Here is a 57,671-nt window from a genome sequence, read left to right as displayed (position 1 = left end):
TCCGCTCAATAAATAAGCTCGATGTCATACCGCTGTGCGGTATCCAGACAATAATTAAAAAAGACTGGATTCCGTGGTCAAGCCACAGGGTGACAGAGGGGGAACTGCCCCCCTCAACAACATCTCCCTGCGAAAACAGGAATCCAATATACCTAGAAGATAAATATAATTTTGCAATAATAGATGGTGTGGAAGATTTAATCACAGATAAATCTATTCCCAATATGTATGGTGCTGAGGAGTTAAATGCAATTAGTTTTGATAAAGGTTGTTATGTTGGGCAGGAAGTGATTTCAAGGGCTAAATATCAAGGAGTTATAAGAAGAAAGATATATAAAATTACAGCAGATGAAGATTTATCTTCATTAGTTAAAGATGAAGAAATACTCGCAGATAACAATAAAATCGGCGTAATATGCTCAAGTTATCACAATAAAGCAATTGCCTTAATCAGAGAAGAAAAATATCTTGCCGATAAAGAAGCTGATGTTACCGTTAAAGGGATTAAAATCAACTTATCTCTCGCACCTTGGTATTAAATAATAGTTAATTTTTTAATAATTACTTGATATTTATCAAGTTTTCATGTATTGTTATAATTATAAATAGATACAAAAGACACAAACCATATTTCATGGTATTTTTTATAAAAAATTAATATAAATTGGAGACTTTTATATATACACCTTTTCAATTATTAACTTCAGGAAACATACAATTAATACCGGTTATATTAAACAGAACTAATGTTAACAACAAACTTAATATTTTTGAAGCTCTTTGTAGTTTAATACCTCAACAATAAGATCAGAATGTTAAAAATGTTTTAGAAAATATTGCTGTACAAGATATTAAACAAAATGATCCTCATCCCTGACAATAATTGGGATAAGAAAGATACAAACGGTAATACTATACTTGAATGGGGTATTTGGAGTAATAGCTCCAATGTTATTGATGTATTTCATCATAACCCTGCACTTATGGCAAAATTTGTTTCAACTGAGAAAGCACAAATTCATAATTTTTTCTGTGTTGCTATGGAGTCGCATATTTCTGATGATTTCCGTAAGACACAAATTGAAAAATTTACACAATTAGATTTAGATATTAATGATCTTGGTCAAGATAATCATATTGCTTTATATTCTACAATAAATATCAGCTTATTACTAATAATCCGAGTAATCAAAATATAAGTTTATTTCAAACTCAAATGGATAAATATTATAAAATAATTGAGAATCTAGTTAAATTTGGTGTTAATCCTTCGCTTGAAGCAAATAATATATTAAATTTATTAGCTACCGGTACTTTACAAATACAAAATACAATATCTAAAATGTGTCTGATAACGGTCATAAATATTTAGCTCAAGCAGGTTTTAAAACTTTAATAATGAATGTAAAGGAATTAGTAGAAAAAACATTAGGAAATTGTAACCTTGAAAATTCTACCGGCGGTAATAATATGATTGCTACGCTTGGTAATATAGGTCTATTAAACAAGATATTGCAAAAGCATCCGGTCAAGAAAAAACATTGTTAATCAACAATTTTAAAGAACTGAAATCTTTAGCTGAGCCTATAATAGAAAAAATAGTAAAACAGCAAGGATTTAATCCTAACATTATGGATCAATTGAATTCTAATGCAATAGCATGGTTCGGTAAATTTGGAGCCGAATTCTTAGAAAAATGCATAAAAATACGCATACAAAACCTGATGTAAATTTCTATGATAAGAGTGGTAAAACACCACTTGATTGGTATAGAGATTATAACGCTACTAAAATCGTAGAAACTTTAATAAAAAATGGCGGTAATGTATCTTCAGTGTACTTAAGATGCAGCTACTCCTAGCCATAGATTATTTTTAAACAATTCAAAAGTATAATGCTAGCAACTCAAAACTGCCAACTCTAAAAGCATTATTAAATAAAGAAAACAAGCCACCGTTTGATCCAAGTATCAAGATGGTAGGTAATAAACACTGCAGCAGATGTATGAGAAGAGAAAAAAACAGCTATAGTTGATGACAATGATTGTCATAATGCACTTGATGAGTACACAACTTGGTATAATAACGATTATACTGTAGCATCATTAGGTTAGGGCAGTAGAAGTTTAATCTTTATGAATAAAAATGAGTCTTGTATGTCATTCCTAGCTAAAAGCGGCCTTATTGCATGGCTCGTTTATGTCATGCCCGCAGAAGCAGGAATTTCAGCATAAAGCGAGCTTTAAAAAAATCTTTTAAAAAGTTTTGAAGTACTGGATTCCCGCCTACGCGGGAATGACATCGAGTCTTATGACACCCATGTGTATTCGTAGGAATGACATACTTTTTTAACTCCACAAAAATATTGTTTGTTTCTTTTTTTATCTTTATTATTATTTGCATAGAAAATCCCTATAACTTAACTCTATGCCAAATATAGATCTCCTTATTTTTACTAGCTTTTTAGCGATTAATTTGCTAGTTGGACTTCTAAATATCACAAATATAAAAAATATTTGTGAATATACGATAGGAACAAGGAATTTTTCTACAGGTACAATAGTCGCAACTCTTATTGCTGCTTGGATCGGTACTAGTACTTTTTTAATCGATAATTCAAGAATATATACGGACGGATTATTGTACTTATTACCTAGTATATTCAGTAGAGTTGTTAGTTGGTTATTAATTAGTGACTTTATAGCTCCTCGTTTTGAGAATTTTGTGGGTAGCTTATTGGCAGCAGAAATAATAGGGGAGGCGTATGGTAACAAAGTTCATATTCTTACGTCGATAGTTAGTATATTAATGTCTATAGGTAGGATTGCCATGCAATTCCACGTAGCAAGTTTAATATTACAGCTATTCTTTAACATTTCAAATTTTTACATAGATTTATGTATTGCCACTGTAATAATAAGTTATTCTGCTTTTGGCGGTGTAAAATCGGTTACTTTTACCGAAGCCGTACAGTTTTTTACTTATAGTGCAATTATTCCAGTAATAGGAATTGTCGTATGGAATGTTTTTAGCGATCCGCATATAGTTATAGGCTCAAATGTTACAAACGCGTTTTACTGATTTACAAGGATTGTTTCACTATACTAGTCCTAAATTTTGGATTTCTTTAAATATTTTTATATATTTTGTGATTCCGTCACTTGGTCCTTCAATTTTTCAAAGAATATTGATGGCAGAAGACACAAGGCAAATATCACGAACATTTTTTATTTCGGCAGTTATTTGTCTTTTTTTATCCGTTTTATTCATTTGGATTGCAATATTATTATTGTCTCAAGATCCGGTAGTTAACACCAATGAATTGTTTTTATGGATCATTAAAAGTTATATAGGATTTAAGGGGTTAATAGTCGGCGTTATTATGGCAATGATAATCGCAAGTACACACTCTTATATTAATGTTGCAGTGGTAACTTTTACTAATGACAGAATTAAAAAAGCTTCATTAAATTATAATTATATAACCGCAATTACTATAGGATTAATAGGTTTTATTATATCGCTCTACATTAAAGATTTAATAAATCTATTTTTATTATTGACTAGCATCTATTTACCGCTAATCACTTTGCCGTTAATTTTGTTAATATACGGTTTTAAATCAAGTGCCAAAAGTTTTTTTATCGGTATGATTACTGCAATATTAACTATTATATTGTGGCAAATATTTTCTTCAAGAGCAGTTCTAGGTATTTATCCGATACTACCCGCAACTATTGTAAATTTACTCTTTTTCCTTGGAAGCCATTATATTTTAAAGCAACCCGGAGGGTTTAGTTCTTTAAAAGAGCCGCTAACCGTTAAAATAATCAGGCAAGAGAGAGAAAGAAAAGGTTTGACTTTATTTTGTGATCTTAAGAATTTTAACATCTTTAAATATTGGAAAAGTACCCTACCAAATCAAGAAATTACTTATAGTTATGTCGGTATATTTATTTTAATATCGATGTTCTCATCTTTATATATCACATCAGGTAGCAGAATAATGAACCATTTGGAGATATATAATATTATTTACCATACCACACTTATAACTGCTGCAATATTAATTACTTATCCTTTATGGTCTTTAAAGTTTCAAAAGAATTATATTATATCTTTATCTGGGTTTGTGGCTACTTTCGTTATATTAATATTTTTCGGTAGTTTACTTGTTATATCAAGTAGTTTTGATCAACTGCATAATTGTAACGATATTCAGGTGGCAAGCTACTTTACTACTTATGACCGTTACGTTTGCTAGTATAGTTTATAAATATTTTATGGATGAGAAGTTATTAATTAGCATAGATAGTTTTCAATTCAAAGTAGTATATTCCTAACCTTATTTGGTAGCCTTTTAATAGTATGCTTAAAACCAAGGCAGGAGCAAGAAAAATTAGTTAACCTAAAAAATACTCCTTTAGGTAATAGAGTTAATTATAGAGAACAGGAATTAGAGAAGTTACTTGATTTGAAACATGAGTTCTTACGTAATATAAACCATGAAATCAATACGCCGCTAACCGGTATTATTAACCTTGGTGAAACCTTATGGGCTAATTATGATAAATTTAATGAAGACCAGCGTCGCAATACAGTAGAGATTATAGCTAAAAGCTCTATTAAATTAAATAGCTTGATAAATAATATTCTAGATTTTTCAAAATTATCCAGTCTTAATTATGCACTCAATAAAAAAGATATAAACTTAAGCGAATTGCTACATGAAAGGATTAAAATATGTAAGAAATTATATCTAAACGGCAAAATCTTAAATTTTGTATCTGATATTGAAAAGAATATAATTATTATATTCTTTTCAATTTTAACTGTGATCCTCATTATATTAAACACACATTCGATAATCTAATAATAAATGCTATCAGCTATTGTAGTGAGGGCATAATAAAATATTATGAAAAAAATTATTTTTAATAAACAACGAGATTTTATATCAATTATAGCACCGGCGTCAAGCTGTCTAGATGCACAAGATAAATTAAAGGAAGCTATTAAAATACTAGCGTTGCATGGTTTTAAAACTTTAGTAGATGATAAGATTTTTTCAGGTGATGCATTGCCTTTTTTCGCTGCTTCTAAAGAGGAAAGGTTGAGAATGTTTAAAGAAGCTATGGAAAATGAACAGGTTAAAATAATTTGGGCTTTTCGTGGCGGATATGGATGTAGTGAATTTGTAGAAGATTGTTTTAATATAGAACAAAAAGGGGATAAAGTCCTGATAGGCTATAGCGATATTACCGTTTTGCATTTATTACTAAATAACCATTATAATATCCCAACTATTCACGGTTCAGTGTTAACTTCGTTACTACCGCCTACTAATCAGGATATTATGCCTATAATAAATGTTCTTAAAGGAGAAAAGAGTGAAATACAACTTATACCTATAAAGAAAATTAGTGAGGAAAATATAACAGGTACAATAACAGGCGGGAATTTAACGGTTTTAACTAAATTGATTAGTACTGGTTTGCAAATTCATTCTCATTCCTATGCTTCTTTATGTCATTCCCGCAGAAGTGGGAATCCAGAAAAAATAATACTGGATCCCCGTTTTCATGGGGATGACAATAAAATTCTATTGCTTGAAGACGTTAATGAAAAAGCCTATGCCGTACATCGTAATCTAGTTCAATTAAAAAATACCGGTATATTTGAATGCATAAAGGTAATAATCTTTGGTGATTTTACTAAAGGGGATGAGTTTGTAGAACAAGCTATAAAAAGTTTTTGTTTAAATCATATTCAAAATATTGGAACTTATAAAGCAGCAGGCATAGGGCATGGAGAAGTAAATCATCCAGTTATTATGAATCATGAAGTAATTATAAACAGTAATGTTTTAAGTTTTACTAGCCCTTTTGAAATAATAGAAAACAAATGACAAATTCTATCAGAATAGGTACAAGAAAAAGTCCACTTGCTTTAATACACACTAATTTAGTTATTCAGCAAATCAAACAATTTTTTCCTGATATCAATTGTGAAATAGTGCCGATTATTACTAGCGGGGATTTAATCCAAAATAAACCATTATACGATATAGGCGGTAAAGCTTTATTTTTAAAGGAAATAGAGCAAGCCTTGCTTGATAAAAAAATTGACTTAGCTGTTCATTCTTTAAAAGATGTACCGGGTAGAATACCTGAACCGCTAGTAATAGCTGCTGTTTTAGAGCGTGAAGACCCCAGAGATGTTTTTGTTTGTCTAAAATATAAATCTATAGAAGAGCTGCCGCAAAATGCCGTAATAGGTAGCTCGGCAGTACGAAGAAAAGCATTTATCCAAAAAATAAGACCGGATTTAAAGGTAACGGTTTTTAGAGGGAATGTTGATTCAAGAATAAAAAAGCTAATGACCGGCGAAGTTGACGCAACAATTTTAGCATATACAGGTCTTAAAAGGTTAGAGGTGTTTAATCCGGAGTATTGCCATTTGATAGAGTATTCACAGATGTTACCGTGTATAGGGCAGGGAGTCATTGCAGTTGAGATTAGAAAAGATGATAATGCTATGCTTGAGATATGCAACCAAATTAATCATTTTCCCACTTTTGAACTCATAAAACCCGAAAGAGCATTCTTAGAGTATCTAGATGCTAATTGCCGCACCCCGATTGCTGCTTATTCACAATATCTAGATGCAAATCCTAGACATCTTTCCAAACTCGCTTATAGGGAGGTATTTGAAGGAAACACAGAAGCACTTGCCACCGCAGCGTACAAAAGCAATCGCACAGATGCGAGTACCGGATTGACGTACAAATTACCGCTAGAAGTAGAGTTTGGGAAGGTGTCTAATATACAAACCAATTTTATGCTCGGTAATCTTGACGGCAGTAAAATAACTTTCCATACCGAAACTACCAATATAAAAACTTCAACAGAAGCAGGCATAAAAGCCGCTAAAATGATGTTGGAAGCTATCTGTAAATAAATTTTAATCGATAATTTAATTCTTTTTTGCTGCAAATTATAAGATTTTTTTGAGATATGAATAACACCCTATCAAAAATCTTATCAATTTTTGCTAAAAAAGCTCTTTACTTGCTAATTACAATTTATTTACAGATAACCTCTTAAATCAACTAGATAAATAGCTATTTAGGGAATATACTCCTAAAATATCTAAATTTGCAAGATATTATCATGACAATACAAAGATTTTTAGACTTAGAATTACCAAAAGGACAGTCCTGTTTTTTGTGGGGAGCACGTAAAACTGGTAAGTCAACATATCTGAAACAACGTTTTCCGGATATATATAGATTTATTATAAGCTGATATCTATAAAGTTTACTTTCAAAATCCTGAACGTTTAAGAGAAGAGTTTAAGTCAAAAGACGGCATCTCAACTATTATTATTGATGAGGTGCAAAAAATTCCCTTACTGTTAGATAAGGTTCATTATTTAATAGAATCTAATAAATTTTTACAATTGATCCTTTGCTGCTCCAGTATTAGGCGCTTAAAATCAACAGGTAGCAATTTACTTGGCAGAAGAGCTTGGAGATATATGTTTTTGCTGCTCTATGATATTCTGAGATAAAAGAGTTTGATTGGCATAAAATTTTTAATCATGGACTAATACCTGATCATTATATTGCATCAAAAAAGATTCATAAATATCTTGCGTCCTATTTATATGACTATATTTTACCTGAAGTACACAGTTTGTGAAGCAAATTTAAGAAAACGTGAAGCACTTGTAAGGTTTCTAGAGATTATAGGCATTTCAAACGATGAGATGATAAATTATAGTAATATAGCAAGAGATTGCAGTGTTGATGCAAAAACCGTTAGAATATATCTTGAAATATTAGAAGATATGTATTTAGGATATCATCTTTATCCGTATAGATCACTTAGCAAAAGGCAAATTATTACGGAAATGCCTAAATTTTACCTTGCGATACCGCACTTAGCAAATTACCTAAGGAAATATGAATATCAGGAAATAACAGGGTTTATGCTGGTAAATCGTTTGAGCATTATGTTGTATTCTTAGAATTAATAGCTTATAAATATTTGAACAACAAAAGAGATGAATTATTTTATTGGCGTACTAAAGAAGGATATGAGGTTGATTTTATATTTCAAAATAATGATGCATTTGAAGTTAAAATTGCTTCTTCTATACAAAAAAATCATTTAGAAGGTCTATTAGAATTTAGTAAAGATAGTGATTTTAAATTACATATATGGACATTTAGTATAGAGCTAAGTATTATTAAATAAAATTAATATTGGGTAGCATAACGTAAGCTTTTATGAAGCTCAAAAAGCTTTTCTAGATATCAAAAGGATAATTCTTCAAGATGTAGACCATAGTGTTACAGAAAAAAGATATTTTTGTTTAGGTAAAGTTGATGGTAATATTTAACAGTCCGTTTTATGTTCCAAGGTAATCATATAAGAATTTTTGGAGCAGGATACTGGCGTAAAAGGTAAGAGAATTTATGAGCAAGAGATAAAATACACTGATGGGGAAATAGGGGAAGTAAAAATAGTAAAAGATTTCTTACCACATCCTAGAGAACTGTTATTAAAAGATGATTCAGTAAAAGTAACCATTGCTTTAAGTAAAGAGAGCGTAGAATTTTTTAAATCAGAAGCAGCAATTGCACATGTGCCTTATCAAAAAATGATTAGGATTTTACTAGATAAATATACTAAGCACTATAAAGCAAATAAAAGGGTATAATACTATAAACTAAGTTGGCGGATAGGGTGGGATTCGAACCCACGGTACGGTTGCCCGTACGCCAGTTTTCAAGACTAGTGCCTTAAACCACTCGGCCACCTATCCAAGAAGATTCATACCAAATAATCTTATATATTTCAAGGGAAATCTTGCAATATATGAATCTAAATTACAAATCCGAATTGTTCTTTCACTTCATTAAGTGTTGCAGAAGCTCTAATTCTTGCTTTTTCTGCTCCTTTGTGCAGTATTTTTAATAAATATTCTTTATCATTCATTAATTCTAAATATTTATCACGTATCGGTTGTAGATTTGTAATAATAATTTCTGCCAAATCTTCTTTAAATTTTGCGAAACCTTGGTTTTGATAATTACCGATTATTTTTTCCAAGCTTTCTTCGGATAAACTGCTATAAATATCTAATAAATTACTAATTTCCGGTCTTGTTTCTTGATCATAGCTAACAAAACTTAAATGATCGGTTTTGGCTTTTTTTATTTTTTGATGAATAAGATCGTTATCGTCTTTTAAATTGATACGGGAAAAATCCGAAATATCAGATTTACTCATTTTCTTTAATCCATCCCGTAAGCTCATGATTCTTGTGCCTGTTTCACTAATTAACACCTCAGGAACTTTTAGAATTTCTTTGTTAAATTTTCTATTTATTACCCCTGCAATATCTCTTGTTAGCTCTAAATGCTGTTTCTGATCCTCACCTACAGGCACTATATCGGCTTTATATATTAAGATATCCGCTGCCATAAGTACCGGATAGGAAAATAACCCAAGACAAGCCTTTTCTTGATCGCTACCTGCTTTATCTTTAAATTGCGTCATGCGCTTTAACCATCCAAGCGGTGTAACGCAATTTAGTAGCCAAGCAAGTTCAGTATGCTCTTTCACCATACTTTGGGCAAAAATCGTTACTTTGTCGGGGTTAAGCCCTGCTGCTAAATAAACAGCAAGCACCTCCATAATTGAATTGTTAAGTTCTGATGGCTTAATATCAACCGTGATAGCATGCAAATCTGCTAAGAAGAAAAAACAATTATATTCTTCCTGCATTTTAACCCAGTTTTTAATTGCACCAAGATAGTTACCGAGATGTAAAGAACCGGTTGCTTGCACACCGGAAAGAACAGTTTTTTTCATTTAATACCTTTTTATTTTACTCATTGTAAAATTATGTTATAAGTACCATTTTAATTAATATAATTATCTTAATAATTATGCTGTGGCGTTTAAGAATTTTATCATTTTACGGATTATTATCGTTATTTACATTTATTTTTTTTCTTATATGTTACATACCAGTAACATTTTTCAATGTCAACTATCACATAAGATATAGAATTGCCATTATCTTTTCTTATGCTTTTGTGTGGCTTGCAAAAATTTGTTGCGGTTTAAAATATGAAGTAAAGGGGCTTGAGAAATTACCGAAGACTATTGCAATCGTCGTGTCTAATCACCAATCCTTTTGGGATCAAATGTTTATGCAACTGATTATTCCTAAACATTCTTGGGTATTAAAGCGTGAATTATTTAATATACCCCTGCTTGGTTGGGGACTTCGGATGGTTAAACCTATTGCGGTTGACCGTGGTACTAATAGCTCGGTTGCTCAGATTTTAAGAGAAGGTCAGGAAAAAATAAAAGAAGGATTATGGTTAATAATATTTCCGGAATCAACTAAAGTTCCGCCTGATAGAACGGTAAAATTTAAACCAAGTGCCGTAAAGCTTGCTTCAATTACTAAAGTTCCAATTGTGATGATAGCTCATAATGCCGGTTTATTTTGGCCTAGAGGTTTTTGGTTTAAGCAACCTGGAACTATAAAGATAAAGATTATAGGTGTAATAGAAAAAGAAGAAATAGAGCAAACAGACGTACGTATACTTAATGACAAGGTTGAGCAAATTATTAACAGTGAAAAGCAAAAATTATTAAATTAATAGTAGGTTTTAAAAATAATTAGTATTATCATAAAATTACAACTTAGTTTTTATGGAGGTATTTATGGTAAGGACAACAGTGTTAAAATTAATTGCGGTTATCGATAGTAAGCAAATGATGCTTTACGACGCTCAAGGAGTTAAAATTACTACTAATACACCTTTAAAATTATCTTTGGATTTAGAGGAGCATCACCACCATAGAGAAAAAAGACAAAGCCTTTACCAAAATAAATCTACACCGGCTTCGTTGTTTGAGCCGCATACTTCGCTAAAAGATATAGCACATAAAGAAGCAGCAAGGAGCGTGATTAAACATTTAGAGAAAGTAACTACTGCTGATCAAGCTAAATATAAGGAATTGATTATTGTGGCAGAACCGCAAATGCTTGGATGTGTTAGACAAGAACTTAAAAACGGTCTAAAAAAGATGATTACTAAAGAAATTGCTAAGGATTTAGTGCAACATAGCGTAGATGCAGTGGAGCGAGCAGTATTTTCTTAGATAATCTTTATATGTCATTCCCGCGAAACCGGGAATCCAGTAAAACCTATACAAAACTTGTGTTTTTAGGTTTATTTTGTCAATAATCTGTAATTTTTATACTAGTATTAAGGTGATCCTTTCTAGACTCCCACTTTTGCGGGAATGACATAGAAGTCGTACAACAAGGTTTTTAGTCGTTTGTAATGATGATACAAATTAGGTGCCTAAAATTAGGTGCCTAACTTATTAAATATTTCTTTTGTATTATTTGCGATAGTTAAACCAATTTGCTTATCTGTATTCTCAAAAGTTTTTATAGTCTTTTCATTAGGAATCTTAATATGTGGTTTGAAAGGCAAACCGCCGCTATTTATACATTGAGTTAGAAGAATATCCTCATGGCTTCTGACATAGTCATCCCCATTTGCTTAAATATTTCTGCTGCTTCAAGTTTTATATCTGCTGAAACGCATAATCTAATATCTACTGTATTCATAATATAGCTCCATTCAGTTATCATTATCCGCTATAGTCAAATGATTTAAATTCACTTACATCGTCTCGCGTCGCTCTCCGATTATCTATAGGCTGCGCTTCTTGCTCTTTGTAATTACATCCAACTGATTTGACTACATTTTAGTATATATGGCGGCATGCGTCAATACACTCATATTTTAATTCAGAATAGTTGCACTAATAAGAAAAAGTGGTAAAATATCATATCGAACAAATTAAATATTATGAATAATTATGCCACAAATTTATTTTAACGGTCCGGAAGGACGAATTGAAGGAAGATATGCAAAAGCTACCGCGCCTAACGCCCCTATTGCATTAGTTCTTCATCCTCATCCTTTATATGAGGGTAATATGAATAATAAAGTAGTTTATAATGCCTATAAGATTTTAGCAGATAACGGTTATACCGTCTTACGTATTAATTTTAGAGGAGTAGGGGGATCACAAGGTAAATTTGATAACGGAGTCGGTGAAGTGGTTGATGCGGGGGCAGCTCTCGACTGGTTACAGCAGAATAACCCAAATGCTCAGTCTAATCTGATATTAGGATTTTCTTTCGGAGCATGGATAGCTATGCAACTTGTAATGCGACGTCCGGAAATAAATCATTTTATTGCTATTTCACCGCCGGTTAATACAATTCATAAATATGACTTCTCATTCCTCTCACCTTGTCCTATTCCAGGGTTTATATTACAGGGAGATAATGATAGTATAGTATCGGCAGATGATGTACAAGACCTAGCAAATAGATTATCTAAGCAACAATCCCATATTAAAGTTGATTATAAAATTATCAATGGAGCTGACCATTTCTTTCGTTATAAAACTGAAGAATTTTCTAAAGCAATAAATGCTTATTTAATAACAATTCAATCTAATTATCATCACCATAATAATAATAATGTAAATGAAGAAATTAGTAAGTACCCAAAGAAATTATTTTTATATTAGTTTTTGTTGTGTGGTTCGGCTTATCCGTCATTGTGAGCAGGCGTTGTTGCAGGTACCCAAGTCGTCATGGCAAGGAAATTGCGTAGCAATGGACGAAGCAATCCAGTAAAAATTCTGATTTACAGAATTTTTTTATCACCACGCAGCCTACGGCTGCTTGCAATGACGACTCGGTATCCACGCAACAATACCTCGTGGGAAATAACATAAAAGAATCCATATCACAACGTCTACAATTCTAAATAAGTTTCTATTGCTAAAATTAATATTTCATCTTTTTTAGCATCTAACTCTTGAGTTAATTCTTCATAAATTTGCCTATCTGATAGAGAAGTAAATTTTTTAAATAGCTGCACTAATTTTAAAGAAGGGATAATACGAAAAGCATCTTTTAATATTTTGATCTTTTTATTAGCATTAAGCTTATTATTTAAATTAAAGTAAAATTCTAGTAATTCGTCGTTATAAAAATTTAAATCTACAGCCGTTGTCAAATAATCTATAGCATTAGCCGTATTATTACTTTCTACTTCTTGCTTCGCTGCTAATAAATAATACTCAGCAATTTCCGGCATAGACTCATGTTTATGAAATTTTGCAAGCTTATTCGTTATAAAAATAAATTTTGTCCATAGAGAAAGTCTAGCATAACAACGCATTAAAGTAATTAAATTATCAATATCAAGTTCATTGAAATTATAAGCCTTTGTTGCGTAATTTTCTGCTTGCTCATAAAAAGATTTATCATAATAAAGTTTTGCTAGATTTTTGCTACCGTAAAAAACAAATTCTTTAGATGTAATAAGTTTTTGAAAATAGGAAATTTTTCTATCTACATCCTCTTCAGTTACGGCTAAGATTAAATTATGGAATTCTTGTGAATCTTTTAGATCTTCAGAAGATAAATTTTTGCGAGCAATAGAAGCAGATTTAGCTTTATTATTCATAATATATTCGGCAAAAGCTAAAATTAAAGCATATCTATCATGATTAATTTTTCGTTTACTAAAAATATTATGTATTTTAGATGGTAAATCGATAATTAATATTAGAAATCTAATGACAATAAAACAAGAAATTAGTAATAAAAGGCCTAAAATAAGACTAAAGAACAAGGTAGTCTCTATATTATAATCATATAAACTAATAAAAACTTTTGAATCAAACCTCTCTATAAAAGTAAACCCGAAATAAAGCAGTAAAAAAGTAGCACATATTAATAATAACCTAAACATCTTTATTTACAAACTCCTGCATAAATTTTTCTGAATAAAGACAATCGATTAGATAGTTTAAGTTCTCTAAAATTAGAGGTTTATCTTGTTCTTTTATCATCATAGCAGAAGGTTTTTTTTCAATTTTGATAAACTTCTCCAGCCACTTATGGTTGGTAGGAAAAATTACTTCCGTACTACTTGATTTAGAAAAAAGATAATTATTATATGCTTCTAAGTTATTTAAAATATTCCTTATATCTTGAGGCAGCAGGCGGGATTTTACTATTCTTAGTTCTTTACTATAATCCTTATCTTGCATGAAATTATATACTAATAGATTTACATTTAATAAGTAATTAATATAGTCAAGTGATATCCATACGCCTACCTCATCACTTGTCGCTCTCCTATTAGTTATAGGCTTCTTCGCTCCTTGTTCCTTGTATCCGAATGAAGCTGAATTGACTACAGTTTCTAATTTTGGTTCTACTAAATTAGTCGGTGCTTTAGGAAACTTTAAAGAACTTACGTAATTTAAAAGCGACTTGGTAGATAATAGAGGAGCTGCTTCCTTTTCTTCCAGGGTAGTATTTTCTTTATTTTCTACTGCTTGATCAGGAATTTGGCTTAAATCCTTATTTTTACTTTTAAAAAGTTTTAAAATATCGGATCTATTATGATAAAGAGTAAAAGAAGATAAGACAAATATTACTATTGCTATAAAAAAGATGTTTTTGCTTTTAAATAAACTATCGAATTTGTGCATTTTCAGATAATAATTTGATTATATCGTTAAGGTTTTGATCATCACAATAAACCACATTTTTTATAAAAGGTCTAACTATATTTGCAACTTTCAAACTTATGGCTACAACTAAACTATCTTGTAAGTACTCTAGTAAATTATTTTGCAGTAATAATTTTACTAAAGTCCTAGCACTATTTTGAGAATAAAGTAATATAAAATCAATATTATTTGTAAATTCTTTTATAATAGATACGGGCAGCTCATTCAAATATTCTACATTATAAATGATATGTCTAGCTATTTTGCTAGGTAAATCTTGAGTAATTTCATTTGAAGATAAATATATAGTCTGCTCATATAAATCAGGAGGAAAATGCTTAATCAAATCTTCCACGTTTTTAGCAGTATACATTACTTTCTTGCCTAATAATCGTTTTGACTTACTACCTACTACCCAAATATCTTGTTTTAAGTTATGACCGGTTAAGATACTTGCTGCATATTTACTAGTTATTATTATATTTGAGTAATTATCTAAAATATCGATATTAAAATCTAAAGTTTTATATTTAATTAAAGGACAATGAATATCACGTAAATCTAAATTATATTTACTTATTTCCTTTATAGTTTCATTATTTTCTTCAATATGTCTAGTTAATAAAACCGATTTCATACAATATTTGTACTCCAATATAAAAAGCAACTGCCCAAATAATAATAGCAGCTATTTTATTAATTATAGTTAAAATCGTACTATTTTTATTTAGCTTTCTAATATTATAACCTGCAACTGCTAAAGAAAAAAACCATATCCAAGATATAAGTATGCAAGTTAAGGTAAATATAATTTTTGCAATACCGCTATACTTTAAAGCACTCATACCTATTACTATAATCGTATCCATAATTGCATGCGGATTTAATATTGACACCGATATAGCAAATAAAATTTGTTTTTGAGCTGAAAAAGCCCTGGAATTCATTGTAAGATCAATAGGCGGCTGATTCCAAGTATTATATCCCATATAAATTAAGAAAATAAATCCAACAATAAATATAGATAATTTTAACCAAGAAATTTCAAGAATTAACAAAGATATCCCAAGAACTGCCATACATATAAGCATAGTATCACATATTGAGGCTGCAATTATGCTAGGTAAAGCCTTGCTAAACTTTGGCTGTGTTGCTCCTTGATTGAATATAAAAATATTCTGTACTCCGAGCGGCACTATTAAACCGAGAGCTAAAACGATGCCATGTAAAAAAGCACTTAATATATCATTATTCATTTAAATAGCCATTTTATATACTAGAGCTATGCTCCAAATTGTTACTGCTCCCATTTTATTAATTATTTTTAATATCATAGCATTTTTATTTAATTTTCTAATTATAACCAACTATTGCCAATGATAAAAACTATATACAAATAAACATGTAAATAATTTTAATGTCATTTCCTTGATATTTGTAAAAACCAATATTTAATATACTCATATATGGGTTTAATATAGATAATATTGATATCACAATATAGAAACTAAACTTTATTGCCACATAGAAATAGGCTAAGGTTCTATTGTTCAATTAAAATATGATTGATTCCAAGTATTATATTCCATACAGATTAGAAAAATAAATCCAATTATGAAAAAAGGTATTGCCATATACCAAATCATATGATTTAATATAAAAATACTTGGTATAATGGAAGAAATAGCAAAATACGGTATTAAAAATATTATACTTAATATATATCATTCATTATTGTAATTTAGTTTTTATTTTTAATAATATTAATAAAGACGGAATAGTTATAATAGTAGTAAATAAAAAGAAATTTTGCCAACCGAAATTTACTACCATATAGCCTGAAATTATAGGAAAAATTGAGCGCGAAATCCCCATCATCGATGAAAGAAAAGAATATTGAGTAGCTCGAAATTTACCTTGACAGAGTGCAGAAATAAAAGCGATATAAGCAGTCATTGTCATACCGCCGGTAATGCTTGCTATTCCTATCGTAATAAATAATAATAAAGAATTTTTACCGTTTATTTCAAGAAAAATAAATAAAATATGTCCTAAAGCATGAATAACACCAAATAAAAATATACTATTTAATATATTTTTATGTTTCATAATAACCCCGCCGACAAGTCCACCGATTATAGCTCCTACAACTCCACAAAACTTTCCAACGCTTGCTATTTCAAAAGCATCATACTCGAGATGAAGCAAAAACGGATTAATCATAACATTAATTAAGTTATCCGGTAACCTATATAATACTAGGAAAATTAATATAAGAATAATGAAATAAACAGAACCTGTAGGTTTTAACGCATTATATATAAAATTTATTATGTTTTTTTTATTTTGATTATTTTTTATATCATTCTTGATTATCTGTATATGTATGTTCTCGTTTAAATAACAATACTTAATTCCTACAATCAATAAAATTAAATAAATAAATACTAAACCGGCAAAGATTTTATATATTTCATTAAATGTTAAATAAATAGATAAATAAATAGCTCCAGAACCGGCTAAAAGCATACCGACCCGATAACCGAATATGTATATTCCTGAAGTAAACCCAAGCGATTCTTTAGGTACTATTTCCGTTCTTAAAGCACTTAATATAGTATCTTGGGCAGCACTAAAAAAAGAAATAATTAAAGCCGTGAAAGCAAATAATAATAGATTAGTACTAGGATCTAGAAAGCTGAAAATATATATAAGAAATATCAATGCACTACTAGTTAAGCAAAGCCAAGATAATCTATGACCGAATATTTTGTTTAAATATTTAATTTGCACTGCATCAAAAATCGGTGCTAACAAGAAATTAATAGAGTAGGGAAGCGTTATGAATGATAATATACCGATTGTTTGCAGTGCTATATCTTCTTTAGCAAGCCAATAATTTAAAGTATTACCGGTAATCATTAGATTAAAACCGCTAATAAGCCCAAACAACCAAATAATACATAAACGAGAGTTATTTAACATGAATTTATAGACTCCTTGCTCTTTTTGAAGTTGATCGAGTATATATGCTTTTAGCTCTAAGTTCCTATAAGCTTAATATGCAAAAATGTGAGTCTTCTGTTTATTTGCGGCATGTAATGTAATCATGTTATTTTAATTTCTCAATATCTTGCTTATCTAATTTTGTTATTGTGTCATAATAGTTTCTAAAGAAAGCCCTTCTTTTTTCATTTCTTTAGCCATAGTAATTTTCTCTTTTTTTCTACCTTCTTCAATACCTTCTTCAATACCTGCTTGTTGCCAGCTATGAGCTAAGCTATTCATAAGGTTTCCTCCTAATGCAGGGTTTAAATGCGATTTAAGCATTTTTTCTATTTCTATTTTATCATTTTCCCTAATCTGATTCAAGGTGTAGAGGACAAAATTAGCTCTATATAATCTATACCGATATTAACTTTAATAAATTCTGGTAAAAGATCAGCTACTTCTTATCATCTCTTTAATAAATCTCGTTTGTGGATATGTTTTAAAAAAAACTGCAAGATTCCAGACCAAGCTTTTTCTTTTAATTTTTCATCAGAAATATTTTGAACATTAATTAACTGATAATCATTAATCCATATGTATTTTTTACAAGTTCACTGTTTTCAAATAACTCCCATAGATTAGTCATAAAGTGACAAAAGAATGTAAGAGAAATAGAGCTCATTCTTATAAAAATAGCGGGGTAGTATTTTTAAACTTAAAAAATATGCAAAAAAAGCAAGATAAAACTTTACAAAAGTCAAAATGTGATTTTTCTTTTCCTAACCAAGATTTATTAAATCTTATCGATGAGATAGAACTGTTTTACATATTTTGAGCATCAAAGCCCTTATTTTTCTTATTTCATTTTACACTATGCAGGACCTAAGCCATGGACTACCGATAAGCAGGAATTATGGAAGACAACTCAGGACAAATTAGATAAGATCACAAAATATTACTGGCGATATAAAGAAATAACACCTTGGAGTAGTATAAATTAATTATTTTAATTGACTTTAGCACTTAAGAGATTTAAAAGTTAACTTTAATATGTAATGTTACAATAAAAATGTTACCGCCTAAAATTTTCTTTGAAAAAGTTAAAGAAATAATGTGGCCTATAGAAAGGAAAGAATTAAAGCTATTTATACCTATGGCTTTAATGATGTTATGTATCCTTTTTAATTTTGGGGCTTTAAGATCTATCAAAGATAGTTTAGTAGTACCCTCTATGGGGGCTGAAATTATTAGCTTCTTAAAATTATGGTTAGTATTACCCTCGTGCGTAATTTTTACCGTACTTTATGTTAAACTTAGTAATAACTTAAATTTTGAATATATTTTCTACATTATAGTCGGCAGTTTTTTACTATTTTTCTTATTATTTGCCTATATTATTTATCCAAATCAAGATATTTATCATCCTAATGATGAAATGATAAATAAATTAATAGCTTCATACCCTCATTTTAAATGGTTTATTAAAATAGGTAGTCAATGGAGTTATGCACTGATGTATATTTTCGCGGAATTATGGAGTGCAGTAGTCATAAACTTAATGTTTTGGCAGTTTGCCAATCACATTTTTGATACTTCTAAAGCTCAAAGATTCTATCCTGTTCTTGGAATGGTCGGTAATATCGGTCTTATAATAGCAGGCAGCGTACTGGTCTTTTTCTCAAGCGGGCAGGATGTCATTGATTCAGAATTATTACCGGATTCTTTTAATTCATCTGCCGGCAATGCTATAATGCTTCAGCCAATCATGTCAATTATTGTTACTGCAGGAATAATTGCTATGCTTCTATTTAGAATAATAAATAGATTTATTTTAACAGATTCCATAAATGTTTTAGATGCAAAAAAAGTTACAGCTAAAATGAAAACAAAACTTTCGGTAATTGAAAGTATCAAATTAGTAATTCACTCAAAATATATAGGTCGTATTGCCTTATTAATAATCTGTTATGGATTATTAATAAATATAGTTGAAGGACCTTGGAAAGCAAAAATAAAAGAATTACATCCAAACACTATAGACTATGTTAACTTTATGGGCAGGTTTAATATTTGGATGGGGATATCATGCGTTACTTTCATGATAATAGGCAGTAATATTCTTAGAAGACTCAGTTGGCTCATTTCGGCATTATTAACTCCTATTATGTTGTCTATTACCGGCTTGATATTTTTTATCTTTATAATTTTTATTGAAGAAATAGAAGAATGTTTCGGTGATTTTAATCTTCTATATGCAGCGATTATTGTTGGAGCAATTCAGAACATACTGAGTAAAGCGTCCAAATATTCATTATTCGATTCAACAAAAGAAATGGCGTATATTCCTTTATCTTTAGAGCTTAGAACTAAGGGAAAAGCTGCCGTAGAGGTAATAGGTACTAAATTCGGTAAATCGCTTGGAGCATTTATACAGTCTTTGATATTTATTATTATTCCGATTGCTACCTTTGATTCTATTGTAATATATTTATTAGTAATTTTTATAGTTATGATGAGTTTATGGATTTGGAACGTTATAAAATTGAATAAGGAATATGTAGAGCTGTGTAAGTAAACGTCATTGCAAGCGGGCATTGTTGCGTGGATACCACTCAGTCATTGGGAGCAGTCGTAGACTGCGTGGCAATCTCATGAAATAATAACAAACTCCTGAGATTGTTTCGTCAAAATTTTCAATTTTTTCTTGCAATGACGAAAAAACTTATCCATACAACAACAGAAAATCACACTATAATACCGATTTAAAGATGAAAAAAATTCTTAAAATAATATTATTTATAACTATCTTTATTATACTCACATATAGTGGGTTGTGGTTTACTATTATGTTCTCTTTATCACACTCTATAAATCAAAAATATGCCGGTACCAACCTCAATATAGAAGAGGCTGATAATAATCCTAATCAGCAATATCTTATTAAGTTTTCTAAAGTTCAGCCATATGGTTTTCCTTTCAAATTAGGTATTTCAGTAATTAATTGGCAAGAAGAGAGTATTAATAGAGTAACTGAATTTACCACACCGATAAATATCGGTTATGATTTACTTAAGCAGAAATTATTTATACATTTTTCCGGAGAAGCATTCGGAAAATTTAAGCCGGTTCAAAGAGGCTTTGGAGTAAGATTTTATAATGAGAACTGTATATTATCAACAAAAATACCGTTAAATTTTAAATTATTTGAAATAGTACGATTTAAAAAAGATTTATTTGAAGTTATAAATTTAATAGAAAATATTAAATTTACTTCCGGTAAAACAGAAATTTTTGACTTAGTCGATAATCAAAAATTATATGAAGAAGATCATACTATACTTACTATGTTATTTGACAAAAGTAAGTATTATACAAGTAAACAGGATTTCCTTGATAACATACCGCAAAAATTAGCAATTTATTATGAAACCGAAATAGTACAAAGTAACCTTGAAGATAGAATAATACCTGCCGGCTTATTATTATATAGACCCGCTTGGAATAATAATTTCAAATTTTCTGGTAATTTCTTGATTAGTACTAGTAGTGTGCATTTTAAAGATATTGCTAAAGATTTAACAATTGCAGTTACTAATGCAAAAATCAATAGTAATAACTTTGAAAATAATATTAATTTATTATATAAAGGTAAGTTAAACGATTTCGGCAATAATAATATTGATCTTTTGGTAGATTCGCAATTTAAGCTAAAACCTGGTTTTATAATAGGTTCATTAGAATTTATAAAGAAATATTACGATAAGCAAACCTATTTATTTAAACTTTCTGATAATAAGCTATATAAAGATTTTAGTAATGAACTAAGCTATATTTTAAATAATAATAAACAATATAATTTTAGTATTTTTGAAGATAGGGAATATAATTTTAATTTAAATATTAATTTAGTAACTGAATTAAACAAATTAACTAGAGCACAGATAAATGCTTTAAGTCTCTATTCAAACGCATCGGGATTTAATATAACAAATGAAACTATAGTAAATGCTCTTAAAGATTCTTACAGTAAAGGTACGATAATAATTAATGATTACTCTAGAATAATAGATGTTTTAAATGCATATATATACGGAGTAGGGGATTTTAAAGATTTGTCGGAAGAGAGTAAGGAAGTATACGGGAATGCTTTGAAATCATTTTTAAAAACTATTTCTGATCACCCGAATTCATCTAATTTAATTGATGCTAGCATTGAGTATGTGTTTGATTTGTCCGATTTAAACAAAGCTAAAATAGGTAATATAGATGATATAAATAAACTTATACCTTTATATTATTTATCTTTATATCAAGCAGCAGTAAAAAAAGTGCAACCCGGTGAAAATGTAAAAGAAAAAATTATGGAGTTAATTCCTAATGTTAATCAAAAAATATTAGAGGAATGTATACTCGATGAACTTCGTTAATCATCATTGCAAGCAACTGAAAGGAGCGTGGCAATCTCAGGGTTTTGGCATGAGATTGCTGAGTCAAAATTTTCAATTTTTTCTTGCAATGACAGAACAATCTATAAAAATACCAACCATGAATATTATAGTAGAAATACAGCAAGATTTAAAAGATGAAGTAACTAAGTTAAACAATTTAATCATTAGCTGTTTAAAAAGTGATGAAGAGTTAATAGAAAAGGTCGGTAAATATTTACTAGAAGCAGGAGGTAAAAGAATTCGTCCGCTTTTAACTATAATAACTGCTAAAATGTTTGATTATAAAGGCGATAATCATATAAAGCTCGCAAGTGCCGTTGAATTCATTCACACCGCCACATTGCTTCATGATGATGTGGTAGACGACAGCACTTTAAGAAGATTCAAACCTACGGCTAACGTTATTTGGGGCAGTAAAACAAGTATTTTAGTGGGTGATTTCCTCTTTAGTCAATCTTTTAAGTTAATGGTAGCTTCCGGCTCTATTAAAGCTATGAATGTTCTAGCTAAAGCTTCAGCAATTATTTCCGAAGGGGAGGTAGTACAGCTAGTGAAGTTAAATGAACGACGTATTATAACTATAGACGAATATCAGCAAATAGTTAAATCTAAAACCGCCGAACTATTTGGAACTGCTTGTGCAGTTGGAGCTATTATAGCAGAGCAGGTAGACCATATTTCTAAAGATATGCAGGACTTTGGGAAATTACTCGGTACGGTATTTCAGGTTATAGATGACTTGCTTGATTATTTGGGTAATGATAAACAGGTAGGCAAAAATATTGGCGATGATTTCTTAGAAGGAAAAGTTACGTTACCGCTGATTTTTTTATATAATAAGTTAGCGCAAGATAAGCAGCTTTGGCTTGAAAATATAATTAAATGTGATAAGCGTACTAAAGATGACTTTGTAAAAATACATGACTTAATGGTAAAGCATGAAATTTACAATGAAACAGTTAATTATTTGAGTAACTTAGAAAATGCAGCAAGTAAGTTATTAAATAAAATTCCGGTTCAGAATATTTATAAAGACTATTTATTTTCGATTATTAAATTTATTTTGGAGCGCTCTTATTAGTTATAGTTATTTGCATTCGTAGCTCAGCTGGATAGAGCGTTGCCCTCCGAAGGCAAAGGTCGTTGGTTCAAATCCAATCGAATGCACCACCACTAATAGAATACATCACTTATTTTCCATAATATAGATTATAGAACAATTTTGAATCTAATGAAAATAAAAATATTGAAAATTGACGAATGGCTGGGACGGGAGGATTCGAACCTCCGGATGACGATACCAAAAACCGTTGCCTTACCACTTGGCGACGTCCCAATGTAGAAAAGTAGAAAATTAGAAATGTATAGACTTTATACCAATATAGACTTTATACCAATAAGTGACGGAAACGTCAATTACAATATAAATTTATTTCATTATTAAGCCAATTCCTCGCTTGCGTGGATAATAAATCATAAATTTTAGCTCTAATTTTGTTATAATATTCCTTGATATAGTTTATTTCATCAATATTAAGTAGTTTCATATCAGTCAATTTACTAGCATAAGGCACTAGGCTTAAGGTTTCAAACTCAAGCCATCCATTACTTTCTTTTACATACATCAAATTCTCAATCCTAATACCATATTTTCCAGGAACATAAAACCCCGGTTCATTAGATAAGATCATACCTGCTTTAAGTATTGTTTTATTACGAAGATGTATGTTTTGCGGTCCTTCGTGAACACTTAAGAAGCTCCCTACCCCATGCCCTGTACCGTGTGGATAATCTAGCATTTCTTGCCATAAATATTGTCGAGCGAGTATATCAAGATTAGCTCCTGCGATGATATTTTTTGGGAATTTGGCTTTAGCTAAAGCAATATGTCCTTTAAGTATTTGCGTATAACGCTTTTTCTGCTCATCTGTCGGTGTACCTATTACTATTGTTCTAGTTATATCGGTAGTAGCACCTTGATACTGACCGCCGGAATCTATCAGTAATATCCCCTGCCCTTCAATTTTTTTAGCAGTTTTTTGGTCAGCTCTATAATGAATAATAGCACTATTTTCCTGAAATCCGCAAATAACAGGAAAACTATCTGAAACATATCCCTCTTGTTTAGCTCGTTGCTCTGTAAGCTTTAAACCGAGGGAATACTCGGTCAATTCGTTATTATGTTTTTCTGGATCCCCGTTTTCACGGGGATGACATTGAGAAAAATCAGCAAAAAATTCACATAAAGCTACTGCATCTTTAATATGCAAATCGATTGCATGCTTAATTTCTACATCGTTCTTACAAGCTTTAAGCGTTAAGCATGGATCGGTAATTTTTTGTACTTTTTTATCAGCTACTAAGTCCATTATATGAACAGATGCTATAGTATCATCAATAAAAATTCTATAAGCTGGTTTGGAAAGATGTGTATTCTCGCTATCTCTTAAAATATTTTCAAATTCTTCTTCCGGTAAAATCGTTATTTCAGGACGAGCATTAATAATTTCGGCATCGATTCTTGTAGGATTTATAAACAAATATAATTGTGTAGAAGTGAGTATAACTTTTGCAAACATTAAAGGCGTATAAGCAACGTCACTGGCACGCAAATTTAGTAACCAACATATGGAAGAGCTATCGAGAATGACTAAGGCAGATTGCTCGGTGTCATTCCCGCTTTCCTCTATGTCATTCCTGCAAAAGCGGGAATCCAAAAAAATTTCACGACATTTACTTATTTTATCAGTATGACTAACGCCTGCCCACTTAATATCATGCAAATAAACTTTAGAGTTTGGCTCTAGCGGCTGATTTGGCCAAATCTTATCAACTAAATTTCCATTAATCTTCTGAAAATTGAACTTTAAATTTGATATAGTGGGATAAGTAAATAATTCAGAATCATATCCTATTTTTTCATCTTTACCAAACTTAGATATATCTTTTAAGTCAAAAAGCTTAAAAAGCTCTAAATCCAGCTCTTTATTTGCTTGCTCTAAATAACGTCCATCGGTAAAGAATAATGCTGTATCTTTATATATAATAGCTATACCGTTTGAACCAGTAAAACCTGTTATATATTCAAGTCTCTTTGCATAGCTTGGAACATATTCACTCATATATTTATCGTTAGATGGAATTATATAACCGTCTATATCATATTCTGTGAATAACTTTCTAAGCAGATTAATGCGGATTTTTGTCATGTTTATATCTCTTATGTCCTTGCCCGCTGGCTGAGCCGTCATTGCAAGGAAATTACTTAAGTAATTGACGAAGCAATCCAGTTAAAAAATTCTGATTTACAGAATTTTTTTATTATTTTTTCTGGATTGCCACGCTTCTTGCAGTCGCTCGCAATGACAGCTCAGCATCCAGCTAGGCAACGCTCATAGACGGGAATGACATTTATACCATCCATAATACAAAGGAATACCAAAGATAGTAAAAGAACTAGCTATAATCAGAGTTTTAACAGGTGTTTCATAGATAACCCATGCACAAAAGATAATCGATATTATAGCTATAAGTAAATAATAATAAGAAAAATTTTCTTTTGAGCTAAAAATCACCTTTAAAAAGGCTAAGCTACAAATTAAATAGACGAATAAGAATGTGATTGCCGAGAAATCTATTATTTGTGTAATCTGTATGGCAAAATTATCATTTGCCGTAAAGACTAATAACGGCACAATGCCAAGGCAGCTTACAATAATTCCGTGAGTTGGAGCGTTATTGCTATTTTTCTTAGCAAAAAATTTCGGTAATAAACCGTCTTCTGCAAGCCCAAGAGCTATCTGTCCGCTAGTTAGCACCCAAGCATTGAGCGTACCTATACATATAATCGAGGCTATAACCGTAATTACGCTTGACCATTTACCCCCGAATAATAATGAAGCAGCATCGGCATAAGGAGCTTTAGCACTGACAAGTTCAGAAGCAGGGATTAATCCCATTATACCTATGCTATTAATAATATATAACACTGCTACGCAAAAAGTTCCAACTATTATGGCTCGTGGAATGGTTTTTGCCGGATCTTTTACCGCACCTGCCGTGGTAGTTGCGCATTCTATGCCGATAAATCCCCAAAAAGTAAGAAGTACAACTCTTCCCATAATGCTCGGAATGCTTAAATTCTCTACTTCCTCGGCAATAGTTATATTATCTATATTAAAATGTGATAAAGCACATAAACCTACTATAAGCAATGGAACAAATTTTAAGAGAGTTAAATAAAACTCTGCTTTTCCTGCTACTTCAGGACCTTTTAAATTTAAAACCATAATAGCACCTAATAATATGATCTGTAATATTAAGTCTAAAATCGCTTGTGATTTAAAAAAAGGTGTTAGATAACCTATTGCCGAAATGACTACTATACTTGTACTGACAAAGGATATAACCCAGTAAGTCCAACCGGTGAAAAAAGCTATTTTATCCCCGAAATTTTCCCGTACATAAACGTGCGGACCTCCTGTTTTAGGAAATTTTGCACAAAGGGTAGAAAATACAAGGGCTATACTCATAGCACCGAATAATGAAAGTACCCAGCCCCAAATGCTGTATATACCGAACGGTGCTAAACTTAACGGCAATATAAAAACGCTAGTACCGATTTGACTGCCGGTTACTAAGACAAAAACCGCCCAGAAACCTAATTTTTGTGACATATTAATCTAATTTAAAGAAACAGCTTTAACATAGCTGAAATAATGATTTTTAGCAATAGTGAAAACTACTATAATTATTTTACTCTTGATTTCTAAATAAAAGATTGATAGCTTTTTAAGCTATCAAAAATAATCTTAGGAGTTAATATGCCAAATCGCACCGCTAAAGTTTATACAGTGAAATCAGGAGATGCTTTATCACAAATTTCACAAAATTATGATACTCCTGTTCAGGATTTAGTTAAATATACTAATATACGTGATCCTAATCATATCGCAGTAGGCTGGGGGATTTCATTTTTCGGTGATTTGCATGATGTTTCTTAAAATAAATCTATTGGTGTAATAGTCAACTGCAATTGACTTTTTATGGATGTGCTGTAATTGCTAGAATAGTGTGATATTATCTTTGTTTGGTCCATAATACCAAAAAATTCTATAAGCAGCAGGAGTATTATTTTCAGCATAAGTTTCAAATATTTCTTCTCCGTTATGTCCTTTAACAGATTTTTATATTTATGGGTATTTAAACTAGGATGATGAGGGTTTGCCTGTAGATATGCCAGTGTTTTTTTACTGCTTTTAAACGTTTTTCTAATCCTTGATTATTTGCGACTTCTTCCAAATCTTTACTAGCTTGAATAGTAAAAAGAATTTTCAAAGTCATCATCTAAATATTTACTGAAATCTTCTATAAATTTAACTTGCCCTTTAGCAGAATCTTTAATACCGTTATTTAATTGCGTTAAAACCTTTTTGTGATTAAATAGCCAACTTTCTTTTAAAGGTATTTCCGTATAGGGTTCTAAAATAATTTGTCCTTTTTTACTATTGCTTCTAGAATAGACTTTTTATCATTTTCGATATCAGCATCTCTCATAAGTCTAATGTCAGCCCTGCTTTCCTTTTCTTCTGTATTAAGCGGAGAAAAGAAATCAATTCTTTCCTCTAGTGCTTTGCGTAAGCTTTCAATATTAAGTGAAGGATAAGAGAATATTTTATTATAAACCCAGTTAAACATATTTTAAAACCTTTATTGATTCTAAAGTGTTACACGCTAAAAGATGTGCCGCAGCCGCAATTAGCTTTTTCGTTAGGATTGGTGAAAGTGAATTGGGCTTTGAATTGAGTCTCTACATAGTCCATTTCAGAACCTAGAATATACATTAATGCCTTTGGGTCGATTAGTATCCGTACGCCCTTTTCTTCAACTACTTCATCGAATTGATTTTTACTATCGGCATATTCCACGTAATAAGTCTGACCGGCACAACCGCCTGACTTAACCCCTACCCTAATACCAAAGGTAGGCTTGGCGCGTTTTTCTATTAGCAATTTTACTTGCTTTGCAGCAGAATCGGTTAATGAAATAACATTTTTCATATTTTAAGAGTCTTTGTTGCTTTCTTTTTTCTGTTTGTAATCGGCTATAGCTGCTTTTATTGCATCTTCAGCAAGTAGTGAGCAATGTAATTTGACCGGTGGAAGTGACAATTCTTTTGCTATTTCGGTATTTTTAATAGTCTCGGCATCTTCTACCGATCTTCCTTTAACCCACTCCGTTACTAAAGAACTTGAAGCAATAGCTGAACCGCAGCCGAATGTTTTAAATTTAGCATCTGTAATAATCCCGTCATCATCAACTGCGATTTGTAACTTCATAACGTCACCGCAAGCAGGAGCTCCAACTAGTCCTGTACCAACATTTTTATTTTCTTTATCAAGCGATCCAACATTACGAGGATTTTCATAATGATCTATCACTTTTTTGCTATAAGCCATTGTTATTCTCTAAAATTTGGTTTTGTATGTTATACTTGCGTGAATACCTGAGCCGTCATTGCGAGGAAAAACTGCAAGTTTTGACTAAGCAATCTCAGGATATTTGACAAGATTGCCACGCAGCCTACGGCTGCTTGCAATGCCGATATTCTCAATGTACAGCCCATTTAATCTTTTTCAAATCAATTCCCTCTTGCATCATTTCCCAAAGAGGGCTTAATTCCCTTAGTTTATCGATTTTTGAGCATATTAAATTTACTGCGTAGTCAACTTCCTGCTCGGTAGTAAATCTACCTATGCCGAACCTAATTGCAGTATGGGCAAGCTCTTCACCGATTCCCATAGAACGTAAAACATATGACGGTTCTAAAGAGGCAGAAGTACAAGCAGAACCGGAGGAAACCGCTAAATCTTTAATGGCAAGGATCATTGATTCTCCTTCAACTCCGGCAAAGCTTAAATTTAAATTACCTTTATATCTTTGATTTTTATCGCCGTTTAAATAAACTTCTGAAATTCGCTTATGTATATTATTTAAAAATCTGTCGAATAAGTAATTTACGTGCTTAGTATCTTTTTCCATCTCACTATACGCTATTTCAGCAGCCATGCCAAGTCCTACGATTAAAGGAGTCGGTAGCGTACCTGAACGTATACCTCTCTCCTGCCCGCCACCGTTTATGAGCGGTGTAACACGCACACGAGGTTTTTTCCTTACATATAATGCACCTATTCCTTTCGGACCGTAAATTTTATGCCCTGAGATACTGGCAAGATCAATATTAAATGCGTTAACATCAATTGGAATTTTACCAAAACCTTGAGCAATATCGGAATGAAAAAAAACGCCCTTTTCACGGCAAATTTTCCCGATTTCCTTTAAAGGCTGAACAACACCTATTTCATTATTAACCACCATAACTGAAACTAACATAGTCTGATCGGTAATGGCATTTTTTAGAGTTTCTAAATCGATTATTCCATTTGGCTTAATCGGTAAGTATGTGATTTTTATATCTTCTTGCTCTAAATGCCTGCAAGCATCAAGTACGCATTTATGTTCACTGACTACGGTAATAATATGATTCTTTTTATTGCTGTAAAATTTTGCGATTCCCTTTATTGCAAGATTGTTAGACTCAGTTGCACCGGAAGTGAAAATAATTTCTTTAGTATCCGCTCCTATTAACTTTGCTACCATACTCCTTGCCTCTTCAACGGCGTTTTCTGCCTCCCAACCGAAAGAATGGCTGCGTGAATGAGGATTGCCGAACTTGGTAGTAAAATAAGGCAACATTGCCTCCATTACTCTTGGATCTATTGGAGTCGTCGCCTGATAATCCATATATATCGGTAAGGTTAAATTGTTTAATTGTGGGTTCATATGGTTAAATTAATTCATGTTTTGGTATAGTTTACACAGTCATCGATGTCATTCCTGCGGAAGCGGGAATGACATATAAACGGAGCCGTGCAACAACGTAGCTTTTAGCTAGGAATGACATCGTAAATCTCCTCAAAAGCCTCTATAAAAGCCTCTATATCACTTACCGTATTAGTATGGCTTAAAGATATCCTAATCGAAGATTTTGTTTCTTCTTCTCCTACACCCATATTGGTTAATACATGCGATTTAGATATTTTTCCCGATGAACAAGCAGAACCGGAACTTACGCAAATATTATGTAAATCAAACCCGATTAATTTCGCTTGTGCATCCGTATTTGGTATAGTAATTAAGGTAGTATTAGGCAACCTAGCTACGTTATTACTAACAATATTTACATTAGGATATTTTTTTAATTTTTTCTCTAAATTTTCTTGTAACTTTTTGATTTTTATATAATTTTCTGAGATATTATCTGTCCTCAATGCAGAAGCTAAACCAAATCCTGCAATTGCTAAAACATTTTCAGTGCCTGAGCGTACTGATTTTTCCTGCCCTCCTCCTATAATCATTGGAGTAATTTGAAAATTAGAGCTAGAAATTAAAGCAGCACCACCTTGCCCCCCTCCTATTTTATGCCCTGAAATTGTAGCAAAATCTAATCCTAATGCTTTGATATTTATTGGTATTCTGCCAAAACCTTGCACTAAATCGCTATGAAATTTTGCCTCATATTTTTTAGTTATTTTACCTATCTCAGCTATATCTTGTAAAACTCCGCTTTCATTATTAGCCATTATTATGGAAACTAGTTTTTTACTAGTATTACTTTGAGCTAACAACTCTTCTAAATGTTCTAAATCAACTAGTCCTTGCGTATTAACACTTATAACTTTAATATTTGGAGCGTAGTTTATATGGTTATAGATCGATAAATGTTCAATAGCTGAAATAAAAATATCGCCGTCATAAAAATTTTTTATTATTAAATTATTACCTTCAGTTCCTGATGAAGTAAAAGTAATATCATATTCTCTAGATGATAAGGTTATACCAAGAGCCGTCGCTATTTGTGCGCGTACCGTTTCTATGAGATTCTTAGCAAATCTACCTGAGCTATGTGCTGATGAAGGGTTAAGCTCCTTGTCCATTAAACTTATTATGAATTCCTTAACTCTAGGGTCGATAAAAGTAGTAGCATTATGGTCTAAATATATCATATATTTAAATTTGAGTTTAAAGCATCTTTAATTGAGATATTTTCAAAATAATCTCTAATATGCTTACCAAGACCTTGCCATAATTTATGCGAATTACATTTTATTGTATCAGGTACGCAAGTTTTAACTGACTTCTTATAGCAGGTAGTCATTATAAAATTTTCGTTAACGGCGTCCATAATATTGGAAATTTTTATTTCTTCTAGGTTACCGATTAAAATATACCCACCTTTCGATCCTCTAATAGCCTTAACTAGATCAGCCTTTTTAAGTTTAGAAAATATCTGCTCTAAATAGTTAAGCGATATATTTTGTTTTACGGACATTTCATTCAACGTGACCGGTTCGGCACTTGATTTTGAAGCCATTTCAAGTATTGCCATTACGGCATATCTTCCTTTCCTCGTCAGCATCATATAACCAACCTATTAAAACTTAAAATTGTTTAATATCTACAATACCCAAGTAATTTAGTCAAGTATATAATTATATTATTTAATAAAAAATTAGCTTGTTAATATAAACTAAAATTTAATTGTGTAAAAACTAGTAGCAGTAGAAAAGAAGGAGAGAATATTATAAATAGGTGTTAATCCAACATTGCCTAGGGACGTTGTTGCATGGTGCAAAAAACACCTTCGATATCATTCCTCGCTAGAATCGGGAATCCAAAATTGCTTTGTCATCATCCCGCAAGCTTGTAGCGGGACCCAATTAAATATTAGTACTTTAAATTATTTTTATGGTCCCAGTGGTCAAGCGAACTAGGTGACATAATGGGTTTTACCAATCCACGCAACAATGTTGGAGTATGACATTTAGCTGGATGCTTGCTTTCGCAGGAATGACATTTAATTATAAATAGTTAATTTATTATCCACGCCCTCTGTTTGTTGTTCTATTTCTAGCTTTAGGTTTTGAAGAAGCAGCAATATTTTTTAAATTAGTTTGACAATTTTTATCTAAAGCACCGGGCATAGTTTCTTGTATTTTTTTACAGCACAGTACATATCTAAAGCTTCAGGTTGATAATGACCGCTATTATTACGAAGGTAATCAATTTTTCTCCTATCATTTATACCTATAACTCCTGCTGCTTCCGCAGGCTTTCCACTTAAAAATGAATCGTGAACAAGATTTTTAGTATTTGGCAAATATTGATTTTTATGAGTACCCATATAAATTGTTCCATCCTCTCCCATTACAAATGCTTGAACATTATTCATGCTTTTACTTTCTTTACCGATAGTAGAAGCTATTTTACCGTTAGCATCAAGTAATCTTTGAGAGGAGGTATCATAGAATAATTGGTGATTTTTTTCTTCTGGTCCCATACGTAATATTTTAAATTTATACCCATCCCATATTTGTTTACCTTGAGCTATTTCTTGAAGATGATGTTCTGCAAGTTTTGGATTTGGATGAACTACTTTAACTCTTACAGAATCTACTATTGCATCGTTTAATTTTTCTAACTCATGTTCCGGTATTAAAGTATGCTTATATGATAATTGATTTTTCTTACATATAGTGCGATAGGTTCTTGTTAATTTGCCAAATAGCGACAAATACTAAACAAGTTGTAAACATTTGTAGTAGCTGTAATAATATGCTTAATTCCGGTATTAATATAATAATAACCGGTTGTAATATTATCGGGACTCCGCTTGAAAACATTACTAACCTTATAGAAGTTTGTATTGAAGTTTTAGTAGTAAGTAAATTAGCTAAGCTATATACTAACAAAACTATAATACTTCTCTCTAATAAGAATGTTACAAACCAAAATAATATAATAGCCGGCATACCGAAATAAATAAATAAATTTGGTGCATATAATAAATGATCGGCAAAATATTTTTTTATTATTTCAGGAGTTAAAATTACTTCATTTTGCTTGAATATCTCAGAATAGTTAACAGTACTTGGGAAATTTTTCTTAGTATTGGCTACAATTAAATTTATCTTCAGCTTATTCTCTTCAAGTACAAACGGTATTTTGCTTTTTTCTTTGTTAGAAACTTGATTTTTTGTATCAATGACGACTATTTTATTGTTATTCTTGCTATATACATATATAGGCTCTACTTCTTCAACTGAAATGTTTGAATTATTATATTTAATTTCCGGTAATTGATTGATAATATATTCAATGTTGGCTGTAACTTTTGATGATTGTATTCCGTTAAAATAATCTTTTAAAGTTATTATGTAATTTAATATAAAAATACAATAAATTATTGATGGAATAAAAGATAAGGTAAATACATATCTTATTCCGTATCCTTGATAGTTTTTATATACATCTTTATAAAACTCTATAGAGCAAATTGATAAATATAATTGACGGAGTAATGCATTTAATCCTCCTAATATAAATGATAATAAATACATGTATAAGTAATTTATTTAAGTTTTTCAACCTCTTCCTTCTTTAATCCGGTTGAGGTAGCTATTAAATCAGTTTTTACACCAGCTGTGATTAAATTTTTGGCTATATTAATTGTGATTTAAGTATTTTTTCTATTTCTATTATATCATTTTGACCGCGTTTGGTCAAAATGTAGAATAAAATTAACTCTATATAATCAATCCCTATATTAACCTCAGCAAATATAGGTAAAAGGTCTGCTATTTCTTACCATCTCTTTAACAAATCTCGTGTATGAATGTGCTTCATAAAAAATTATAAAATTCCGGACCCAAGTATTTTCTGTCAATTTTTCATCAGGAATTTCATGAACATTAATTAGCTGATAATCATTAATCCAAGTAGCTTTTACTAATTCACTATTTTCAAATAATTCCCATAAATTTAAAGGAGCAGTATATTTTTGTATGCCATTATAAAACACTAAAGGATATATGAAAGGAAATTTTGTGTTTTTTAGTATTTTCTATGATATTCAGCAATATTTAACATATACCTAAATAACCGAAAAGTCATATAATAATATTAACCCATGTCTTAGAAGATAATTAAGGTGATCATAAGCTTTTTAAGCAAGTAGAAAATATGGCTTTGCAGCGTGACTCTCTTGTTGTATCGGTAAAACTACTTATTTCAGTAGAGGAAAATAATAAACGAATACAAAGGCCCGATAGAGTTTTGTGTTATAAATCTTTGAGTATTGAAGGAAACGCAGAGTTAATTAATATAACGCATTCTCATTTGTTAGAAATAGATGTTAGTGATCTAACGGCAAGTGCTTTAGCAGAGAAGATTTTAGAGCATATAAATAATATTAAGTAAATGAATAATATTTTAGATTACAAATCATACTACGATTTAATTAAGAATCTGAAGCTAGAAATCAAGCAAATACGAATTCGTGCACATTTAAGCGTAAATAAAGAATTGATAAAACTATATTGAAATATTGGTTTTCAAATAATTAAACGTCAAAAGCTTGAGAAGTAGGGAGCAAAAGTTATAGAAAATATTTCTTATATGAGGCAATTTGCTGAAGAATATAACGATGAACAAATCCCCCAACAGCCTGTTGGAGAAATTCCCTGAGGATATCATATAGTCATTGTCTCAAAAGTTAAAAATCATACTGAAAGGCTTTGGTATGTATGCACACAAAACTATAGAAAACGGTTGGTCACGTAACGTACTAACCTTGCAAATTAAAAGCAATTTATACGCAAGATCAGGAAAAAGTATAAATAATTTTGGACATACTTTACCGGCAATGCAGTCTGATTTAGCAAAATCAATTATAAAAAATCCTTATAATTTAGAATTTCTAGATATTAAAGAAAATATTTTAGAACGAGAACTAGAAAATAAGCTAATAGATAATATTAAGGATTTTTTATTAGAACTCGGTCAAGATTTTGTATTTATAGGTAATCCATACCTATAGAATTAGAAGGAGAGGATTATTACTTAGATTTAGTTTTTTATCATGTTAAACTTAAATGCTATGTTGTTATTGAATTAAAAACGGGTAAATTTAAACTTAAATTAACCGAAGAATTTACCTACGAAATTAAAAAGCTATTTACCTAGTCCAAAAGATTTAGCTAGGTTAAAGAAACGAAGAGAAAAAGGATAATTATGAGTAGTGTAAATATTAGTTTAGCAACTCCTGATAATATTACAAATATTTTACCTTTGATGGCTCAACTTGGCTATCCTTCTAGTTCAGAAGAATTAATAGCACGTTTTAAGCATTTTACAAATCGTGAGGGGTATGGTGTTGCTTTAGCTAGTTTAGATAATAAAATAGTTGGATTTATTGCTTGGTCTAAATCGCTGCTTTTCGCCTCAGATAAAACTAAAATTCATATTGAAGCTTTAGTTATTGATGAGAATTATCGGAGAAAACAAATAGGTAAAAAGCTTATGGAATATTTAGAAGAAATAGCAAAAAAATATAGCCTCGTAATCGTTGATCTTACTTCTGGTTATCGATGTGCTAAAGACAGTACGCATATATTTTATGAAGTGCTAGGTTATCATAATTCCAGAGAAATGGCTAAATTATATTTAAGAAAAGAGTTATGAAGAATGAATCTGTAAAGAATATACGTTTAACCACTGCAACCGTTGCTGATTACCCTCTAATCCAAAATATGGTACGGTTTTATATATATGATATATCGCGTTATTGTGGGTTTGAATCAGATGAGTATGATTGGACATTGCCACGAGATGGTTTATATGAAGCTGATAATTACAAAAAATATTTTATAGAAACGGATAGGAAAGCCTATTGAATTAAATTAAATGACGAAATAGCAGGTTTTATATTGCTTAATAAGGTTGGAAACGCATTATAAAATCGATTGGAATATGGGGGAATTTTTTATTATAGCAAGATTTCAAAATAAAGGAGTTGGTAGGCAAGTAGCTAAGCAAATTTGGCAAATGCATAAAAGATTATGGGAAGTTGCGGTTATTCCTGAAAATAAGCCGGCATTAATATTTTGGCGGCAAGTCATTAACGAATTTACCAAAGGTAATTTATCTTGAGGAAATTAAACTTGTTCAAATGAGTGATTATAAGGCCGAAAGAGTTATTTTTGAATTTGGTGCCAATATATTATTGAATATAAATTTTACTACAACCTAATCTCTGCTTTTGCTAAATCTTTTAAAGTGCGTGATCCGGTGCATAGCATGGTAATTTTAAGCTGCTCGATTATCAATTGTATCTCTTCGGAAAGCAAGCTTTCAGAAGTATCTGCCGCTTTTAAAAATTGACCGGCAAGTCCAAAAATATTAGCTCCTATACGAATTGCTTTTGCACCGTCAATGCCGGATTTTAACCCGCCACTGGTAATAATCGGAATATCTTTTGAAACTTCCCGCACCATTTTTAGAGAATCTAAAGTCGGGATTCCCCAGTTAATAAAGCTACTAGCTATACGGTTTTGTAACGAATTTGTACCACGATAAGCCTCTACTTGACTCCAAGATGTTCCACCGCTCCCTGCAATATCAAGAACCTTAACCCCTGCGTCAATAAGACTCTCAGCAACTTTTTTAGATAAACCGTATCCTACTTCCTTAACAATTACCGGAATAGAGAGGTAATTAACCACTTCTCTTATCTTAGGTAACAGCTTTTCCCAGTTTCTATTACCTTCCGGCTGAGTCAGTTCCTGTAACACGTTTAAGTGTAAAATTAAGGCATCGGCTTTAATAGCATCCACTAAATATTGACATTCTTTAGGTGTCACTCCGTAATTAAGCTGTACTGCACCGATATTGGCTAGTAAAGGGATATCGGGAGCTATATGTCTTACTGCAAATGTCTTGATTGTATCCGGTTCCGTTAACAAAATCCGCATAGAGCCAAGCCCCATAGCAATACCGGCTTTTTGAGCGACCTGTGCAAGTCTATAGTTAATATCTCTAGCTCTAGTCGTGCCTCCGGTCATACTAGAAATTAGGATAGGTGCTTGTAAAGATTTTCCGAGGAAAGTAGTAGTTGTATTTACGCTATCGTAGTTAATTTCCGGTAATGCATTGTGAATAAAGTGAATAGATTCAAAACCGCTTTTAAGTGTAGATTCAACGTTTTTCGTAAGATTAATTTCAATATGGTCTTGCTTTCTTGCTATATCTAAATTCTGATCTTTTAGCATTTTCTCACTAATTCTTTTTACACTTAATCTATATTAATATATCTAGGTTCTGTGAAGATTTCTAATTGATTTTTTATAATTATTATTATTGTATTAAATGTCCACAGAACCTAAGCATTAAAGAAATAATCAAGTGCTGCAAGTTTTGAAGGTAAGTTTATTAATGGGTCTGAACGCTCAAAATCATAAGCATTGTAAAGGAGTACAGTCTGCTTCTATAATGTAAGCGTGTATATTTTTAGGCTCATTATTTCTAGCTTATACCCTATAACATAGCTTGAGTATTTTTGTTCGATCAATTCTAACCTCCATTCTATATCCTTATCCCACCATAGTTTTATATGTGGCATTTCTAGCCATTTTAAAAAAAGCAAAAAATGAGAAGTAGAAAGTGGGGTAAAGCTTATGTTAATATATTGCTTATCATTAAATAACTTGTATTACCTTTAAAATGCCCCGCTTTGAGCTTTATATTCTTCCGACCTGTTGTAATACCAATTAAGTTAATTTCTGATAATTGTGTAATTACTTTATGCATTTTATAGCCTCTTATTAATTCACTAAGTAAGTTAAAACTAATCTAAAAAGGAATTATGATAAGATTTGAATATTATCTAATTTTTTTTGAAAAGCAAAAAGTCCTTAGTTTATGATATGTTTACTGTGTGAAGTATTTATAAATTGAAATAGTAATAAGATATGGTGGAGTCAGGGGGAGTCGAACCCCCGACCTTTTGAATGCCATTCAAACACTCTACCAACTGAGCTATGACCCCAATATAGTCATTGATTTGGACTCGCCTGCATCGTCATTCGTCGTTCTCCTATTAGTTAGGTTTAACTCCTCGCTTCTGGTGTGCAAATCCCACTGACTTGACTATAACAAATTAATTCTCTTATACTATAATAATAAAACTAAATCTATAAAAGTTAATCTTTATTTTGCTAACAATGCCATAGCATCTCTGGAAGACAGTATATTATCTATTAATCCAAATTTTTTTGCTTCTTCCGGTGACATGAAATTATCACGTTCCATACTTTTTTCGATATGTTTTAACTCTTGTTCAGTATGTTTACTATACAATTCGTTAAGTAACCTTTTGATTTTTAGGGTTTCTTGAGCGTGGATTTCTATATCGGTAGCTTGCCCTTTATAACCTCCTGATGGTTGATGGATCATAATACGACTGTGAGGTAAACTATAACGCATCCCCTTTTCGCCCCCGCACAGTAAAAGTGAACCCATAGAACAAGCTTGACCTATGCATAATGTAGCCACTTTAGGTTTTATATATTGCATTGTGTCATAAATTGCAAGACCTGCGGTTACAACTCCTCCGGGGGAATTGATATACATATATATATCTTTTTTAGGATTTTCTGCTTCAAGAAACAATAATTGTGCAACAATTAAGTTTGCCATATGATCTTCAACAGTACTACATACAAAGATTATACGTTCTTTTAGCAATCTTGAATATATATCATAAGTACGTTCACCGCGTGATGTTGGTTCAATTACTATCGGTACATACGACATTAATATTTTCTCCTGAAGTTGATTAATTAAATAGTTTTTCGTCATTACGAGGAGGTTATTTTAATAACCGACGTGGCAATCTCATGAAGTAGCATAGAACTCCTGAGATTGCTTCATTGAAACTTACAGTTTCTCCTCACAATAACTTATAATAGATTATTACTTCTTATCTTCTAAAGCATTAGCAAGTATATCTCCCATATTGGTAGTATTATCACTAGAACCATATTCTTTGAGAGCTTTTTGACGTTCTGCTATTTTATGAGCTTTTAGCGATAATAAAACTCTACCGGTTGATTTCTCGATAGAAACAACTGTGGCTTCTATTTCTTTGGCTATTTGAAACATTTCAGGCTTCTGCTCGTCTTTTTCATCCGATAGTTCAGTTCTTTTAATAAAACCTGCTACTTTATCGTTTAATAATACTTCGAGTCCCTCATCTTTAACTTCTGTTATAAGGGCTTTAACTATGGTGCCTTTTTTATATTCATCACTGATTTCTTGATATGGATTCGGCGACAATTGTTTTATACCTAAACTAACTTGTTCTTTTTCAATATTAATGGCTAGAACTTTGCATTCTATTTCGTCACCTTTTTTGTATGATTTTAATAGATCCGTTCCTTTATCTTCCCAGCTAATATCACCTTCATGAATCATGCCGTCCATATTATTACCGAGTGCAACAAAAATACCGAAATCCGTAATATTTCTAATCGGTGCTTTAATTATAGTACCGACAGGATTATTTTCAGCGAACTTTGTTAAAGGATTTTCTTGGCATTGTTTAATACTTAAAGAAACACGATGCTTTTCAGTATCGACCTCTAAAACTACGAAGTCTACTTCTTGCCCTATAGTTAGGGTTTTTCTAGGATTTTGATTAGATTTTAACCAACTAATTTCGCTTGAATGAACAAGTCCCTCAAGCCCGTCTTTTAATTCTATAAATACGCCGTAATCAGCAAAATTTGTAACTTTACCGGTCATTTGTTTACCGACGGGGAATTCTTCTTTAATTGCTTCCCATGGGTTAGAATCAAGTTGTTTTATACCGAGTGATATTCTTTTGGTTTTTTCATCAAACTTAATAACCATTACTTTAACCTTTTGGTTCAAGTCTAACACTTCTGAAGGATGGTTAACTCTTCCCCAAGAAATATCGGTTAAATGTAATAAACCGTCAACACTTCCAAGATCGATAAACGCACCGTAATCAGTAATATTTTTTACGGTTCCTTCTAATACCATGCCTTCTTTAATTTTAGATAGCATCTCATCTCTAGCTTCGGAACGTGATTCTTCTAAAATAGCTCTTCTTGAAACTACTATATTACCAAGCTTTTTATCCATACTTAAAATTTTAAACGGTTGCTTGATATTCATTATAGAAGTAGGATCTTTAATAGGTCTAACGTCAACTTGACTTCCCGGTAAGAATGCTACTACACCGGATAAATCCACGGTAAAGCCTCCTTTTACACGACCGAAAATCGTACCGTCGACAAACTTGCCCTTGGAACACATGATTTCTAGTTGTCTCCATAATTCTTCTTTAACTGCTTCTTCACGGCTCAATATTGTTCTGCCGTTACGTCCTTCAATTTTCTCGATGAAAACTTCAACTACGTCCCCAACTTCAGGTAAAGCTAAAAATTCAGACTTAGGTATTCTACCTTCATTTTTTAATCCAACGTCAACAATAATTATATCGTTTTTTATTTCGATTACTTGACCTTTAACTACCGTTTTTTCTTTTATATGACTTGTATCAACGGTTTCAAGCATTTTAGAGAAATCTTCCGCAAATTCGTGATTCATTGCTGCAAGTTGTGGAACAAATCGTTGTTTTAGTTTTATTGACATATTCTTCTCGTAGTATTAGCTAAAGTGCCTAGGCTAATAAAATTTTTTTGAAAGGTTAATAAAATTGGATGCTCTTGCATAGCTAGTATGTCATTCCCGCGTAGGCGGGAATCCAGAAAAAGCGAAATTGAGCTTCTAATATTAAAAATTCAGTGTGTTTTTACCTTTTAGTTACTGAATTCCCGCCTACGCGGGAATGACATACTAGCTATGCAATAACGCCATACAATCGAATAAAATAACCTAGCACTTTTTCAAGTTATTTTATTCTTTATATAATTTGTTACTTCTTCTACGACTTCCATAGCCGAAAGCTTTGAAGTATCGATAATTAAAGCATCTGAAGCCGGTAATAACGGTGCAGCTTTTCGCTCTTTATCTCTTTTATCTCGCAAAATTATTTGCCGTAAAATCTCATCGAGTATACATGTTTTTCCTTTTGCTTGCAACTGCTTATATCGTCTTTCAGACCTAATTTGAGGATTTGCAGTTATAAAAATCTTTAAATCGGCGTCAGGTGCAACAACGGTGCCTATATCCCTACCCTCCATAATCATTCTAGGTGTTGTTTTTACTAGATTAATCAGGTATTTGTTTAGATTATTTCTAATTTCACTTATTACGGCAATTTGCGATGCTATATTTCCTATATTCTCATTCTCTAAGTCAAAATTATTGTCGAGTTTTAATTCTTTAGATAAAGCAATTACCGCATCTATATCAGTGACATCTATTTTTTGACTAATACAGTCAAACGCAAGCTGCCTATAAACAATACTTGACTGAAAATATTTAAGAGAAAATTTCTTGGCCAGTATTAAACCGATAGTCCCCTTACCTGAAGCAGCAGGACCGTCAAGAGAAATAGTGAAATTTTGAGAAATATCAAAGGCTTTAGTTTTTAAATCCACCATAAAATTATAGACTAAATAATAAAATATTATAAATAATGGAAATAAAGCTTGAAATCTAGTACATTAATGAATTTTTTAAAAAAACAAGGGTTAAAAACTACATATAGATTTAGTAGTACACCCTATGATGGGGTAATCAACAAATTAATTTTTTGATTTACAGCTTTAGCGTATTTTTGAAGGCTTAAGACATTAGGAATATGATGTCCGCTTTCCATTCTTGCTATTTGCGCTTGAGAATTAGACATTTTTTAGCAACATCCGCCTGAGTCATATTAGATGCAAGACGAACCTTTATTAAAGTGCTTGCTATCTCAAATTCCATTTTTCGTTCTTCATAAGCTTTTTTTACTTCGGGGTTTGATAATAACTCTTTTTTAAATTCATCAAAGTTTTTCATTAAAACCTTCCTTTAATCTTAAGTTTTAGTTATTGAAATAGCTGTTTTAGGAGTTTTTTCTGTTTTTTTAATAAATGTATGCAATATAACTATTTTTTATCAATATAATCTTTTTAACATATAACTTGAACTAATTAATTGACACTTATCTTAATTGTAAATATTATAAGGTTCATAATTCAATAAAGCTAAAACTACATAAAGATTAAAAAAATTATCAGGGTGATTAGCTCAGTTGGTTAGAGCATTACGTTGACATCGTAAAGGTCGGTGGTTCGAGCCCACTATCACTCACCATTCTCCATTTTTCGGTATTGCTACAAAGGTATCAAACGGCGAACACAGCATAGAGTAGAGGCTTTTCAGTGTTCAAAGAAGGTGAGAGAATATCAATTAGATAGGATAAAATTTATAAACCTTCGGTAGGGCAAATCTCCAAATGGTGACCGTTAATAAATACTTCAGCTTCTTTAGGGTTGGTCTCATAATCAAAATTGCAACAGCATTCTCCTTCAAAAATTTAACTCCATTTATTCCATATGGATGATGTATTATTCCTTTCTCCATAGCTTTCTCAAACCGTGGCAGTAAAGAATCAACAGCTTTCTTTATTTTTTCATCAATAATACTATAACAATCTTGACCTTTATATTTACCTATATTAAGTAGCTTCAGTATTTTTAATATACCCTTTCTCTGGAATATTCCATGAAGTGATATAATGAGTAATTTTATGACTTAATATATGAAGCTGTTGTTTTTTTAAGTTGATAATACTGATGAATTTTTTTGCATCATATTGCTTAAATAATTGATCTAAATCCTCTGCGTCATTAACCTCTCCAAAATCATTTGTAAAAATTTCTTCTTGTTTTGCCTTACTTAATTGGTTTGCATATTCCTTAGCTTTATTTATGTCATTATTAAGTAAAGCAGCATTTATTCCAATTTCTAAAGTTTCTTCATTTTGAGGGGCATCTTCTAAAACTTTCTCTACATTTTGTAAAACGTTTTGAGAATTTTTAGAAACAAATTCTTTTGCATCTTCTGCCATTAGCGAGATGCCGGCAGCATTAAGGACTTCTGTTATTTCTTCTTTTTTAATGTATTTGTGCATTATAAATTATAGAATTTGGATCAGGAAAAGCTGCTAAAGTAGATAAATTTAACCTTTGATAAATAGCAATATCGTTGTTAGGAATGTTATTTAATATATTACGTGCTATATCCAATTGTTGTGTATAAATGGCAACCGAAAGTACAAGTAACTCATCAGTATGATTGACATCAGTTTTATAATAAACAACCCCCTAAGTTATACTGACACCAACCTATATATCGTTGGCATTTACTTGATCATCTATAGTGATATTGCTAAGTGCTGCCCGTAAGCAATTTTTTAGCTTCATCTAAGTGATGATTATTAATTAATATGGTAGAGAGCGTATATGTAATATTGTAATAATGCCTTATATAAGGCGTTAAATCTTTAATAATTTTATCTCCATACTCCATATGATATAAAATGATTGACTAACTCAAATAAACTATTGGTATAAGCTTTATGAATTTGAAATTCGTATTGGGAATATATTAAATTTAAATCTATATTTGCTTTTGACAATATATCTATAAATAATTTTTCTGCTATTGCCACATGGTTATTCATTATACTGCAATGTATAGCAGTGATCATCCCTTGAAGTTGAAGAAAAATATTTATAAAATTAATAGTTTTGGGTTCTTTATTTACAATAGGAGTACTATAAGTTTTGGGGCTTATAAAAATGCTAATTTCTTTATTCGTTTTTAATGCAAAATGATATTTACTTAAGGCTTCTTTCAGTACTTTATGTTCTTGAATATTTTTATATTCATAATTATCAAATAAAGTTTTTAGTGTATTAAGTTTTAGACTTGTTACTTGTGGAATATCCAATTTTGTTGTTGTTTTGCTATCTAAAGAGTTTAAAAGAGTTGTTGCTATTTCTGCACTAACATCTATAGAACTTTTTACATTTTTTAATGGTTCTATTCATTCCCCCGCTACAATTAAAGCCTTTTGTGATTTAAACTTTATTATTGTATTGTATGACATGCTATAGGATTAAATTTTGAGACTGCTGAAGATTTAGGATTTTTTATCATAATAAATACTTATTAATAAATAGGCATATATTATAAAGTAAACCCACTATTTTATAAAGAAAATACTCACTTTTTAATTAAAGTTAATAACTTGAAGCATTTCTATTGGTATTTCACCCCTACTATTTTAACTCTTAATAAACACCAATTCGTTATCGGATGAGTGTTTAGTACTAAAGGCATAACCTAAATATGAGAAATTCTTAAGTAGCTCAGGTGAGTCAATTAGGTTGTTAGCAATAACCTTGACCATCGCCCCTCGAGCTTTTTTAGCATTTATACCGATTGTTGATAATTTACCGTTCCTATTTTCTTTAAAATGAACGTTAACTAATTGATATCTAAGTTTATTTGGGTTTATTACAGATGAATATTCTTGTGATGCTAGGTTGAGTAAATATTTATTTTTCTGTTTAACAAGAATTTTATTAAGATAATTAGTGACTTCATCTTGCCAAAAGTTTGTTAAATTTATTTCATTTAATTTTGTTGCCATTTCTAATCTATACGGCTTAATAGTATCTAGCGGTTTTAAGACCCCGTAAAGTCCTGATATAATAAGCAAATGTGATTGCAAGAAATTTAATGCATGATTAGTTAATTTTTCTATATGTATATTATTAAAAACATCTCCTGCATAAGCAAAAATAGCCGCTTTACTCTCTTGATTATCAAAATCCTTAAATCTTTCTTTATTTATATGTGTAAGTTTTGCACTTATATTCATTATTTTCAATAATTGATTCTCAGAATAGTTTTGGAGTGTAGAAAGTAGTTTATTAGTTAACGTAAGGAACATTGGAATCGTCAGCTCCGTCTTGGGAGCTAACTTCTCGAAATTTAGAGTTTTAGCAGAAGAAATAATAGCAAGCATTTCTATCTAGCCGGAGTACTCGGAAGAGATGAAGTAGTGCTAGCGATATTTCTGTTAGTACTATCGATTGTTTGCATGATTGCATAGCTTGGATCACCGTCAAGCTCTACTACTTCTTTGGGTTTCGTAGTTTTTTGACCGGTACAGCCAATTAAAGCTATAGAAGCAAATAAAAGTATTAAATACCTTATCAATAAATACCCTGTTTTAATTTTACACTTAAGATAGCTGCCTATTATTATAATGTCAAGTGAGAGGAAAATTTTATTACCCTACCCTATAACCTTTCAGTAATAGTCTAAAGATTCTTCATAATATTTTAAATCTAATTCTGCATAATTTAAATTAGGTTCATCTTTGCTTCTTTCTATTTTGGGTTCAGGTTTAAGCTTATCATAATTTTTTCTAGTTTTTAAATAATATTCTAAAGTTGCTTCATATTCCCATCTAGGTAGAGGGTGATTATCAGATTCTTTTTCTCAATATATCATTATTGATGATGTTTTTTCCTTTAAAGATTCATTACATAATTCTTCAACAATAGGATAATATTCTTTCTTATTCAGATACTAACTAAAGGCATGATTGTTGGTGTACTATCATTTAAGTAATTATATAATACTTCAAAAAAAGAATCATATTTCCCATTCCCTATAATATCGTGATATATAAAAGAGTCTATATTAAGTGCTTGAATAATCAGCTTCCCATCTATCGATAATATTTTTTTGAAGAGTTCTAAATCTTCAGTATGAAGAGCCATGGCAATTTATTCCTTAAATAAATTTTTAGGCATTCTGTAATAAACCGTATTATAGTATTTTTCACTTTCAGGAAATTTGTGTTTGCGGATAGAGAAATTACCGAAATTTCTGATTTCGATACGCTTTTGTTTTTTAAGAGATTCGTTTAAATAATCTAAAATTAAATCTACTGAATCTTTAACATCTTCTTTAGAAAGATAATTCAGCTTATCATGTATTTTATCTATTAAATAATTCTTAGTAATCATTATTAAAAAATCGCTTTGATTCCGTTAAAACTATTTTTAAAAAAACTAGGTGCTATACTATCAAAATCTTCAAGTATTATGTTCATTAATTTTGGTTTTAATTGATAATCTTTAACTAGTAGATTAACATTAATTTTCTGAACTTCCTGTAACCATTTTAATGCAGTATCTTCCGAGCCTATAGCATCCACAAGCTTTAACTTTAAAGCCTGACGACCTGAATATACTCGTCCATCTGCGAGCTTTTTTACTTCTTCTATAGGAAGATTACGCCTCTCTGAAACAAGTTCAAGGAAGAAATTATAAGTATCTTCTATATTGTCCATAATGGCTACCCGCACTGCTTCTGTCAGTTTTTCGGTAGGATTTGGGACAGCTTTTAATTCACCCGATTTGAAATTATTAAACTTAATCCCCAATTTTTGAGCAAGCTCCGTTACCTCGGCTGTTTGTAGTATTACACCGATTGAACCCGTAATAGTTCCGTTATGGCTGATAATATAATCACCTCCAAGAGAGATTAAATAACCGCCGCTTGCAGCCATTGTTCCCATAACTATCACTACCGGCTTTTTTGCGGATATTTTACGCAGAATGTTATAAATTTTTTCAGCGCCGACTACCGTACCGCCGGGAGAATTTACGTTAACTATTAACGCTTTAATATGAGAATCATCGATTATTTTTTTGAGTTTTTTGTCACGCTTTTCGTCTTCAAGAATTATTTCGTCTATTAATACGGAAGCTATATAGTCTTCATTACTATTAATAGGTAACACCTCTTTTGGAACAAAATCTTTACCGACTAGTAAGAATACGATCGCAATTAAAATAATGGCTGTTAGCTTCCAAATTAACAAACGAGATTTTATTTGTCTTCTTTCAATTAAATAATCAGGTGTTATACTCATGATCTTATATACTTTTTTAGAATACTAAATGCAGCCCTATACTGTGACAGGCGTGAGGAGCGAAGCCTATAATATAATAAGGTGAGGCCGCACAACGAAGCACAATATAGGTATTAATTGACTATAGACCGTTCTTAGGACGTTCAGGACTCTTCATCATCTCAAAAAACTCACCGTTAGTTTTAGTATTTTCAAGTTTTTTGAGTAAAAATTCTATTGCTTCACTGCTACCCATTGGATCGATAATACGACGAAGAACCCACATTTTATTTAATATTATTTTATCTACTAATAAATCTTCTTTTCTAGTTCCTGATCTAGTTATATCAATAGCCGGATAAATACGCTTATCGGCAATCTTACGATCTAGAACTATCTCGGAATTACCTGTACCTTTAAACTCCTCAAAAATTACCTCATCCATACGAGAACCGGTTTCAATTAAAGCCGTACCGATTATAGTAAGCGAACCGCCGTTTTCAATATTTCTTGCTGCTCCGAAAAATCTTTTAGGTCTCTGAAGAGCATTAGCATCAACACCGCCCGTTAATACTTTACCTGATGACGGTACTACGGTATTATAAGCACGAGCTAAACGTGTTATCGCATCTACTAAAATTACCACATCTTTTTTATGTTCTACTAAACGCTTTGCTTTTTTGATAACCATTTCTGCAAGCTGCACGTGCCTACTTGCCGGTTCATCGAAAGTAGAGCTAACAACCTCCCCACGCACGGAACGTTGCATATCGGTTACTTCTTCAGGTCTTTCGTCTATTAACAGTACTATTAAAAATACTTCCGGATTATTGGTTGTAATTGCATGTGCTATATTTTGTAATAATACGGTTTTACCTGTACGAGGCGGTGCTACTATTAATGCACGTTGTCCTTTACCCATAGGGGCAACAAGTTCAATAACCCGTGTACTAAAATCCTTACTATCTTTACTATTATTTTCAAGTTCTAATCCTAATTTTTCATCAGGATATAAGGGGGTTAAATTATCAAAATGAACACGATGATAAGCTTTAGAAGGGTCTTCAAAATTTACTCTATTGACTTTCAGTAAAGCAAAATAACGTTCTCCGGCTTTTGGAGCTCTGATCTGACCTTCTACAGTATCACCGGTACGCAGACCAAAGCGACGAATCTGACTAGGAGAAATATAAATATCATCAGGGCCTGCTAAGTAGTTTACTTCCGGCGAACGTAAAAAACCAAATCCGTCAGGTAGTACTTCAAGTACCCCCTCTCCCACTATTAAAACTCCCTGCTCTACGGATTTTTTCAAAATTGCAAAAACTAATTCTTGTTTAAGTAATGAATTAATATTTTCAATTTTTAATTCTTCTGCTTGAGCTTGTAGTTCCTCCGGTAATTTACGTTTTAATTGTTTTAAATTAATAATATTACCGTTCTCTGCAAAATTATTATAATTGTTATTGGATTCGGTATTGTTAAGTTCTGCTGTGGATTCTTTATGCGTTGTGTTCATTATTTTATTATTAATAGATTATAATTGAAAAGTTGAGTTAGCAATCAAGTTTCAAGGTGAGTAATATACTTATTTAAGTTAGGAATCAAATTAGATTTTTAGAAAGTTTTATTTATTTTTGCAGTTTAAAGAATTATTTATCTTGTTAGCTTATAAGAGCTGGCTATGTATGTAAAAGCATACTAACAACGTTAATAGCACATTGTCAACCCAAATCGTCATTGCGAGCAGGTAATCGGTAAATGGTCATTGCGAGAAAATTACGAAGCAATCTTGGGAGTTTATTATTATTGCATGAGATTGCTGCACAGCTTACGGCTGCGTAGCTCATGACGATCCTGGTAACCTCTTCTCGCAATGACGGATGAATCAATCCACGTCACTCTAGCAATCCTTTGATTTTAACAATAACACATTTGTATTAAGTAATGGCATGCATACGTTTTTAACTTCATTTAATAAGGCCTCATTGTGTATTTCTTGGTTTAATTCGTTGCGTACCGCATCAAATATTTCTCTTAAACTTTTCTCTTCTACCATATATTTAAAAATATATTTAGTGCTTCTAAATATCGACATTGAGATATTAACATTATTTAATATCCCATTATTAATAGTAAAATTAATAGCATTATTTACTGCTGAAGGATTAGATTCCAAATGCTCATAAATTTGTTTAGCAAAATTGGTAATATTGTGGAAGTACGGTATATTATCAAGGTCATCAAGAGAGGCTACACTATCTTTTTGATTTGATACGTAAAATGAATGTTTAGTAATATTACCGGTAAGTATTTCGGAAATTGCTTCTCTAGTTCCTTTATCCATCTTTTTAACTTTTTGTAGAAGTGAAAAATCTTTTATATAATTTTCCGGTCTTAATAAAATTTTCTCTAAAGGATCAAGATAATCAACAAAATTTAAGCTTGCTTTTTCTACGAATTCATATAACTCAGGAACGGAATAGGCTCTATCCTGTTTGTTCAGGAACATATCATAAACTCCGACGTCATCGAAATTTTGGTAATCTGAAAATAACTCCCAACCTCTTTTATACCAGTTAGTAGCAGGCAAATTATCTAGAATTAGCTTCCCGTTCATTACTTCTTCGATACGGCTTTTAGTATCCTTATTTATCATTTTCATTAAATCCTGAATTTGATAAACACCGGTACGTGTCCGTATTTAGCATATACCATTAAACCCATACCGCCGGTTGGCTTTAAAGAATCTTTTAGATTTTTTAAATCTTCATCAGGATTTGCTAAATGATTAAGCACGCCGGTACAATTTATATAATCGAATTTTCCAAGTTTTAGATTAGGTATATTTAATATTGAATCATTAATCCATTTAATATTTTTAAGACCTCGTACTTCTGCACGTTTTTGTGCTACTTCCATGCTAGGCTTGCTGAAATCTAGATATATTATTTCGGCATTTTTATTTTTTAACTGCTCGGCAAGATAAATAGTCGAATCACCGGTGCCGCTGCCTGCTATTAAGCATCTAAAATTATTATTAAAATTTTCTTTTCCTTGATATAGAAAATGGTTTAATTCTCCTAAGAACTCACCGCATGTTGCAAGTAAATATTCTTTTTCTTGATCTGGGTCTCTGAAAGAATAAGGATAATCTTGATAATGCTCTTGTACTTCTGCTAAGTCTTTAGAAATTGTAGTATTTTTTGTTTTCTTTAAATTTCTCATAAATTATTATTTTTTAAGTTGTTATTATATATACTTAGTCTATCTACTTTTTTAGAAGTATATCTTTTATAATTAATTGAATAGTATAATTATCTTGCCAACTATTAGTTTTTAACGTTCCTATTGCGGCAATATTTTTTGCTTTAGGGCTTAATAAAACATCTTCAAATGCAGTTCCTACTGAATTAAAAGCAATAGCAGATAAGGCTTTATTACCAAAGCCTCGCTTATTTGGAACAAGCATACATTTAATATGCTTACTTCCAACGATATCCGCTTTTAATACAAATAAATCATCAAATTTAAATATAGGCTCATGATTTCCTTGACCGAAAGGCTCTAAAGTGTTTAATTCCTCCATTAAAGGGAAATTCACACTATTAACCGTTAAATCAATATCATATTCCGCATGCTTATAATTTTCTAGTTTAGTTATACTAATTCTAAAAGCATTATTAAAAAAATTCTGCAATTCTTGTAATTTTTCAGCCGTTACGGTAAAACCTGCCGCCATAGCATGACCTCCGCCTGCTATTAGCAAATCTTTGCTTTTAGCATTGATAATTTCAGCACCAAAATCAATACCTAAAATAGAACGGCATGAAGCTTTACCAATCCCGTCATTTAAAGCTATAACTGCCACCGGCTTATCAAATTTTTCTTTTAATTTGCCGGCAACGATGCCTATAACGCCTGGATGCCATCCTTCTTTTACGATAAATAATAAACTACTATCTTGTTGTGTTAAAGCAATTTCCATCGCTTCTTCTATCATTAATAACTCAATTACTTTACGCTCATTATTGTGTTTTTCAAGTTCTTTAGCTAATTTATTTGCTTCATTAGAACAACTAGTAGATAGGAGATGAGCACCTAAACTTGACTTTCCTACTCTACCGCCTGCATTGATACGCGGACCTAGAATAAACCCTAAATGATAACATTTTGGTATTTCATGAAGCCCTGCCATATCATATAATGTTTTAATCCCTATATTTTGCCTTTGTTGCATTACTTTCAATCCGCTTGCAACAAATGCACGATTTAAGCCTGTTAATTTCATCATATCGCAAACAGTACCAAGAGCCACTAAATCTAGATACTGCATTAGATTAGGCTGAAGCATTGTTTGCGTGAAATAATTTTGCTTCTTTAAATTCGATAATATTGCAGTTGCAAATAAGAAAGCAACTCCTACGGCTGCCAAATGTTTATATTCGCTTTTTTCATCAATACGATTTGGATTTACTATAGCTACTGCATCCGGTAATATTTCCGTAGCTATATGATGATCGATTACTATAACATCAAGGTTAACGTCTTTTGCGTATTTTAGGGCTTCATGTGCCATAGCACCGCAATCAACCGTAATTAATAATTCTGTACCGTTATCTTTAATTTTTTGCATAGCAAAAGGAGTTGGACCGTATCCTTCAGCTATACGATCAGGAACATAAATATCACATAGTATATTTAAATCTCTAAAAATATTTTTAAGTAAAGCGGCTGAAGTAGCACCGTCTACATCATAATCGGCAAAGATACATATTTTTTGGTTATTTAAAATAGCTGTAACAGTTCTATCTACAGCCTTTTCCATATCAAGTAGATGAAAAGGATTAGGTAATAAATTTTTGATTTTCGGTCTCAAGAAATTTTCTACTTCCTCTAGATTATTTACTCTTAATGATACTATCCTAGCAAGTAAATCACTAATTTTGAAACTACGACATAACTCGGTGACTATATCTTCGTTAATCAGTTTCTGCTGCCAGATTTTACCGTTTATAGATGCTTGTGGTTTCATTTGTTTATTAGGCTGTATTTTTGTTGTATGTCTCTAAAAGTTTTTTAGCTTCATCATCTGCAATTAAAGCTTCAACAAACTTATCTAATTGTCCGTTTTTAACTACTTCGTCTATCTTATAAAGTGTTAAGTTTATTCTATGGTCGGATACTCTTCCCTGTGGGAAATTATAAGTACGTATCCGTTCCGAACGATCTCCCGAACCTACCTGCCCTCTTCTGCTATCGGCTCTTTCTTGTTCCTTTTTACGTCGTTCTTCTTCATAAATTCTAGCACGTAGAATTTTTAATGCCTTTGCTTTATTTTTATGCTGTGACTTCTCATCTTGCAAGGCTACGGTAATACCGGTGGGGATATGAGTTATACGTACGGCAGAATCAGTAGTATTAACGTGCTGTCCACCAGCCCCTGAAGCTCTATAAGTATCGATTCTTAAGTCTTTATCTTCAATTTTAATATCAACCTCTTCAGCCTCAGGAAGTACTGCAACCGTTGCTGCCGAAGTATGAATACGTCCTTGTGATTCCGTTTCCGGTACTCTCTGTACTCTATGAACGCCTGACTCAAATTTGAGTTTAGAGAATACATCTTTGCCTTTTATTGACGCCGATGCTTCTTTATAACCGCCTATTCCCGTATCGGAGATTGCTAATATCTCAAAACGCCATCCTTTTAACTCAGCATATCTTTGATACATATTAAAAAGTACGGCAGCAAAAAGTGCCGCTTCTTCTCCGCCGCTTCCTGCTCTAACTTCAATAATAGCACTTTTACTATCCGCATCATCTTTTGGTAATAAAGCAATTTTTACGGCTCTTTCAAGTTTTGGTAACGAATTTTTAAGAGTGTATATTTCGTCTTCAATCATTTCTAAAGTGGCATTATCAAGTCCCACTTCTAGCTTAAAATTATTTGCTTCTTCAAGCTCAGATTTAGCCTTATTATATTCTTTAATTTTTGCTACAACATCTTCAAGTTTTGCATATTCTTTAGATGCCTTAACAAACTCGTCTCCCATAATGCCGGAAGATAGTTTGTTGCCTAAATTTTCGTATTTGTCTAAAATTTTTGCTAAATTATCTGAAAAACGCATGTTATTTTATTGTGATTTGTTTATGGGTGAGATTTTAACGTTATTGCGAGAAGCAACTGAAAGCTGCGATGAAGCAATCTCAGGATATTTGATGCGATTGTCACGCAGCCTATGGCTGCTCGTAATGACGACTTATATCAACATCAAAACGGGACTCTCTATAAACTTTTTAAATGCTGCCAAGAACTCAGCACCGACTGCTCCGTCTACTACTCGGTGATCGGCAGAAAGAGTTATGTCCATAATTGTTGCTATAGTTATTTGATCATTCTTGACTATAGCACGTTTTGCACTAGCTCCGACGCCCATTATACAACTTTGTGGTGGGTTAATTATAGCATTGAAATTCTTAATACCGTACATACCGAGGTTAGAAATGGTAAACCCCCCGCCCTGAAATTCTTCAGGGGTTAATTTATTATCTTTTGCTTTCTTTATTAATGCTTTCATTTCACGAGATAGTTCTAGAATGTTTTTTTGATTGGCATTTTTAACTATCGGTGTAACAAGCCCGTTCTCAATCGCTACCGCTACTGAAATATCGACATTATTGTAATATCTAATTGCATCTTCTCCCCAGCTAGCATTGGCATTTGGCACTTCTTGTAAAGCTTTGGCTACTGCTAAAATAATAAAATCATTAACCGATATCCTTGTTGATTTATCTTCAGAAAAAAATTTATTAATGTCTGCTCTTATATCTAACAATTTATCGACATTACATTCTATAGATAAATAAAAATGTGGAACTGTTTGTTTAGATTCAAGCAGACGCTTGGCTATAATCTTGCGGATATTATTATTTGGTACTAAACGATATTCTTCAGGATTCCTGCTAACTATTTTATTATGAGCAGTGCTAGGAGTATATGATAAGATATCTTGTTTGACTATTCTACCGTGCGGACCGCTACCTTTCACGCTCTCAAATCTAATATTTCTCATTTTTGCAAGTCTTTTTGCAAGCGGTGAGGCGAATATTTTACTAGCATCATGTTTTATAACTGTTACCTGTTCTTCTACATTAGCTATATTCTCGTGGGGGTTCGGAAGATTAGCATCTGTTTTCGGTGACGGTGATACACTATTATTTTTTGCAATAAACGCATCAATGTCTGTTTTTTCTTCTCCCTCTTCACTTAACACGGCAATTAAAGAGTTAACAGGTACATTTTGACTATTTTGTGGGATAACTATTTTGGCAAGTATACCTTCGTCTACTGCTTCTACTTCCATCGTTGCTTTATCGGTTTCAATTTCAGCAATTACTTCTCCAGGATTAACTTTGTCCCCTTCTTTTTTTAACCACCTAGCTAGATTTCCTTCCGTCATAGTTGGAGATAAAGCAGGCATTAAAATTTTAATCGGCATATTTGACTTTTTATTGTTGTTATTACATGTCATTGCGAGGAGAGGCCAAGCCTCGACGCGGCAACCTCATGAAACAGTAACATTCCTGAGATTGCCACACTCTCTACGTTCACGCGCAATGACGATTTGAGTAGCTATTGCACCTTAATATCAGGGCTAACGATCATTATCATCTGTTTACCTTCCATTTTAGCATGCTGATCGATTTTAACGAGTCCTTCGAGCCCTACTTCTATACGTTTAAATAGTTCTTGACCGACCTCTTTATGAAGAATCTCTCGTCCCTTAAACCATAAAGAAATTTTTACTTTATCTCCGTCTTTTAAAAATTCTTTTATTTTTCTTAACTTAGTTTCAAAATCACCTATACTAATATTAGGTTTAAATTTCATTTCTTTAAGTACGACGATTTTTTGTTTTTTGCGTGCTTCATGCAAACGTTTTTTGCTTTCGTACTTAAACTTACCAAAATCTAGAATTTTACAGACAGGGGGTATAGCATTCGGTGATATCTCGACTAAGTCAAGACCAGCTCTTTCCGCCATATCTAATGCTTCTCTAATATTTACGACGCCGTGCATTTCGCCGTTTTCGCCTACTAAACGCACTGCTCTAGCTCTGATTTCTCTATTAGCCTTAGGAAAATTATTTTTAGAAATAAAATGTCTCCGTATTATGTTTATAAATAAATATATATCGCATTTAACTTATTTTATTTAAAATTACAAGTAAATAAAATATTTTATCTTTAATTTTATTTAGAAAGTTTTAAAAAAATTGAAACTACAAGGCAAATTCCAAATATTAATAAACAGATGCGTGTTAATTTAGCAACTCTTGCCTGTATTTTCAAGTTTTTTAGGTCTATAGCATGCCTATGAGCTTGCTCTTGTTGTGCCATATTCATTAATTCCTGTAAAGTACCGGGATAAATACTCTCATACTCACTGATTAAATCAATTGGCGGTAATATATGTTCAAATTTTTTACGGTAAAAATTATTATCAGGTTCGTTTACACTAAAAGTCTTAGCATAACCTTTATTTAATCTATTATTTTTGTAAAAAAAACGTTTAGTGTCTTTCATATCCCTGTTTTATTTTTTGAAATGTATATAATATATTACTTTCAACTATTTTAAAATAATCAATTAATTGCGTTTCTTTTTTTTGCTGTTGTTTGGAGCTTTTCATATTTATTATATTCTGTAGCTCTGCATATACTAGTTTTATAAAACTTTGTTTCATTGATTATACTAAATTTATAAAATCTGTTTTTGGTATTAGCGGTTCGTCCCTAAAATTTATAGCATTATTAAATTTATTGCAACAGGTTATAAAATTTTTATCACATCCGGCAGTAATTGTTACTTCTCGGCATCTTTAACATAATCCGGTATAATATCCTCTAATATAATCAAATCACCAAAATTGCTTAGAACTTTAATGTTAAAACGATTTTGCTGAATATAATTTAACCGCCGTAAAAACTCTCTCTTCACTTTTTATAGCATGATCGCTATTTGTTGAGTTTAATTCCTCACCGCTAGCTCGCTTAATTTGAAAACAATAAACAAAATTCGTAAGCTTTGTAATTACCTATTCAATCGCAATACTCATATAATCACCTCCACTAACTCTATGTTGTATAACGCTATAGAACCGTCATTACAATAAGAATATTCAAAACTATCTATACTCATCAATCTAACTGCTACGTCAAAAGTAAAATCAGTAGTTAAAATTACATCTTGACCTAAGGGACTTGGTAAGGTCACTATACCATCGTTGTAGTCTACAATGCCCATAGTTCTTACATTATTAATGTATAGAATGACACTATTATTAACCGGTTTAGTGATAACTCGTTCGTAAGGAGCAATAGGATCGCCATATATCTTCCTTAGCTGAAATTTATTTAAATTACCGTCCCCTTTAGCAATAACTTCGTTAATTCCTCTATAATCTGCATAATTCCTAAATCTCAAAGCAAAATTACTTCCACATCTTGCTTTAAAAAAGCTATTAAATTGCTCAAATTCCGTACTGCTTAACCTTGCATTTTTGATTAAATATTTCTGACTCGTTAATTGCGAAAGGATCTTCACTATTTTGCTGTTGACATATTTCAATAGTTTTTACGTGAGTAACAACACTTGGTTTGAGAAATTTTTCATTAATATTTACTGACAATAAGGAGGTATTTATACATTGTTCATGCTTAAGTTCCCTTCCGACTAAGACCATAATATCTCTAAATTGTGTTATATTTATATTTTGAAGTTCATAATTAGGCATTTTTTATTACTTCGTCATATAATGCTACTAAACCTTCACATGCGTTATTATTACCTGTAAATAGTGTACATTTAAAAGCTTTTTCAATTTTATAAAATCTTGCATTATAATGTACGAATGTTATTAGAAGAAAGTTTTTTAAATTCGTTTAATTGCTCATATGCATTTGTTAAAAACGCTTGAGACAGATAGCTTGGGTTGTTATTCTCTTGGGGCATATATTTATTACCTTGTTAAATTGGAGCTTAAGTAGAAGTTAACAAAAATTAAATCTACAATTTAAATTTAGTAATATTTTTTGCTAAAAAAAGTTCAGCAGTGGAAAAAGAGATTATTTTTTTGGACGGTAGTTGCAATATTATTCTGCCGGTATTATCGATATCTTTAAAAATACCGGTTACTATATCATTTGAATATTTAACGCTAATATTTTCATATAACTTATAAGCATGTTCTAACCATTTTTTTCTAATAAGAGGAAAACTGTTATTATGCCAAATTTGATAATATTCTTCAAAATTTTCTATTAATATCTCAAGTAAAGCTTGCGGTTCTATAGGTGGTAGATTTTCGTTTATTAAGCTAGTAGTAGGCTGGTCGATATTATCAGGGTGATAGGTAATATTAATGCCGATACCGATAATAAGGTAATAATTATTTTCTACTTTAACAGATTCAAGAAGTATACCGGCAATTTTCCGACTGTTAATTAATACATCATTGGGCCATTTTAGTTGTATAATGTTATTTTCGTTCCTTATGTCATTCCCGCGAAAGCGGGAATGACATAGAGCACTATGGGAGTGACATAAAGAGGTTATACTATCATAAACGCTAAGTGCCGTAACAAAAGATAATTGCGGCAATAATTCTAGCTCTTTATCAGGCTTTATTAGTAAACTTACATGTAAGTTACCTGACCTAGACTGCCAGTTTTTACCGCTTCTACCGCGTCCATTAGTTTGAGATTTG

General features: G+C 31.5%; 66 protein-coding genes, 5 tRNA genes and 6 pseudogenes (2 of these 77 cut by a window edge). 29 read left to right on the top strand and 48 right to left on the bottom strand.

Annotation, left to right across the window (positions count from 1 at the left end):
- From ygfZ to ABVF33_RS04405, 13 genes and pseudogenes are all read left to right on the top strand, one after another.
- Window positions 1-539: the 3' portion of a CAF17-like 4Fe-4S cluster assembly/insertion protein YgfZ gene (ygfZ, locus tag ABVF33_RS04465; protein ID WP_499706412.1), read on the top strand. The gene continues 469 nt to the left of window position 1, outside the view; the window shows 539 of its 1,008 coding nt (coding positions 470-1,008); its start codon lies off the left edge, out of view; it ends in the stop codon at window positions 537-539.
- Between the two features lie 321 nt (window positions 540-860).
- Window positions 861-1,199 carry a hypothetical protein gene (locus ABVF33_RS04460; protein ID WP_012719791.1) on the top strand — a complete coding sequence of 113 codons (339 nt, stop codon included), beginning with the start codon at window positions 861-863 and terminating at the stop codon, window positions 1,197-1,199.
- A gap of 145 nt (window positions 1,200-1,344) precedes the next feature.
- The gene (locus tag ABVF33_RS04455) at window positions 1,345-1,548 is read left to right on the top strand and encodes a hypothetical protein (protein WP_499706411.1); all 204 of its coding nucleotides are present in this window, start codon (window positions 1,345-1,347) and stop codon (window positions 1,546-1,548) included.
- Window positions 1,542-1,730: a hypothetical protein gene (locus ABVF33_RS04450; protein ID WP_499706410.1), complete on the top strand. Its 189-nt coding sequence runs from the start codon at window positions 1,542-1,544 to the stop codon at window positions 1,728-1,730. Before ABVF33_RS04455 ends, ABVF33_RS04450 begins: the two co-directional genes overlap by 7 nt.
- Before the next feature lie 696 nt (window positions 1,731-2,426).
- Window positions 2,427-3,080, top strand: a complete 654-nt coding sequence (locus ABVF33_RS04445) for a sodium:solute symporter family transporter (RefSeq protein ID WP_499706409.1) — start codon at window positions 2,427-2,429, stop codon at window positions 3,078-3,080.
- Window positions 3,058-4,263 carry an SLC5/6 family protein gene (locus ABVF33_RS04440; protein WP_499706408.1) on the top strand — a complete coding sequence of 402 codons (1,206 nt, stop codon included), beginning with the start codon at window positions 3,058-3,060 and terminating at the stop codon, window positions 4,261-4,263. The genes ABVF33_RS04445 and ABVF33_RS04440 overlap by 23 nt, the downstream gene beginning before the upstream one ends.
- A gap of 210 nt (window positions 4,264-4,473) precedes the next feature.
- On the top strand, window positions 4,474-4,872 hold the full coding sequence (locus tag ABVF33_RS04435; protein ID WP_499706407.1) for a sensor histidine kinase: 399 nt from the start codon (window positions 4,474-4,476) through the stop codon (window positions 4,870-4,872).
- Between the two features lie 45 nt (window positions 4,873-4,917).
- Complete coding sequence (locus tag ABVF33_RS04430; RefSeq protein ID WP_499706406.1) at window positions 4,918-5,907, top strand: LD-carboxypeptidase; 990 nt, start codon at window positions 4,918-4,920, stop codon at window positions 5,905-5,907.
- Window positions 5,904-6,959 (top strand): hydroxymethylbilane synthase, encoded by a 1,056-nt coding sequence (hemC, locus tag ABVF33_RS04425; protein WP_499706405.1) that lies wholly within the window; start codon window positions 5,904-5,906, stop codon window positions 6,957-6,959. Before ABVF33_RS04430 ends, hemC begins: the two co-directional genes overlap by 4 nt.
- Before the next feature lie 435 nt (window positions 6,960-7,394).
- Window positions 7,395-7,571 carry a hypothetical protein gene (locus ABVF33_RS04420; RefSeq protein ID WP_499706404.1) on the top strand — a complete coding sequence of 59 codons (177 nt, stop codon included), beginning with the start codon at window positions 7,395-7,397 and terminating at the stop codon, window positions 7,569-7,571.
- A 96-nt stretch (window positions 7,572-7,667) separates the two neighbouring features.
- Window positions 7,668-7,969: pseudogene (locus ABVF33_RS04415) on the top strand (DUF4143 domain-containing protein).
- A gap of 81 nt (window positions 7,970-8,050) precedes the next feature.
- Window positions 8,051-8,260, top strand: coding sequence for a DUF4143 domain-containing protein (locus tag ABVF33_RS04410; protein WP_499706403.1), 210 nt, complete (start codon window positions 8,051-8,053; stop codon window positions 8,258-8,260).
- Window positions 8,261-8,444: 184 nt separating this feature from the next.
- Complete coding sequence (locus ABVF33_RS04405) at window positions 8,445-8,726, top strand: hypothetical protein (protein ID WP_499706402.1); 282 nt, start codon at window positions 8,445-8,447, stop codon at window positions 8,724-8,726.
- Between the two features lie 15 nt (window positions 8,727-8,741).
- Here ABVF33_RS04405 and ABVF33_RS04400 read toward each other — a convergent pair.
- Window positions 8,742-8,831: transfer RNA gene (locus ABVF33_RS04400), tRNA-Ser, on the bottom strand.
- A 59-nt stretch (window positions 8,832-8,890) separates the two neighbouring features.
- On the bottom strand, window positions 8,891-9,883 hold the full coding sequence (gene trpS, locus ABVF33_RS04395; RefSeq protein WP_499706400.1) for a tryptophan--tRNA ligase: 993 nt from the start codon (window positions 9,881-9,883) through the stop codon (window positions 8,891-8,893).
- 77 nt (window positions 9,884-9,960) lie between these two features.
- On the opposite strand from trpS, the gene ABVF33_RS04390 reads away from it, so the two are divergent.
- The gene (locus ABVF33_RS04390; RefSeq protein ID WP_499706399.1) at window positions 9,961-10,686 is read left to right on the top strand and encodes a lysophospholipid acyltransferase family protein; all 726 of its coding nucleotides are present in this window, start codon (window positions 9,961-9,963) and stop codon (window positions 10,684-10,686) included.
- 64 nt (window positions 10,687-10,750) lie between these two features.
- Window positions 10,751-11,191, top strand: coding sequence for a host attachment protein (locus tag ABVF33_RS04385; RefSeq protein ID WP_499706398.1), 441 nt, complete (start codon window positions 10,751-10,753; stop codon window positions 11,189-11,191).
- A gap of 212 nt (window positions 11,192-11,403) precedes the next feature.
- Here the strand turns inward: ABVF33_RS04385 and ABVF33_RS04380 are convergent, their stop codons facing one another.
- Both ABVF33_RS04380 and ABVF33_RS04375 read right to left on the bottom strand, forming a co-directional pair.
- On the bottom strand, window positions 11,404-11,532 hold the full coding sequence (locus ABVF33_RS04380) for a hypothetical protein (RefSeq protein WP_012262417.1): 129 nt from the start codon (window positions 11,530-11,532) through the stop codon (window positions 11,404-11,406).
- A gap of 23 nt (window positions 11,533-11,555) precedes the next feature.
- The gene (locus tag ABVF33_RS04375; protein ID WP_499706397.1) at window positions 11,556-11,669 is read right to left on the bottom strand and encodes a type II toxin-antitoxin system RelB/DinJ family antitoxin; all 114 of its coding nucleotides are present in this window, start codon (window positions 11,667-11,669) and stop codon (window positions 11,556-11,558) included.
- A gap of 254 nt (window positions 11,670-11,923) precedes the next feature.
- Here ABVF33_RS04375 and ABVF33_RS04370 point away from each other — a divergent pair, with 254 nt between their 5' ends.
- On the top strand, window positions 11,924-12,646 hold the full coding sequence (locus ABVF33_RS04370; protein ID WP_499706396.1) for an alpha/beta hydrolase: 723 nt from the start codon (window positions 11,924-11,926) through the stop codon (window positions 12,644-12,646).
- Window positions 12,647-12,876: 230 nt separating this feature from the next.
- Here ABVF33_RS04370 and ABVF33_RS04365 read toward each other — a convergent pair whose 3' ends face one another.
- The 6 genes and pseudogenes from ABVF33_RS04365 to ABVF33_RS04340 form a co-directional block, all read right to left on the bottom strand.
- Window positions 12,877-13,881: a tetratricopeptide repeat protein gene (locus ABVF33_RS04365; RefSeq protein WP_499706395.1), complete on the bottom strand. Its 1,005-nt coding sequence runs from the start codon at window positions 13,879-13,881 to the stop codon at window positions 12,877-12,879.
- On the bottom strand, window positions 13,874-14,629 hold the full coding sequence (locus ABVF33_RS04360; protein ID WP_499706394.1) for a palindromic element RPE2 domain-containing protein: 756 nt from the start codon (window positions 14,627-14,629) through the stop codon (window positions 13,874-13,876). The genes ABVF33_RS04365 and ABVF33_RS04360 overlap by 8 nt, the downstream gene beginning before the upstream one ends.
- A complete protein-coding gene (locus ABVF33_RS04355; protein WP_041471881.1) occupies window positions 14,613-15,287 on the bottom strand; it encodes a uroporphyrinogen-III synthase in 675 nt (224 codons plus the stop codon). The genes ABVF33_RS04360 and ABVF33_RS04355 overlap by 17 nt, the downstream gene beginning before the upstream one ends.
- Complete coding sequence (locus ABVF33_RS04350) at window positions 15,265-15,906, bottom strand: LysE/ArgO family amino acid transporter (protein ID WP_499706393.1); 642 nt, start codon at window positions 15,904-15,906, stop codon at window positions 15,265-15,267. Before ABVF33_RS04350 ends, ABVF33_RS04355 begins: the two co-directional genes overlap by 23 nt.
- A gap of 475 nt (window positions 15,907-16,381) precedes the next feature.
- On the bottom strand, window positions 16,382-17,635 hold the full coding sequence (locus ABVF33_RS04345; RefSeq protein WP_499706392.1) for an AmpG family muropeptide MFS transporter: 1,254 nt from the start codon (window positions 17,633-17,635) through the stop codon (window positions 16,382-16,384).
- A 127-nt stretch (window positions 17,636-17,762) separates the two neighbouring features.
- Window positions 17,763-18,022 (bottom strand): annotated as a pseudogene (locus ABVF33_RS04340) (transposase).
- 262 nt (window positions 18,023-18,284) lie between these two features.
- Here ABVF33_RS04340 and ABVF33_RS04335 point away from each other — a divergent pair.
- The 5 genes and pseudogenes from ABVF33_RS04335 to ABVF33_RS04315 form a co-directional block, all read left to right on the top strand.
- A pseudogene (locus ABVF33_RS04335) lies at window positions 18,285-18,642 on the top strand (glycosyltransferase family 8 protein); the annotation flags it as partial.
- A gap of 68 nt (window positions 18,643-18,710) precedes the next feature.
- The gene (gene tlc3 / locus ABVF33_RS04330) at window positions 18,711-20,216 is read left to right on the top strand and encodes a nucleotide exchange transporter Tlc3 (protein ID WP_499706391.1); all 1,506 of its coding nucleotides are present in this window, start codon (window positions 18,711-18,713) and stop codon (window positions 20,214-20,216) included.
- Between the two features lie 193 nt (window positions 20,217-20,409).
- Complete coding sequence (locus tag ABVF33_RS04325) at window positions 20,410-22,068, top strand: hypothetical protein (protein WP_499706390.1); 1,659 nt, start codon at window positions 20,410-20,412, stop codon at window positions 22,066-22,068.
- 118 nt (window positions 22,069-22,186) lie between these two features.
- Window positions 22,187-23,170: a polyprenyl synthetase family protein gene (locus ABVF33_RS04320; protein WP_499706446.1), complete on the top strand. Its 984-nt coding sequence runs from the start codon at window positions 22,187-22,189 to the stop codon at window positions 23,168-23,170.
- Between the two features lie 12 nt (window positions 23,171-23,182).
- Window positions 23,183-23,259, top strand: a tRNA-Arg gene (locus ABVF33_RS04315).
- Between the two features lie 91 nt (window positions 23,260-23,350).
- On the opposite strand, the gene ABVF33_RS04310 is transcribed toward ABVF33_RS04315, so the two are convergent.
- The 4 genes and pseudogenes from ABVF33_RS04310 to ABVF33_RS04295 all read right to left on the bottom strand — a co-directional run bounded on the left by ABVF33_RS04310 (window position 23,351) and on the right by ABVF33_RS04295 (window position 26,765).
- Window positions 23,351-23,425, bottom strand: a tRNA-Gln gene (locus tag ABVF33_RS04310).
- A 76-nt stretch (window positions 23,426-23,501) separates the two neighbouring features.
- Window positions 23,502-25,340 carry an aminopeptidase P family protein gene (locus tag ABVF33_RS04305; protein ID WP_499706389.1) on the bottom strand — a complete coding sequence of 613 codons (1,839 nt, stop codon included), beginning with the start codon at window positions 25,338-25,340 and terminating at the stop codon, window positions 23,502-23,504.
- A gap of 13 nt (window positions 25,341-25,353) precedes the next feature.
- Window positions 25,354-25,466, bottom strand: a pseudogene (locus ABVF33_RS04300) (lytic transglycosylase domain-containing protein); the annotation flags it as partial.
- A 15-nt stretch (window positions 25,467-25,481) separates the two neighbouring features.
- On the bottom strand, window positions 25,482-26,765 hold the full coding sequence (locus ABVF33_RS04295) for an APC family permease (RefSeq protein WP_499706388.1): 1,284 nt from the start codon (window positions 26,763-26,765) through the stop codon (window positions 25,482-25,484).
- Window positions 26,766-26,912: 147 nt separating this feature from the next.
- On the opposite strand from ABVF33_RS04295, the gene ABVF33_RS04290 reads away from it, so the two are divergent.
- Window positions 26,913-27,092, top strand: a complete 180-nt coding sequence (locus ABVF33_RS04290; protein WP_499706387.1) for a LysM peptidoglycan-binding domain-containing protein — start codon at window positions 26,913-26,915, stop codon at window positions 27,090-27,092.
- Window positions 27,093-27,570: 478 nt separating this feature from the next.
- On the opposite strand, the gene ABVF33_RS04285 is transcribed toward ABVF33_RS04290, so the two are convergent.
- From ABVF33_RS04285 to ABVF33_RS04245, 9 genes are all read right to left on the bottom strand, one after another.
- The gene (locus tag ABVF33_RS04285) at window positions 27,571-27,786 is read right to left on the bottom strand and encodes a hypothetical protein (protein WP_499706386.1); all 216 of its coding nucleotides are present in this window, start codon (window positions 27,784-27,786) and stop codon (window positions 27,571-27,573) included.
- Window positions 27,787-27,815: 29 nt separating this feature from the next.
- Window positions 27,816-28,148, bottom strand: a complete 333-nt coding sequence (locus ABVF33_RS04280) for an iron-sulfur cluster assembly accessory protein (protein WP_499706385.1) — start codon at window positions 28,146-28,148, stop codon at window positions 27,816-27,818.
- A gap of 3 nt (window positions 28,149-28,151) precedes the next feature.
- A complete protein-coding gene (gene iscU / locus ABVF33_RS04275; RefSeq protein ID WP_016916863.1) occupies window positions 28,152-28,547 on the bottom strand; it encodes a Fe-S cluster assembly scaffold IscU in 396 nt (131 codons plus the stop codon).
- Between the two features lie 151 nt (window positions 28,548-28,698).
- Complete coding sequence (locus ABVF33_RS04270; protein ID WP_499706384.1) at window positions 28,699-29,931, bottom strand: IscS subfamily cysteine desulfurase; 1,233 nt, start codon at window positions 29,929-29,931, stop codon at window positions 28,699-28,701.
- Window positions 29,932-30,035: 104 nt separating this feature from the next.
- On the bottom strand, window positions 30,036-31,154 hold the full coding sequence (locus ABVF33_RS04265; protein ID WP_499706383.1) for a cysteine desulfurase family protein: 1,119 nt from the start codon (window positions 31,152-31,154) through the stop codon (window positions 30,036-30,038).
- Window positions 31,151-31,570 (bottom strand): Fe-S cluster assembly transcription factor, encoded by a 420-nt coding sequence (locus tag ABVF33_RS04260; RefSeq protein WP_499706382.1) that lies wholly within the window; start codon window positions 31,568-31,570, stop codon window positions 31,151-31,153. The genes ABVF33_RS04265 and ABVF33_RS04260 overlap by 4 nt, the downstream gene beginning before the upstream one ends.
- Window positions 31,571-32,116: 546 nt before the next feature.
- Window positions 32,117-32,722, bottom strand: a complete 606-nt coding sequence (locus ABVF33_RS04255) for an IQM protein middle domain-containing protein (RefSeq protein ID WP_499706381.1) — start codon at window positions 32,720-32,722, stop codon at window positions 32,117-32,119.
- Window positions 32,676-33,548 carry a DUF1189 family protein gene (locus tag ABVF33_RS04250; protein ID WP_499706380.1) on the bottom strand — a complete coding sequence of 291 codons (873 nt, stop codon included), beginning with the start codon at window positions 33,546-33,548 and terminating at the stop codon, window positions 32,676-32,678. Before ABVF33_RS04250 ends, ABVF33_RS04255 begins: the two co-directional genes overlap by 47 nt.
- Window positions 33,549-33,760: 212 nt before the next feature.
- Entirely contained in the window at window positions 33,761-34,009 is a 249-nt protein-coding gene (locus ABVF33_RS04245) for an Rpn family recombination-promoting nuclease/putative transposase (protein WP_499706379.1), read from the bottom strand.
- A 161-nt stretch (window positions 34,010-34,170) separates the two neighbouring features.
- On the opposite strand from ABVF33_RS04245, the gene ABVF33_RS04240 reads away from it, so the two are divergent.
- The 6 genes from ABVF33_RS04240 (at window position 34,171) to ABVF33_RS04215 (ending at window position 36,138) form a co-directional block, all read left to right on the top strand.
- Window positions 34,171-34,407, top strand: a complete 237-nt coding sequence (locus ABVF33_RS04240) for a hypothetical protein (RefSeq protein WP_499706378.1) — start codon at window positions 34,171-34,173, stop codon at window positions 34,405-34,407.
- 283 nt (window positions 34,408-34,690) lie between these two features.
- Complete coding sequence (locus ABVF33_RS04235; protein WP_041472216.1) at window positions 34,691-35,026, top strand: PDDEXK nuclease domain-containing protein; 336 nt, start codon at window positions 34,691-34,693, stop codon at window positions 35,024-35,026.
- Window positions 35,017-35,172 (top strand): PDDEXK nuclease domain-containing protein, encoded by a 156-nt coding sequence (locus tag ABVF33_RS04230; protein WP_081420740.1) that lies wholly within the window; start codon window positions 35,017-35,019, stop codon window positions 35,170-35,172. The genes ABVF33_RS04235 and ABVF33_RS04230 overlap by 10 nt, the downstream gene beginning before the upstream one ends.
- Window positions 35,173-35,220: 48 nt before the next feature.
- Window positions 35,221-35,670, top strand: coding sequence for a GNAT family N-acetyltransferase (locus ABVF33_RS04225; protein ID WP_499706377.1), 450 nt, complete (start codon window positions 35,221-35,223; stop codon window positions 35,668-35,670).
- Window positions 35,667-35,882: a hypothetical protein gene (locus ABVF33_RS04220; protein WP_004998351.1), complete on the top strand. Its 216-nt coding sequence runs from the start codon at window positions 35,667-35,669 to the stop codon at window positions 35,880-35,882. The genes ABVF33_RS04225 and ABVF33_RS04220 overlap by 4 nt, the downstream gene beginning before the upstream one ends.
- A 76-nt stretch (window positions 35,883-35,958) precedes the next feature.
- Complete coding sequence (locus ABVF33_RS04215; RefSeq protein ID WP_499706376.1) at window positions 35,959-36,138, top strand: acetyltransferase; 180 nt, start codon at window positions 35,959-35,961, stop codon at window positions 36,136-36,138.
- 89 nt (window positions 36,139-36,227) lie between these two features.
- On the opposite strand, the gene fni is transcribed toward ABVF33_RS04215, so the two are convergent.
- The 7 genes from fni to ABVF33_RS04180 form a co-directional block, all read right to left on the bottom strand.
- Window positions 36,228-37,256 (bottom strand): type 2 isopentenyl-diphosphate Delta-isomerase, encoded by a 1,029-nt coding sequence (fni, locus tag ABVF33_RS04210; protein ID WP_499706375.1) that lies wholly within the window; start codon window positions 37,254-37,256, stop codon window positions 36,228-36,230.
- 403 nt (window positions 37,257-37,659) lie between these two features.
- A complete protein-coding gene (locus ABVF33_RS04205; RefSeq protein ID WP_499706374.1) occupies window positions 37,660-37,794 on the bottom strand; it encodes a hypothetical protein in 135 nt (44 codons plus the stop codon).
- Window positions 37,795-37,956: 162 nt separating this feature from the next.
- Window positions 37,957-38,032: transfer RNA gene (locus ABVF33_RS04200), tRNA-Ala, on the bottom strand.
- A 161-nt stretch (window positions 38,033-38,193) separates the two neighbouring features.
- Window positions 38,194-38,799 (bottom strand): ATP-dependent Clp endopeptidase proteolytic subunit ClpP, encoded by a 606-nt coding sequence (gene clpP, locus ABVF33_RS04195; protein ID WP_499706445.1) that lies wholly within the window; start codon window positions 38,797-38,799, stop codon window positions 38,194-38,196.
- A gap of 159 nt (window positions 38,800-38,958) precedes the next feature.
- On the bottom strand, window positions 38,959-40,665 hold the full coding sequence (locus tag ABVF33_RS04190; protein ID WP_499706373.1) for a 30S ribosomal protein S1: 1,707 nt from the start codon (window positions 40,663-40,665) through the stop codon (window positions 38,959-38,961).
- Window positions 40,666-40,919: 254 nt separating this feature from the next.
- The gene (gene cmk / locus ABVF33_RS04185; protein WP_499706372.1) at window positions 40,920-41,579 is read right to left on the bottom strand and encodes a (d)CMP kinase; all 660 of its coding nucleotides are present in this window, start codon (window positions 41,577-41,579) and stop codon (window positions 40,920-40,922) included.
- Between the two features lie 223 nt (window positions 41,580-41,802).
- Window positions 41,803-41,979, bottom strand: a complete 177-nt coding sequence (locus tag ABVF33_RS04180) for a hypothetical protein (RefSeq protein ID WP_004998366.1) — start codon at window positions 41,977-41,979, stop codon at window positions 41,803-41,805.
- A 220-nt stretch (window positions 41,980-42,199) separates the two neighbouring features.
- On the opposite strand from ABVF33_RS04180, the gene ABVF33_RS04175 reads away from it, so the two are divergent.
- Window positions 42,200-42,276, top strand: a tRNA-Val gene (locus ABVF33_RS04175).
- Window positions 42,277-42,640: 364 nt separating this feature from the next.
- Here the strand turns inward: ABVF33_RS04175 and ABVF33_RS04170 are convergent.
- The 18 genes and pseudogenes from ABVF33_RS04170 to ABVF33_RS04085 all read right to left on the bottom strand — a co-directional run.
- The gene (locus tag ABVF33_RS04170) at window positions 42,641-43,033 is read right to left on the bottom strand and encodes a hypothetical protein (RefSeq protein WP_499706371.1); all 393 of its coding nucleotides are present in this window, start codon (window positions 43,031-43,033) and stop codon (window positions 42,641-42,643) included.
- Window positions 43,034-43,079: 46 nt separating this feature from the next.
- A complete protein-coding gene (locus ABVF33_RS04165; protein WP_499706370.1) occupies window positions 43,080-43,211 on the bottom strand; it encodes a hypothetical protein in 132 nt (43 codons plus the stop codon).
- A gap of 266 nt (window positions 43,212-43,477) precedes the next feature.
- A complete protein-coding gene (locus ABVF33_RS04160; RefSeq protein ID WP_499706369.1) occupies window positions 43,478-43,918 on the bottom strand; it encodes a hypothetical protein in 441 nt (146 codons plus the stop codon).
- Between the two features lie 336 nt (window positions 43,919-44,254).
- Window positions 44,255-45,001, bottom strand: a complete 747-nt coding sequence (locus tag ABVF33_RS04155; protein WP_499706368.1) for a YaaA family protein — start codon at window positions 44,999-45,001, stop codon at window positions 44,255-44,257.
- A 2-nt stretch (window positions 45,002-45,003) separates the two neighbouring features.
- On the bottom strand, window positions 45,004-45,195 hold the full coding sequence (locus tag ABVF33_RS04150) for a hypothetical protein (protein ID WP_499706367.1): 192 nt from the start codon (window positions 45,193-45,195) through the stop codon (window positions 45,004-45,006).
- Between the two features lie 368 nt (window positions 45,196-45,563).
- Window positions 45,564-45,764, bottom strand: a complete 201-nt coding sequence (locus tag ABVF33_RS04145) for a hypothetical protein (protein WP_499706366.1) — start codon at window positions 45,762-45,764, stop codon at window positions 45,564-45,566.
- Between the two features lie 6 nt (window positions 45,765-45,770).
- Complete coding sequence (locus ABVF33_RS04140) at window positions 45,771-46,013, bottom strand: HU family DNA-binding protein (protein ID WP_499706365.1); 243 nt, start codon at window positions 46,011-46,013, stop codon at window positions 45,771-45,773.
- Window positions 46,014-46,015: 2 nt separating this feature from the next.
- Complete coding sequence (sppA, locus tag ABVF33_RS04135; RefSeq protein WP_499706364.1) at window positions 46,016-46,924, bottom strand: signal peptide peptidase SppA; 909 nt, start codon at window positions 46,922-46,924, stop codon at window positions 46,016-46,018.
- A gap of 121 nt (window positions 46,925-47,045) precedes the next feature.
- A complete protein-coding gene (gene rho / locus ABVF33_RS04130; RefSeq protein ID WP_499706363.1) occupies window positions 47,046-48,422 on the bottom strand; it encodes a transcription termination factor Rho in 1,377 nt (458 codons plus the stop codon).
- A 384-nt stretch (window positions 48,423-48,806) separates the two neighbouring features.
- A pseudogene (locus ABVF33_RS04125) lies at window positions 48,807-50,131 on the bottom strand (class I SAM-dependent methyltransferase).
- A 43-nt stretch (window positions 50,132-50,174) separates the two neighbouring features.
- A complete protein-coding gene (gene recJ / locus ABVF33_RS04120) occupies window positions 50,175-51,938 on the bottom strand; it encodes a single-stranded-DNA-specific exonuclease RecJ (RefSeq protein ID WP_499706362.1) in 1,764 nt (587 codons plus the stop codon).
- Between the two features lie 7 nt (window positions 51,939-51,945).
- On the bottom strand, window positions 51,946-53,031 hold the full coding sequence (gene prfA, locus ABVF33_RS04115; protein ID WP_499706361.1) for a peptide chain release factor 1: 1,086 nt from the start codon (window positions 53,029-53,031) through the stop codon (window positions 51,946-51,948).
- 132 nt (window positions 53,032-53,163) lie between these two features.
- Entirely contained in the window at window positions 53,164-54,402 is a 1,239-nt protein-coding gene (locus tag ABVF33_RS04110; RefSeq protein WP_499706360.1) for a pyruvate dehydrogenase complex dihydrolipoamide acetyltransferase, read from the bottom strand.
- A 134-nt stretch (window positions 54,403-54,536) separates the two neighbouring features.
- Entirely contained in the window at window positions 54,537-55,010 is a 474-nt protein-coding gene (gene infC, locus ABVF33_RS04105; RefSeq protein ID WP_499706359.1) for a translation initiation factor IF-3, read from the bottom strand.
- A gap of 146 nt (window positions 55,011-55,156) precedes the next feature.
- Complete coding sequence (locus tag ABVF33_RS04100) at window positions 55,157-55,489, bottom strand: DUF2335 domain-containing protein (protein WP_499706358.1); 333 nt, start codon at window positions 55,487-55,489, stop codon at window positions 55,157-55,159.
- Between the two features lie 163 nt (window positions 55,490-55,652).
- A pseudogene (locus ABVF33_RS04095) lies at window positions 55,653-55,822 on the bottom strand (phage BR0599 family protein).
- Window positions 55,823-56,017: 195 nt separating this feature from the next.
- Window positions 56,018-56,509, bottom strand: coding sequence for a phage distal tail protein, Rcc01695 family (locus tag ABVF33_RS04090; protein ID WP_499706357.1), 492 nt, complete (start codon window positions 56,507-56,509; stop codon window positions 56,018-56,020).
- 462 nt (window positions 56,510-56,971) lie between these two features.
- Window positions 56,972-57,671, bottom strand: the 3' portion of a protein-coding gene (locus ABVF33_RS04085; protein WP_499706444.1) for a biotin--[acetyl-CoA-carboxylase] ligase. 113 nt of this gene lie beyond the right edge of the window; only the last 700 of its 813 coding nucleotides appear in the window; its start codon lies beyond the right edge, outside the window — the gene reads right to left on this strand; the stop codon is at window positions 56,972-56,974.

The organism is Candidatus Rickettsia barbarica (assembly GCF_041477405.1).
Classification (GTDB): Bacteria; Pseudomonadota; Alphaproteobacteria; order Rickettsiales; family Rickettsiaceae; genus Rickettsia; species Rickettsia rickettsii.
This window is presented reverse-complemented; position numbering and strand designations above follow the sequence as displayed.

Bases quoted from the DNA above. Each gene is read 5' to 3' on its own strand.
- ABVF33_RS04385 (WP_499706398.1), top strand. From the start codon at position 10,751: ATGGTAAGGACAACAGTGTTAAAATTAATTGCGGTTATCGATAGTAAG.
- ABVF33_RS04110 (WP_499706360.1), bottom strand. From the start codon at position 54,402: ATGCCGATTAAAATTTTAATGCCTGCTTTATCTCCAACTATGACGGAA.
- ABVF33_RS04345 (WP_499706392.1), bottom strand. From the start codon at position 17,635: ATGTTAAATAACTCTCGTTTATGTATTATTTGGTTGTTTGGGCTTATT.
- ABVF33_RS04390 (WP_499706399.1), top strand. From the start codon at position 9,961: ATGCTGTGGCGTTTAAGAATTTTATCATTTTACGGATTATTATCGTTA.
- ABVF33_RS04375 (WP_499706397.1), bottom strand. From the start codon at position 11,669: ATGAATACAGTAGATATTAGATTATGCGTTTCAGCAGATATAAAACTT.
- ABVF33_RS04290 (WP_499706387.1), top strand. From the start codon at position 26,913: ATGCCAAATCGCACCGCTAAAGTTTATACAGTGAAATCAGGAGATGCT.
- ABVF33_RS04140 (WP_499706365.1), bottom strand. From the start codon at position 46,013: ATGATTACTAAGAATTATTTAATAGATAAAATACATGATAAGCTGAAT.
- ABVF33_RS04155 (WP_499706368.1), bottom strand. From the start codon at position 45,001: ATGCTTGCTATTATTTCTTCTGCTAAAACTCTAAATTTCGAGAAGTTA.
- ABVF33_RS04445 (WP_499706409.1), top strand. From the start codon at position 2,427: ATGCCAAATATAGATCTCCTTATTTTTACTAGCTTTTTAGCGATTAAT.
- ABVF33_RS04360 (WP_499706394.1), bottom strand. From the start codon at position 14,629: ATGCACAAATTCGATAGTTTATTTAAAAGCAAAAACATCTTTTTTATA.
- sppA (WP_499706364.1), bottom strand. From the start codon at position 46,924: ATGAGTATAACACCTGATTATTTAATTGAAAGAAGACAAATAAAATCT.
- ABVF33_RS04145 (WP_499706366.1), bottom strand. From the start codon at position 45,764: ATGGCTCTTCATACTGAAGATTTAGAACTCTTCAAAAAAATATTATCG.
- ABVF33_RS04215 (WP_499706376.1), top strand. From the start codon at position 35,959: ATGGGGGAATTTTTTATTATAGCAAGATTTCAAAATAAAGGAGTTGGT.
- rho (WP_499706363.1), bottom strand. From the start codon at position 48,422: ATGAACACAACGCATAAAGAATCCACAGCAGAACTTAACAATACCGAA.
- ABVF33_RS04370 (WP_499706396.1), top strand. From the start codon at position 11,924: ATGCCACAAATTTATTTTAACGGTCCGGAAGGACGAATTGAAGGAAGA.
- ABVF33_RS04350 (WP_499706393.1), bottom strand. From the start codon at position 15,906: ATGAATAATGATATATTAAGTGCTTTTTTACATGGCATCGTTTTAGCT.
- trpS (WP_499706400.1), bottom strand. From the start codon at position 9,883: ATGAAAAAAACTGTTCTTTCCGGTGTGCAAGCAACCGGTTCTTTACAT.
- ABVF33_RS04460 (WP_012719791.1), top strand. From the start codon at position 861: ATGATCCTCATCCCTGACAATAATTGGGATAAGAAAGATACAAACGGT.
- ABVF33_RS04265 (WP_499706383.1), bottom strand. From the start codon at position 31,154: ATGATATATTTAGACCATAATGCTACTACTTTTATCGACCCTAGAGTT.
- ABVF33_RS04225 (WP_499706377.1), top strand. From the start codon at position 35,221: ATGAGTAGTGTAAATATTAGTTTAGCAACTCCTGATAATATTACAAAT.
- ABVF33_RS04205 (WP_499706374.1), bottom strand. From the start codon at position 37,794: ATGCATAAAGTAATTACACAATTATCAGAAATTAACTTAATTGGTATT.
- ABVF33_RS04250 (WP_499706380.1), bottom strand. From the start codon at position 33,548: ATGTATTTATTATCATTTATATTAGGAGGATTAAATGCATTACTCCGT.
- ABVF33_RS04180 (WP_004998366.1), bottom strand. From the start codon at position 41,979: ATGAAAAACTTTGATGAATTTAAAAAAGAGTTATTATCAAACCCCGAA.
- ABVF33_RS04295 (WP_499706388.1), bottom strand. From the start codon at position 26,765: ATGTCACAAAAATTAGGTTTCTGGGCGGTTTTTGTCTTAGTAACCGGC.
- ABVF33_RS04100 (WP_499706358.1), bottom strand. From the start codon at position 55,489: ATGAAAGACACTAAACGTTTTTTTTACAAAAATAATAGATTAAATAAA.
- ABVF33_RS04325 (WP_499706390.1), top strand. From the start codon at position 20,410: ATGAAAAAAATTCTTAAAATAATATTATTTATAACTATCTTTATTATA.
- iscU (WP_016916863.1), bottom strand. From the start codon at position 28,547: ATGGCTTATAGCAAAAAAGTGATAGATCATTATGAAAATCCTCGTAAT.
- ABVF33_RS04430 (WP_499706406.1), top strand. From the start codon at position 4,918: ATGAAAAAAATTATTTTTAATAAACAACGAGATTTTATATCAATTATA.
- ABVF33_RS04190 (WP_499706373.1), bottom strand. From the start codon at position 40,665: ATGTCAATAAAACTAAAACAACGATTTGTTCCACAACTTGCAGCAATG.
- ABVF33_RS04285 (WP_499706386.1), bottom strand. From the start codon at position 27,786: ATGTTTAACTGGGTTTATAATAAAATATTCTCTTATCCTTCACTTAAT.
- ABVF33_RS04365 (WP_499706395.1), bottom strand. From the start codon at position 13,881: ATGTTTAGGTTATTATTAATATGTGCTACTTTTTTACTGCTTTATTTC.
- ABVF33_RS04170 (WP_499706371.1), bottom strand. From the start codon at position 43,033: ATGGCAGAAGATGCAAAAGAATTTGTTTCTAAAAATTCTCAAAACGTT.
- ABVF33_RS04260 (WP_499706382.1), bottom strand. From the start codon at position 31,570: ATGATGCTGACGAGGAAAGGAAGATATGCCGTAATGGCAATACTTGAA.
- cmk (WP_499706372.1), bottom strand. From the start codon at position 41,579: ATGGTGGATTTAAAAACTAAAGCCTTTGATATTTCTCAAAATTTCACT.
- ABVF33_RS04270 (WP_499706384.1), bottom strand. From the start codon at position 29,931: ATGAACCCACAATTAAACAATTTAACCTTACCGATATATATGGATTAT.
- ABVF33_RS04355 (WP_041471881.1), bottom strand. From the start codon at position 15,287: ATGAAATCGGTTTTATTAACTAGACATATTGAAGAAAATAATGAAACT.
- ABVF33_RS04240 (WP_499706378.1), top strand. From the start codon at position 34,171: ATGGCTTTGCAGCGTGACTCTCTTGTTGTATCGGTAAAACTACTTATT.
- hemC (WP_499706405.1), top strand. From the start codon at position 5,904: ATGACAAATTCTATCAGAATAGGTACAAGAAAAAGTCCACTTGCTTTA.
- ABVF33_RS04220 (WP_004998351.1), top strand. From the start codon at position 35,667: ATGAAGAATGAATCTGTAAAGAATATACGTTTAACCACTGCAACCGTT.
- ABVF33_RS04280 (WP_499706385.1), bottom strand. From the start codon at position 28,148: ATGAAAAATGTTATTTCATTAACCGATTCTGCTGCAAAGCAAGTAAAA.
- tlc3 (WP_499706391.1), top strand. From the start codon at position 18,711: ATGTTACCGCCTAAAATTTTCTTTGAAAAAGTTAAAGAAATAATGTGG.
- recJ (WP_499706362.1), bottom strand. From the start codon at position 51,938: ATGAAACCACAAGCATCTATAAACGGTAAAATCTGGCAGCAGAAACTG.
- prfA (WP_499706361.1), bottom strand. From the start codon at position 53,031: ATGCGTTTTTCAGATAATTTAGCAAAAATTTTAGACAAATACGAAAAT.
- ABVF33_RS04320 (WP_499706446.1), top strand. From the start codon at position 22,187: ATGAATATTATAGTAGAAATACAGCAAGATTTAAAAGATGAAGTAACT.
- ABVF33_RS04440 (WP_499706408.1), top strand. From the start codon at position 3,058: ATGTTACAAACGCGTTTTACTGATTTACAAGGATTGTTTCACTATACT.
- clpP (WP_499706445.1), bottom strand. From the start codon at position 38,799: ATGTCGTATGTACCGATAGTAATTGAACCAACATCACGCGGTGAACGT.
- fni (WP_499706375.1), bottom strand. From the start codon at position 37,256: ATGCTAAAAGATCAGAATTTAGATATAGCAAGAAAGCAAGACCATATT.
- ABVF33_RS04305 (WP_499706389.1), bottom strand. From the start codon at position 25,340: ATGACGGCTCAGCCAGCGGGCAAGGACATAAGAGATATAAACATGACA.